Genomic DNA, 57,671 nt, shown 5'->3' on the forward strand with positions numbered 1-57,671 from the left:
GGGGCCGGGTTCTCCCGGCCCCGACCCCGGTGCCCCCGGACGGGGCTGGATCACACCTGCGCCCGAACGCCCCGCCCGACAACCGCAGACACCCTTCACCGTCGACCGCCCGCGCCAAGGGCGGCCGATCGATCAACGCTGTGCCGAGTCGTCAGTTGACCTCGTGTCGAGTAGAAGGAGCCGTCGTGCAGTCTTCCGCGTCCACCACCGTCATCGACAGTCGAAGTGTCGTCGCCCTGTTGTCCCGGCTGCGTTCCGTGGCCGGCCAGGCGGATCCCCTGCCGCTGTACGCCAGTCTACGGGAGATGGGCGACGTGGTGCCCGCGCCCTGGGGCGGCTTCCTGGTGGTCGGCCATCGTGCCTGCGACGAGGTTCTGCGCAGCCCCGATTGGCTCGCCCTGGACCGGGCCTGGCGGGCGCGACAGACCGACGGCTCGCGGTGGTCGACACCCTCGTCGCGCGAACTCGAACAGACGCTGGTGGCGCTCAACCCGCCGGAGCACACCCGGATCCGCAGATCCGTCAACAACATCTTCGACCGCGGCACCCTGGAGACACTGCGCCCGACCGTGCAACGCGTGGCGAACACCCTGCTGGACACCCTGATCGAGCAGGCCGGGGACGCGGACGCGGACTTCGCCGAACTCGTCGGCGAACAACTGCCGGTGGCCACCGTGGGGCATTGGCTCGGCCTGCCGCCCGAGGACTTCGACCTGCTCCGCGCGCTCACCCACGCGCAGGCGTACGCCCAGGAGTTGTTGCCCACCAAGCGCCAACTCCGGGCGGCGGACGAGGCGGTCGGGGGGCTGCGCGAGTACTTCACCGCGCTGGTCGCGCGCCGCCGCGCCGCCCCCGGCGACGATGTGATCTCCCAGTGGTTGCGCGCCTGGGACGCGTTGGAGCCCGATCGCGAACTCGCGGACGAGCACGTCTACTCGCTCGCCATGTTCGTGGTGATCGCGTCCCTGGAGACCACCTCCACCCTGCTGTCCACGATGGTCTGGACCTTCGACCGGCATCCGGCGCAGCGGGCCTGGCTGGGCGCCCACCCGGCGGCGCTGGCCGACGCCGTCGAGGAGGTCTTCCGATACGACCCGCCGATCCACGTGACCACGCGCTATGCGAGCAGGGACCTGGTCCTGGCGGGCATGCCGATCGGCCGCGGCGAGGTCGTGCACACGATGTTGGGTGCGGCCAATCACGACCCGGACCTGACGCCCGACGCGCACGCCTTCGACATCACCCGACGAGCCCGGCACATCTCCTTCGGCGGCGGCATCCACTACTGCATCGGGGCGGGCCTGGCCCGCCTGGAGGCCGGTGTGCTGCTGGAGGCGATCGTACGTCGCCTGCCCGCGCTGCGGGTGGTGGCGGAGCCGACGTGGGAACCGCGGCTGGCGTTTCGCCGGATCACCCGGATGCCGGTGAGCGTGCGCTGAGCGAATCGCCGGCGGGGTGGACGCGGCGGTGTGCCGCGACCACCCCGCGGCGTCGACGTGCGACCGGCGGGCGTGGGTGTGCGCTCAGCGCGCGGTCGCCGCGCCCAGGAACGCGGACAACATGTGGCCGTCGAGCATCGAGAGATCGCCGAAGCGGTCGCTGCGGCTGTAGGCGTTCATCAACGTCTTCGACGCGTGCAGGGCCGCGACCGGCCTGCGGACGACCGGCTTGACCCAGCGGCTCACCGCCGCGTCCAGTTCGGAGGCCGGCACCACCTGATGCAGGATCGACAACCGGTGTGCGGTGTGCGCGTCGAACGCGTCGGCGGTCAGTACGAGTTCGCGGATCCGGGCGGCGCCGACCTCGCCGATGAGTCGAGCCATCGCACCGCCCCACGCGGTGGGCAGTCCCAGGGCCAACTCGGGCATCCGGAACCGTGTCTCGATGTCGCCCACCCGCAGGTCGCAGAAGATCGCCAGGGCCAGCCCCGCCCCGACCACCTGGCCGTGCACCCGCGCGATGGTGACCGGATCGGCCGCGGCGAGCCCCTCGCACACCGCTCGCGCCTTCTCGCCGATCCGGCGCACGGCCGGCCCGCCGGGATCCTCGGCCGCCAGCCGTAGCAACTCGCCGCGATCACCGCCCAGGCAGAACGAATCACCCTCCCCGGACAGGACGAGCACTCGCACGTCGGTACGCTCCCGCAGGTCGGCGAGCACCGCCAGGAGGTCGTCCAACATCTGCTCGTCGAGCGCGTTGCCCCCCTCCGGCCGGGCCAACCGCACCTGCAATACCGCCCCTTCGAGGCTGGTGCGCACCGTCTTCAGATCCAGCGAGTCCACGAGGGTGATCCCTTCCGGTCGCGAGGGGAAACGCCGCCGCACCACGCGGAAGCCCCCGTCGATCACCAGATCGTCGCATCGATGATCACGCCTTGAGGAGCCGAATCCACGCCATTCGAGGGCGCGCCACCGGAGCATCCAGGCCACCCCGTCGCCGACCGCGGCCCGCTCACCCCGCCGTTCCCGGCCCCGGCTCGCGGGTGGCGGCGGCCGCGGCGGCGAGCAGTTCGGGGACCGTGCCGGTGAAGTCGCGGACCAGGCGGGCGGTCACCGCCCAGGCGTCGCCGCCGGGGCCCAGATGTTGCTCGACCAGGGCGGACAGCCGCTCGGCCACCTCCGCGAGGGCCACCGGGTGGGTGTACAGCGCGGCCAGGATCATCGCGGCGCCGCGCCCCTCGTACAGGAACTCTTCGGGGGTGACCAGGCGTTCGGTGACGCAGCGGGCCCAGTGCGCGTTGTCCTCGCGGGCGATGCTCGCGCGCATGTCGCCGCGGCGCAGTGCGGCCAGGGCGAGTATGCGTGATCGGGGCGCGAGTTGGGCGACGCACGCGTTCGGGGCGGTTTCGATCAGCGCGAGGGCGACCGGTTCGGGGACGGCCGGGTGGGCGGCGAGCGCGCCGACGGCGTGCCGCGTCACGGTGCCGCGGGCGAGCGCCTTGTGCACGTCGTCCCACGGTATCCGGCCGCCGATCCGGGACTGTTGGGCGATGAACCGAGGGAGGTGGTCGCCCAGATCGCCGGTGGTCTCGCGTCGGGTGACGCGCTCGATGTGGTCCAGGACGTCCTGCGCGGTACGGGCGGAGCCGAGCACCTCGCCCAGGCGCAGCCGCGACTCGAAGGCGTGGCCAAACGCCGCGGCCGAGTGCGCCGCCGCGCGCAGCAGGTCGAGTCGACCCGCCTCGGCCAGCCGTCGGTAGGCGACCAGGGTCGGACCGGTACCGAGGTGGTCGACGCGGGCGAGGGCGGCCAGGACGGTCTCGGGGTCGCGCGCGAACACCGCGAGTTTCGCGTCCTCCACGCGTGGGTCGGTGTATCCGTGCGAGGGGTCGTGCCGCGGCAGCGCGTCCAACGTGTCGAGCGACGCCGCCGCCAGGGGCACCGGTTCGGTGCGGCCGGGGGCGTGTGGGGTGCCGGACCAGATCGCGGCGCGCACGTGCGCGGGGATGTCGGGTCGGGCCAGGATCGCCGCGTTGACGCGTGGGTCGTCCAGTCCCAGCAGTGCCGCGCGCAGGCCGGCGTGCTGGGCGTGGTTCGCGGCCAGCAGCGGCAGTCGTTCGGGGGAGGTCGCGGCGAGCGTGTCCACCAGGGCCGCGGCGAGCCGGCCTGCGAACGGCGTGGTGAGCGTCCGGCCGCACAGGGCGGTCGACACGTCGTCGTCCAGTGCGGCGACGATCGCCGCCGCCGCGCGCGGATCGGCCTGGCGCAGCAGCACCGTCACCGGGGAGCGCACGCTCGCCGCCTCGTGCCCGGGGGTCGTCGGGCAGTCCCGGGGCGGCCCGATGCCGGCGGCCTCGTCGAGGAGGTCGGCGATGCTGCCGTGGTACGGCGAATCCGCGTGCAGCAGGGAGGTCGCGGTGCGCCAGCGCTCCGGGTCGGTGCCCAGCGCCGCGCGGACGGTTCCTCGGAACAGGCGGACCAACTCGGCGAGTTGCCCGGACCGCACGGCGGGCAGGCGGTTGCCGGTCCGGGTCGCCAGGTCCTCGACCAGTTCGATGGCCTTGGCCGCGTGCGGAGCGCGGAAGATCAGGTCGTGGGCGGTGAATCTGCCGGTGGCCAGGCCGATCCGGGCGGCTCGGGTGTGCGGCGGGCCGGGTGTCTCGTGGGCGAGCACGGCCAGGGCGGTGTGCCGCGGGCAGGTCGGCACGGCGACGATCTCGGCGCTCACCGCGGGGCCCCAGGAGGCGACACAGGCGAGGTCGGCGGCCCGCGCCCACTGCGCGGCGGTCCACGACTCGGGGCGACAGGCGTGCAGTTGCCGCCACTTGCCGAACGTCGGCCGCAGGGCGGCCCGGGCCATCGTGTGCATGGCATCGGGAGCGTTGCCGGCCGGTGGCTTGGTCCGGCTCTCGGCCCCGGCGCGGCGCAGGTGTTGCGGGGTGTCGAAGCGTCCGTACACCTGGGCGCGCACCTCGTCGGCCGGGTCCTCGGCCAGCAGCGCGAGGGTGCCCGCGTCCAGGGGTGCGTTGCGCACCAATCGCGCGCGATCGGCCGCCGGTGCGTGACGGGCGATCCACGCGGCGACGGGCGGGGGCAGCGACAGATCGGTGTTGGCGAGGAGCTGCGGGCCGATCTCCGGGAACAGTCGGCGCATCGCGGCGTCGAGCCGGTGTCCCCGGGAGTCGTCTGTGGCATCGAGTAGAACCAGCAGCGATTCGATCACGGCCCCACCCTGCCGGCCCGACCGCGACGCCGGCTGCGGTACCGCTCAGGAACTTCGGCTCGGTCCTGTCCGAGGACTCGACTCGGTGTCGCCCGCAACCTCGGCTCGGTCCGTCCTGGGCAGGACGTCGCGCAACGCGGCCACCCAGGCGGCTGCCCCCTCGGTGCCGCCGTCGACCACGACCCGCCGGGTCAGTCCCGCGAGCAGTGCGCCCAGCGCCCTGGGGCGCAGGTCCTGGTCGGGGTCGACGCCCAGTCGGGCGGCGGCGATGCCGACCGCGTCCTGGGCCAGCGCGTCGATCCGCAGGATGGCGAATTCGTGCACGGAGCGGATGTCGGCGAAGCGGCGGCGGAGTTCGCGTCGGCGGGCCATGGTGCCGGCCGGCTCGTTCGCGGTTCCGTTGGTATAGCCGTCGAAGGCGTGCGCCAGGGCCGCCCACAGGTCGAGGTCGGCCGGCGCCGCGGCGAACCGGTCGACGATGTGCCGGCCGAAACCCCAGCCGAAGAGCAGTGCTTCCTTGCTCTCGTAGTAGCGGAAGAAGGTGCGGTGCGCGACGTCGGCCCGGGCGCAGATCTGGTCGACGGTGGTGCCCTCGAAGCCGCGCTCCTCGAAGAGATCCAGGGCCGCGGTCCGAATGGCGTCCCGGGTCTGCGCCTTCTTGCGTTCGCGCAGTCCCGGTCCGGTCGTCGCGGCGTGCGTCTGCTCGCGCATGGTCCTCCCAGTCGATGCCGTCCGAAGGCCGGGGCGGGCTTCGTGACGGTGTGTGGCGGCTTCGTGGTCGCGGGGGTTCGGGGCCCGGGGTTCGGGCTCCCGGATTGCAATCTTCCCCGCCACAGAAGTTTGCACTACTGTCATCTGGCAGTTGTGCCACTTATCGGGGTCGGTGCAGGTCCACCCCCGTGGACCCGTGTTCCCCCGGACGGAGCGAGGGCGGGTCGGCCCGGACCGCCCGTTCGGCAAGCGCCGGCCGCGGTCCGAAGCACCCCACACCCGCCCCCGATCACCACCACGAGGACTGATCCACCATGCTCCGCACGCTGCGCCACCACGACGGCACCCGCTTTCGCGACCTCAACCACAACGGGACCATGGAGCCCTACGAGGACCCCCGGCTCCCGATCGACGAACGCGTCGCCGACCTGCTGGGCCGGATGACCCTGGCCGAGAAGGCCGGCCTGATGTGCTGCGGCCGGATGGTCCCCGGCGACGGCTCGCGCATCCCCACCGGGGCCGAGTCGATCGGCGAACGCGGCGTCAACACCTTCGGCCTCACCGCGATGCCCGCGCCGGTCGAGATGGCCCGGTGGAACAACCACGTGCAGGAACTGGCCGCCGCCACCCGGCTGGGCATCCCCGTCACCCTGGCCTCCGACCCCCGGCACGGCTTCACCGAGAACCCCGCCACCGCGTTCACCGGTGGCGCCTTCAGCCGCGGCCCCGAACCGATCGGCCTCGCGGCCACCGACGACCCCGAGCTGGTCCGGGAGTACGCCGCCGCGATGGCCGCCGAACTGCGCGCCGTCGGCGTGCGCGTCGCGATCCACCCGATGGCCGACCTGGCCACCGAGCCGCGCAAGCCGCGCACCAGCGGCACCTTCGGCGAGGACGCCGACCGCGTCGCCCGCATCCTGGCCGCCTACATCCGCGGCATGCAGGGCGAGCGTTTGGGCCCGGACAGCGTCGCGTGCATGACGAAGCACTTCCCCGGCGGCGGCCCCCAGGAGCGCGGCGAGGACCCGCACTTCGCCTACGGCACCCGCACCGTCTACCCGGGTGGCAACCTCGACTACCACCTGCGGCCGTTCGAGGCCGCGTTCGCGGTCGGCACCGCCCAGGTCATGACGTGCTACTCGATTCCGGTCGGCACCGCGCTCGCCGAGGTCGGCTCCTCGTTCAACCGCGACGTCCTCACCGGCCTGCTGCGCGACCGGTACGGCTTCGACGGCGTGGTGTGCAGCGACTTCAACGTGCTCACCGGCATGGAGATCCCCGGCATCGTCGCACTGCCGCCCCGCAACTGGGGCGTCGAACACCTCACCATCGCCGAACAGGCGGCGATGATGTTGCACGCCGGCGTCGACCAGTTCGGCGGCGAGACCCGCACCGACCTGATCATCGACGCGGTGCACTCGGGCGCCGTCGAGGAGAGCCGCATCGACGCGTCGGCCCGGCGCATCCTGCGCGACAAGTTCCGGCTCGGCCTCTTCGACGACCCGTACGTCGACCCCGAGGCCGCCGAACGGGTGGTGGGACACCCCACCCACGTCGAGCTCGGCCGCCGCGTGCAACAGCGCTCCCTGGTCCGCCTGACGGGGGAAGTGTTCGTGGCGGAGCCGCGGCGCCGGCTGTACGTGGAGAACATCGACCCCGAAGTCGCCGCCCGTTACGGCACGGTGGTCCAGCGACCCGAGGACGCGGACCTGGCCGTCATCCGGATCGACGCCCCCTACGAGCCCCGCGAGGGACTGCTGGAACGCCACTTCCACGCCGGCTCCCTCGACTTCCCCGCCGGCGAGGTCGAGCGGCTGGGCAAGCTGTGTGCGACCGTACCCACGGCGATCGACGTCTTCCTCGACCGCGCCGCGATCCTCACCGAACTCGCCGGTTGTGCCGCCGCCCTCCTCGCCGACTTCGGCGCCGACGACGACCTGGTCCTGGACGCGGTCTTCGGCCACGCCCCCACCCCCGGCACGCTGCCCTTCGACCTGCCCTCGTCGATGCGCGCGGTCGAGGACTCCCGCGAGGACATGCCATTCGACACCGGCGAACCGCTGTTCCGCTGCGGACACCCGCACTCGACCCGGTGACGACACCCGGCGAACGTCCCGACCTCCGGTGGGTCGAACCGCCGCCGTGCCGGCGCACACCCGCGCGCCGGCACGGCCCGCCCGGGTCGGGGATCAGGAGGGCGTTCGGGACGGCCGACGGAGGGGGCCGCGCGTCTCGACACCGGCCGGGTGGGTCGCGGTGCGCGGGATCGCCGCCGCGGTGAGCGCCGCGACCACGGACGCGGCGGCGGCGAGCGCGAAGACGATCCGGTAGGCGTCGAGCGAGGCGTACGTGGCACCGCCCGCGCCCGCCGGCAGCGTCACCGTCGTCAACACGACGGTGACCACCGTGCTGCACAGGGCCTGGCCGATCGTGCGCATCAGCACGTTCAGGCCCGTCGCCGCCGCCGTCTGCTCCGCCGGCACCGCCTGGATCACCAGGGTCGGCAACGCCGAATACACGAGCCCGGTCCCCACCGAACACAACGTCGCCCCGGCCGCGATCGTCCACATCTGCTCGCTGGTGAACACCCGCACCACATACGCCACCGCGATCACCAGCGCCCCGGCCACCAGCGTCGACCTGGCCCCACGCGCGGCGGACAACCGGGCCGACACCGGCGACATCAGCACCATCGTCAACCCGCCGGGCAACAGGCACAGGCTCGCCACCAACGCGGACGCCCCCAGGCCGTAACCGGTCTCCTCGGGCGCCTGCACCAACTGCACGGTGGCCAACCAGTTCGCGTAGAAGGCGAATCCGGTCACCAGGGCCGCCAGGTGCGGGAGCAGGACCGTCCGGCGGGCCGCCAGTCGCAGATCCACGAGCGGCTCGCGCACCCGCAACTGATGCCGACCCCAGACCGGCAGCACGAGCAGGCCGGCCGCGCCGATCCCCAGCACCGCCGGGCTGCTCCACCCCCAGTCCTCCCCCTTGGACACCGCGAGCAGCACGCCCACCAGGCCGGTGGTGAGCAACAAGGCCCCCACGATGTCGAAGCGACCGGGGGTACGCGCCGACGACGACCGCGGCAACACCCACCACGAGAGCACCGCGCCGAACACCCCCAGGCCGGTCGTCACCCAGAACAACACGTGCCAATCGGCGTGCTGCACCACCACCGACGCCAACGGCAGCCCGGCCGCCGCCCCGATGCCCACCGTCGAACTCATCAGCGCGACCGCCGAGCCGACCCGGTGCGGCGGCAGTTCGTCGCGCAGGATGCCGGTCGCCAGCGGCACGACCGCGGCCGCCGTGCCCTGTAGCGCCCGCGCGGTGATCAGCACACCGATGTCGGAGGTCAGCGCGCACAGCGCCGAGCCGAGCGTCATCACCACGAGCGCGCCGACCAGGATGCGCCGCCTGCCGTACATGTCGCCGGCCCGCCCCAGCACCGGATTGAGCACCGCACCGGAGAGCAGCGTCGCGGTCAACATCCAACTCACCGTGCCCGGTGACGACCCGGTATCGCCGGGAAGCGCGGGCAGCAGCGGCACGATCACCGTCTGCATGAGGGCCATGAGGGTGCCGCCGAAGGCCAGGGTCGGCACGATCAGACGGGAGCGAAGACCTGACGAAGGTACGGCGGTTGCCACGAAACGGCTCCCGAATCCAGGGGCCGCCAACCTAACTGACGGCCCGTCAGATCAGTTGTGTCACGATCTCCCGCCGAACGCCGGCACACGTGACGGACATCGCACCTTCGAGCCGCCCCACCGACCCCGCCCCCACCGTCGTCGGCGGCGCGCAGCCGCCGATCACACCCCGATGGCCCCGTCGATACGTTCGCGCAGCAGGTCGGCGTGGCCGTTGTGCCGGGCGTACTCCTCGACCAGGTGGATCAGCACCCAGCGCAGCGAGACCGTGCCGCGCCACGCGTCCTCGCCCGCGACGTCGAGGTCGGGCGCCTCGATCGTGAAACGCTCGGCGAAGGCGACCTCCGCACGCCAGACCGCCCAGGCCCGCTCGACGACCGCGTCGTCGGGCACCGCGCCCTCGAAGTCCCCGTCGGGGTCGGTGCGCGAGGAGAAGTGGGCCGGCGCGTCCTGCCCGGCCAGGACCTCCCGGAACCAGCGGCGCTCCACGTCGGCCAGGTGTCGCACGATCCCGAGCAGCGAGAGCGTGGACGGCGGCACCGATCGCCGGGCCAGGTCCGCGCCCAGGCCCGAGCACTTCAGTTCCAGCGTCGAGCGCTGGGCGGCCAGGACGTCGGTCAGGATGGCCCGCTCGTCACCCGTGGTGGGGCCCTCGAATCGACGGTTCGTGGCAACGCCGACGAACAGGTCGCCTCGTCGGGTCGGCTCGGTCGTCTCCGTCATGGTCGACCCACACAATCCGCCCAAACGGGCCTCGGGACTCGGTGTTCTCGGGGTTCGGCCCGCGCGGGGCTCGGGGGTCGCGGGGCTCCGGCTTGCCGGGGCTCGGCCTGCTCGGCCCGCTCGGCCGCGAACCCGGGCGGCCGGGGCGCTGCTCAACCGCCGGAATCCCGATCCGCATCCATCCGGTCGCGCCTGCCGAACCGCCGGTCGTCCGCGTCGGCCGCGTCCGGGTCCGTACCGCCGGCGGACTCCGGTACGGGCAGGTCCAGCGCATCGGCGACGGCCCGGCCCCGATCGGCCGGATGCCGCACCTCGGTCCCGGGCACGACCCGGTAGACGTTGCGCCGGCCGCTGCGCTGCCGGGTCAGATATCCGCCGTGCTCCAGGTCCGCCAGGATCGCCTGCACGGCGCGCTCGGTCAGCAGACACACGGCTGCGATGTCACGCACCCGCGCCCCGGGATCACGGGCGATCGCCGAGAGCACCCGAGCGTGATTGGTGAAGAACGTCCACGAGGGCCGGGACTGCTCCGCATCGCTCATGCGCACCATCATAGGCTCGACCATTCCGGCAACTCGACACACGAATTGCAGTTCATGAATTCCTTGACGTACGTTCGGTGGCCATCGATCCTGGAGACGACGCAACCGCCGGCCACTCGCCCCGGCCGAATCCACCCACCGCCCCGAACGACCATCCAGGCCCGACCCGCCGTGTGATGGAGGGAAGCCCGCCATGACCCCACGACGCCCCGGTTCCCGCCACTCGCCGCACCCACCGGGCCGCCCCGGGACTCACCGAAGCCGCCGTCGGGAGAGCACGCAGAAGCACCTGCGCATACGGGTGATCGTCGCCGACGACCGGGTGCTGCTGCGGATCGGCGGCGAAGTCGACATCGACACCGAAGCGGATCTTCGCCGCGCCCTGGACCGGGCATTGGCGGCGGGGGTGCGGCGGGTGGACGTGGACATGCGCAACCTCACGTTCTGCGACAGCACCGGCCTGCACGCCCTGCTCCGAGCGCGGTCCAGGGCCCTGGAAACCGGGACCCGACTCGGTCTCGCACCCGGCGACAGGCTGCGCCGTCTGCTCGAAGTCACCGACACCGCACACCTGTTCACCCCACTCGCCTTCCCATGACCGGCCGTGGACGGGCAATTCACTCCGCCGCTCCACCGCGCCGGAGCACCAACGGCAACACGAGCCACCAGCCGAGGAACCAGACCGCGGCCGCCGCGGTGAGCAACGCCGCCGTCACGTCGTCGGTGGCCACCCGCAACAGCAACAACAACGAGCAGCCGATCGTGCAGGCCAACAGGCCCACCCCTGCCGGAACAAGGTGGTTCGCCACCCGCACGAGTCGGGGCTTGCGGTGTTGTCCCGTGACGGCGCGATGCAGCGAGACGACGGACACCAGGACACCCATCGAGGCCGCTCCCAGGACCACGGCGGCCACGTAGAGGCCGTTGTCGAAGTCGCCCAGGGTGTCGAACTTCGGGGTGAACACGACGCTCAACAGGAAGCCGAACAACACCTGCGCACCGGTCTGTACAACGCGCACCTCCTGGAGAAGTTCGATCCAGCGCCGATCCGCGCGCTCGTCCGCGCTCTCCCCCCGACCGTCCCGCTCGCTCATGGCGTCCCTTCGTCGGCACCTCCGCGTGTGCGAGACGACTTCCCCGACCATCGCCAGGGCACACCGGGCGATTCCTCGGATCGGCCGCCGACCGGGCAGGCTCGCGAGGCCGAGGCCGTCGAGCCGGCCGACGGCCCGCGACGGCACCTCCCTCCGACAGGGGGTTTCTCCCCGTCATGAGGGGCAACCCCCCTGCCCCGTAGGGGAGTCCCCGTACCCGCGTACCGTTCTGCGCCGGACCGGACCGGTTTTTCCTCCTCCTGTGGTAGCCCGGCTAGGCCGACGGGCTGATGCTTCCGTCAACCCGCAGGGCGACGCGGGCCGCGGCGTCTTCCTGTGACCATGGAGTCGACCCGAGATTTGTGCCGCCCGGATGCCCGGTGGGCCACTCGATCCACGTCCGGTTGCCACCGGACGTGTCCCGCTCGTCGCGGACGCGCCGGCTCTCCCGGCCCGCGACGACGGGCCCGCGCCGGATCGGCCGGCCCTCCCCCCGTGGGGCCGGCCGACCGGCGCGGCGGTACACCCCGAGACGCCGTCCCCCTCCGGGTGAGCTACGCCCCACCGCCGAGTCGGTCGAGTGTCGCCGCCAGGAGGGCCGTTCGGGCGGGCATGGTGGCGATCTGCACGAACTCGTCGCGGGCATGCGGGTGGCCGCCGACGGCGCCCATGCCGTCGAGGGTGGGGATGCCGATCGCGGCGGTGAGGTTGCCGTCCGAGCCGCCGCCGGAGCGCACGCCTTCCGGTTCGGGGAGGCCGAGTTCGCGGGCGGCGGCCCGTGCGTGGGCGACCAGGTCCGCGGACATGGCTTCCTCGAGCGGGTACCGATTGACGCCGCCGGTCACGGACAGCTCGGCGTCCGGCAGTACCGCCCGCAGGGTCTGCATGTGCCGTGTGACGCGGTCGAGTTCGGCACGGGTCCAGCCGCGCACGTCGATGTCGAACGCGGCCGTCTCGGGCACGGTGTTGACGGTGGATCCGGACGTGGCGACGGTGGGGGTGACCGTGGTGCCCAGGTCGGCGCGCTGCGCGGACGACATCGCGAGTACCTGGTGGGCGAGTTCCACGGTCGCGTTCACGCCCAGTTCCGGCTCCAGGCCCGCGTGCGCGGCGCGGCCCCGAACCGCCACCCGGAATCGGGCCACGCCCTTGCGCGCGATCTTGACCGCGCCGCCGGGCGCGCTGGGTTCGCCCACCAGTACCGCGCCGGCCTTGCCTGCGAGTTCCTCGACCAGGGCACGTGAGGTCAGCGATCCGGTCTCCTCGTCGCCGGTCAGCAACAGCCCGACCCGATCGTGCGCGCCGGAGATCCGGGCCGCGTACAACATCTGCACGATGCCGGCCTTCATGTCGAACACGCCCGGGCCGCGGGCAATACCCTCGTGCGTCGAGAAGGGCAGCTCCGTGAGGGTCCCCATCGGCCACACCGTGTCGTAGTGCCCGAGCAACAACGGCCCGTTCGGCCGCGGTCGCCAGACCAGGTTCGTGATGCCGGCCAGGACGACCCGCTCGGGCTCGCGGCCGAGAAACCCCGCCCCGACCGCGGCCAGCAACTCCGCGCACCGGTCCAGGGCCGAGAGATCCTCGGACGGGGATTCGCAGTTCACCAGTTGGCCCAACAGGGCCACCATGGCATCGAGTTCGGCCGACAGGTCCGCGAGATAGCGCTGGGTGGAAGCCATATCCGGATACCTGTCCAGCCGACCGGCCGCAGCCACCTCGAACTCGGTTCGCCCGGCCGCCCACCCCGGCCCGGCGTCGGCGACGCGTACGGAATCGGTGGCCGTTCTTCGTTGCCGACGACGATTCGACGGCCGTCCGGCCCTGCCTCCGTGATCATTCTCCGCGGCACGCGCCGCCTTCCAAGGAGGTATCCCGTGCTGGGACGATCCGATCCCGCCTGCCCGTCACCCGACCACCGCCGACGGGTGGTGGCCATCGAGTCGGGTGCCGCACTCGGCACCGGGCCCGTCGGTACCGACCGTCGCCCGGGAGGCGTGCGATGACACGCGTCTCCCGAGGGGCCGTGACGGCCGTCGCGCTGGGACTGCCGGCCGCCGGGTGCGGGGGACCGACGGCGGGGCCGGTGCCGGCGGCAACACGGTCACCATCGGGGTCGCCGGCGACCCCGGCGCGATGAACCCGCTGACCGCGCCGGCCTCCAGCGCGGTGATGATGAATCGCTTCGCCTACGACTCGCTGGTCGACATCCGACCCGACGGGCAGATCGCCTCCGGCGTGGCCCGGACCTGGACCGCCGACGCGACCACGGCGAGCTTCACCCTCAGGCGCGACGTGTTGTGCGACCACGGCACCACGTTGACCCCGTCCGCGATCGCCGCGCAGTACAACTACATCGGCGACCCGGCCAACAAGTCGCCGATGGCCGGCCCGATGGTGCCGGTCGGCGCCACCGCCGTCGCGGACGACGCCGCGGGCACCCTGACGCTGAAGGCCCCGGAGGCCACCCCGTTCCTGCCGCGCGGCGCCGGGACCGTGCAACTGGTGTGCCCCTCGGGCATGCGCTCGCAGGAGAAGTTGGACCAGGGGTCCGACGGCACCGGTCCGTACCGGCTGAGCGAGGTGGTGCCGGGCGACCACTTCGCCTTCACCAGGCGCCCCGGATACGTCTGGGGCCCGGACGGGGCCGACAACGCCGCCTCGCCGGATCGGGTGGTCTTCGAGTTCGTCGGCGACGAGTCCACCCGGACCAACCTGCTGCTGGGTGGACAGCTCGACGTCGCGCGGGTCATCGGCGCGGATCGTACCCGGCTGACCGCGGCCGGCGTCGGGTTCGAGCTCCAGCGGGACCCGTTCGGCATGTTGCTGTTCAACGAGGCCCCCGGTCGGGTCACCGCCGACGCCGAGGTGCGCTGGGCCCTGGTCGCCGCGCTCGACCTCAAGCAGATCGGTGCGGTGGCCACCGGCGGCAAGGGCGTGCCCGCGACCCGGTTCGGCACCACGATGGCACCGCCCTGCCCCACCGACTCGGTCACCGCCAACCTCCCGCCGCACGATCCGGCCCGCGCCGCCGAGGCGCTGCGAGCCGCCGGGTGGGAGAAGTCCGGTGGGCGCTGGAGCAAGAACGGCCGACAACTGTCCATCTCGATGCCCTACCCCGGCTATCAGGGCAATCAGGTGATCGCCGCCGTCGAGTTGGCCGTCCGGCAGTGGAACTCCTTCGGCGTGAAGGTCACCACCAGCCGGACCGCCCAGACGACCAACGTCTCCATCCTGATGGCCGGTCAGTGGGACATCGCCTGGGCGCCGGTCTCGGTGCCCGCCCCCGACCGGAACCTCGTGTTCTTCTCCGGGCCCAAGCCGCCCGAGGGCCTCAACCTCGGTGCCACCGACAACCCCGAGCACCGGCGCCTCGCCGCCCAGGCGATGGGTAAATCCGACATCGCCGGTTGCCCGGAATGGACGGCGGCCGAGGCGGAGTTGATCAAGCGGGTCGACGTGGTGACCTTCATCGACTCCAACTCCCCTTGGTTCGGCCGGGGTTACGCCTTCGAGATCGACGGTGGCGGCATCCTGCCGACCACGCCGCGTCGGGCCGACGGGCGCTGACCTCGCCCCGACCGCCCCGGGCGAGACTCGGGCGGGTCGACGCGATTGCGTGGCCGTTCGTTCGTGACCAAGTGAACACCGAGTCGTTGGCATGTCGTGCGCCACGTCTTTCTCGGGGACACCTCGCGCGTCCCGTCGCCGCACCCGCCGCACCCGCCGCAACCCGGCGGTGCGCGGCCGGTGCGGCCGGCGCGCGAGGAGACGCGGCCGTCGTACCCGGCACGGAACACGAAGGACGAACACGACCATGACCACCGCGGCAACGCACTCGCCGACCCGGGCCACCCGCCCGGTACCGGTGCCCGAGTTTCGCAGCCAACGGCACACCCGGGTCTCGGATCTCGACCGCTTCGGACGCGTCCACAACCTCTCGCTGATCCGCTACATCGAGGACGCGCAGGTGGAACTCACCGCCGCGGGACGGCCCGGCGAGGCGGTGATGCACGTCGGCTGGACGGCCGTGCAGCGCAACACCGCGTTCCCGGTCCCGCTGCCGATGCTCGCCGAGCCGGTGGGCATCGGCACCACGGTCGTGCAACTGGGCCGGTCCACGATGACGCTGTCCACCCGGATCGAGCACCGGGGCGTCGTGCACGTCCGCTCGCTGGACCGCTTCCTGGCCTGCGATCACAACGGCATGCGCCGCTGCCCGGACGACGGCGAACTGCGTTGGCTGCGTCGCTGGCTGGTCGGGGCACGCGAAGGCGCGCTCGGCGTACCGCGGATGGAGGGCCGGTCCACGTGAGCGACCTCACCGCCACCCCGCGCCCGAGCGACCCGGGAACCGGGGGCCCACGCGCGATCAGCGGGCCGGACCGGCCTGCGCGGCGTGTGGCGTCGACCTGCGCTGCTCCCAGGACGCCGTCGTCACGGGCGGCACCCCGATCGCCCAACTCCTGGCCTGCCCCGGCGAATGCGCCCACAGCCTGACCGGGAACCCGCACGGACTCGACCAGGTGCCCATGCCGCCGGCCATCCGCATCGGCCGGCACGAAGGCTGGGCCTGGTGATCCCGACCCTCGAACCGCCGGTGTCGGCAACCGGATTCGGCCCGTGCGGCGAACCGGGTGGCGGCGCGGCCCGGGGGTAGTGTCGTCGGTGCGGTCCGGTGCGGCGAACCCGCCGAGACACCGCGGCCGGACACCGACCAGGAGGACACATGTCGAAGCCGCCGCTGCCCGAAGAGGCGATCGCGATGTTGCGGAAACCCAATCCCGCGGTCGTGACGACGCTCCGGGCCGACGGGCAGCCCGTCTCCACGGCCACCTGGTACCTGTGGGAGGAGGACGGTCGCGTGTTGCTCAACCTCGACGAGGGACGGCGGCGACTCGCCCACATCCGCAACGATCCCCGGGTGTCCCTCACCGTGCTCGACGAGGGGAACTGGTACACGCATCTGAGCCTGGTCGGCCACGTCGACGAGATCCGCGACGACAAGGACCTAGCCGACATCGACCGGCTGGCCCGCCACTACGGGGGCGGCGACTACCCGCAGCGGGACCGGGGCCGCGTCAGCGCCTGGGTCCGGATCGACCGCTGGCACGGTTGGGGCGCGCTCAAGGACAACGACCAGGCGGGCGGCGGGCGAAAGACGACGAGCACCGAATAGCGCACGCCCTGGACCTAACGGACCGCCCGGAGCCGGACGGCCGCCCGATCGCCTTCGGCGTTCCGGCGGCCGCGGCTCGGGCGGTCCGTTCGGTCCAGGGTAGGCGTCCGGCCTCGATGTGGTGATTCAAGTTAGGTAAGGCTAACCTACTTGTTCACCACTCAAATCGAGGACGGTGCCACCCGTGCCCATCGACTCCCCCACCACCACGCCCACCCGTCGCTATCTGCGCGCCCGCCGCGAAGGAACCTACGATCCGGCCGGCGTCGCGGTCGCCCTGGCCGAATCCGGGCTCTTCGACGAATCGCTCGTCTACGAACGCGACGCCCGCTGGTGGTTCGCCGGCGGCGCCGTCCTGGTGCTCGCCATCCACCACGACACCGTGACCGCCACCCACGCGGACGAACACACGAGCATGCCGTGGACCCGATCCCCCGCCCGGGCGATCGACGCCGCGCTGCGCCGCGCGCCGGTCCGGGACTGGCGCCTGTACGGCCACTGGGACTTCGAACTCGGCGCCGCCATCGCCGGGTTGCCCTCCCCCGACGGGGAACGGGCCCTGGGCCGACTGACCGTCCCGCGCGTCGAGGTCGAAATCGACGCGCACACCCTCACCGTGCGCGCCCTGGACCCCGACGACCTCGAACGGGTGCTGCGCACCGCCCTCGCCGCCGCACCGCGGCCGATCGCCCCGACCCGGCCCGTGGACGTCGAGGCCGGGGAACCGGCCCGGTTCACCACCGCCGCGGCCGCCGCCGTCGAGCACATCCGCGCCGGCGAACTCGACAAGCTGGTCCTGTCCCGATCCGTGCCGGTCCCCTACCCCGTGGACTTCCCGGCGACCTACCTCCGGGGACGGCGCGCGAACACCCCGGCCCGGTCGTTCCTGCTCGACCTGCCCGGACTGCGCGCCGCCGGATTCAGCCCCACGACCCTCGTCGAGATCGACGCCGACGCGCGCATCACCACCCGACCGCTCGCGGGCACCTGTCCCCGCGACGGAGACCCCGCCTTCGACGCCCGACGCCGCACCGCCCTGCTCCGGGACGCCAAGGAGGTCTACGAACACGCCGTCTCGGTGCACCAGGCCGACACCGAACTGCGCGCCCTGTGCGAGCCGGACAGCGTCACCGTCGACGCGTTCACGACCGTCGAGGAACACGGCAGCGTGCACCACCTCGGGTCCCGCGTGCACGGCCGACTCGACCCCCGGCACGGGCCGTGGGACGCGCTCGTCGCGCTGTTCCCGGCCGGAACCGCCTCCGGCATCCCCAAGACCACCGCGTGCTCGATGATCGCCGGCTACGAGGACACGCCACGCGGCCTGTACGCGGGCGTGGTCGTGCGCGCCACCCACGCCGGGGAGTTGGACGCCGCACTCGCCCTGCGCATGGTCTACACGCGCGACGGCGGCACCTGGCTGCGCGCGGGCGCGGGCATCGTGGCCGATTCCCGGCCGGTGCGGGAATATCGCGATACGTGCCACACCCTCGCCGCCGTCGCCCCGCACGTCGTGCCGCAGGTCGTGCCGCACCCGAGGAACCCGCCGGCACCGCCGGACACCCCCGCGTGAGGCCCGGGCGGGACCGGCGTGCACCCGCCACCTGGGCTACTCGTACGACTTATCGATTTCGTTCCTAAATATCCCGCTCATACGCTTCGACCCGTCGGTGACGGCTTCGGGCCGCCATCTCCCGATGGTTCGGAGATCCATGACTGTGCAAGAGTCGTCGTCCGCGCCCTGGTCGCGCGCACCGTCCCTGTACTGCCCCGCAGTGCCCGCGGCGGACTTCCCCGAGCGGTACGCGCCACCGGCGCGGCCCGGCGTGCGGGCGGTGCGGCTGGCCGGCGGGTTGCCCGCGTGGGCGGTGACCGGGCACGCCGCCGCGCAGGCCATGCTCACCGATCCACGGCTGGTCAACGACATGACCACGGTGGGCGCGCTCGGCTCGGCCACACCGCACGGGCTGCCGCACGCCCGCTACCCCGAGAGCTTCCTGTCCACCCAACCCCAACTCCTGGCCCGCGACGGCGCCGAGCACCGCCGGATGCGCCGGATCGTCGGTCCGTACTTCCAGGCCACGACGGCCGGGCTGGACGAGGCGGAACTCGAAGCCCACACCGACGAATTGGTCCAGGCCCTGGCCGGGCGGCAGCAGGGCGATCTGGTCGCCGATCTCGCGGTGCCGCTGGCCGCCTCGGGCGTCGCCGACATGCTGGGCCTGGCCCCCGACCGGGCGACGGCGGTCGTCCGCGCCACCATGGCCGGGGGCCTGGCCGGCCACCCCGACAGCGCGCAGGGCCGGGCCGCGCACCAGGCGTTCGTCCTGCGGATCGTGCAGACCATGGCCACCGCCCGCAGGACCCGTCGGGACAACGCCGCCCGGGCCCTGCTGACCGCCCACGACGAAGGGCGGCTGACCGGCGCGCAGACGGCCGCGATGGTGGGACTGCTGCTCGTCGGCATGGTGGAGTCGCTCACCACCATCGTCCCCACCGCCGCGCTGATCGCGATGCAGCGCCCCGAGGTGCGGGCCGCGCTACGGTCCGGCGACGCGCCGCGCACGGACGCGGTGGTGGAGGAACTGCTGCGCCTGTCCTCGCCGTTCCACCACAGCGCCTGGCGGGTGGCCCGTGAGCCGCTGGTCCTGGACGGGACGCCGATCGCGGCCGGCGACGTGGTGGTGGTGTCCTTCCTGGAGGCCAACCTCGATCCGCGACGCTGGCCGCACCCCACCGAGGTCCGCGTCGACCGGGCGACGCCCCGCGGTCACCTCTCGTTCGGGCACGGCGCGCACTACTGCCTCGGCGCCGCCCGGGGCCGGGCCCAGACCCGGATCGCGCTGACCCGACTGTTCACCCGGCTGCCCCTGCTCGCACCGGCCGTCGACCCGGCCGAGCTGACCTGGCACCGAGGCGGTCTGCGGCACCTGCACAGCCTGCCCGTGCACACCGCCGGCCCGGTCGAACCGGAGGTACCCGCGGCGCGGATCGAGGGGAGACCGGACGAGAGCGTCACCGTCGGGTGTCCGTTCCGGTGAGACCTCGGGCGCGGTCCGCCCGCCAGAGGAGCATCCCCCATCACGCCTGTCCGGGACGCCGGCAACCCCCGGCCAAGGAGATCAGCCCGTGTCCGACCAGCTCCTGCCCGCACGTCTTCCCGCGCTGACCGGGCTGCGGTTCCTCCTCGCCATGTGTGTCGTGCTGTGTCATCTGTCCCTCATCTCGGGCATCTTCGCCCTGGCGCCGGACAGCCCGCTGCGGGTGCTGCAGCCGCTCGCCACCGGTGCGGTCAGTGGCTTCTTCGTCCTGTCGGGATTCGTGCTGACCTGGGCCCACGACCCGGGCGGGACGGCCCGGGCGTTCTGGCGCCGGCGCTTTTGCCGGATCGTCCCCAACCACGTGCTGACCTGGGCCCTGGCCGTCGCCTTCTTCGCCGTCATCGTCGCCGAGCCGGCCACGGTGTTGCCCGACGGCGACAGCCCGGGCGCCGCGGTGGCGAGCCTGTTCCTGGTGCAGAGCTGGTTCCCGGACGCGGACTACTTCTTCAGCTTCAACGCCCCGGCCTGGTCGATCTCCTGCGAGGCGTTCTTCTACGCGCTCTTCCCCGCGCTCCTGGCCGCCGTGTCCCGGATCCCGGTGCCACGCCTGCGCGGGTGCTGGGCGGCGCTCGCCGCGACCACCCTGCTGCTGCCGCTGGTCGCCACCGCGGTGCCGGGGCCGCCGCTGTACGACTGGATGCCCACCAACGCGACCAGCATCTGGTTCGTCTACCTCTGCCCGCTCGTGCGGCTGCCGGAATTCGCCCTCGGGATCGTCACCGCCCGGCTGGTCCGGACCGGCCGTTGGCCGCACCTGAACCGGGCACGGCTCGCCGCCCCCGCGGTGGTCGTGTTCGGGGCACTGCCGTTCCTGCCCACCCAGTACGCCTTCGGCATGGTCATGGCCGCCCCGTTCGCCCTGGTCATCGCCGCCCTCGCCCGGGCCGACGTGCAGGGGCGCACCCGACTGATGCGCCACCCGCGCCTGATCACGCTCGGCGAGGCGTCCTTCGCCCTCTACCTGACCCACTACCCGCTCATACTGACGGCCCGTCACATGCTGGGCGCGGAACGGACCTTCGGGCTGCTGCCCGGCACCCTGATCATCGCGACCCTGGCCGCGGCCTCGGTCGCGCTGTCCCTGGCCGTCCACCGGTACTACGAACTGCCGATCACCCGTCGATGGGCCCACCCACGCGCCGGTACCGACGCGGGGCGGCGCGTGCCCGACGGGGCGCGATCGCCCGGTGCCGCCGCGCCGACTCCCCTCCCGGCTCCGGCTCGGGCCCCGTCCCGGGCCCCAGGGTCGCAAGGCTCGCGGCCATCCGGGTGAAGGCTTGGGCCACGCGGCACCGTTCCCCCGCCGGCCTTCGCCCGACCACCCGCCCCGTTCCCGACTCCCACGCCGGAACCGCGGTCAGGACGGCGGCTCGGCCTTCGGGTGGTCCTGGCGGTACTGGTCGGCCTGGATCCGGTACATCCCGGCGTACCGGCCCTCGGCGGCCATCAGCTCCTCGTGCGTGCCCGACTCCGCGACGCGGCCGCGGTCGAGCACGTGGATGTGGTCGGCGCGGCGCACCGAGGCCAGCCGGTGGGTGATCAGGACGACGGTGACCCCGTCGCGCACGAGTTCGCGCATCCGGGTGAACGCCTCGTGTTCGGCGTGCGCGTCCAGCGCGGCGGTGGGTTCGTCGAAGACGACCACGTGGGCGTTGCGGAATCGGGCCCGGGCCAGGGCCAGGCGTTGCCATTGGCCGCCGGACAGTTCGACACCGCCGTCGTAGGTCTGGTCCAGGAGCGTGTCCCATCCCCGGGGCAGCTCGTCGGTCACCTTGTGCGCCTGGGCGTAGTCGGACGCCTGTTGGAACAGCACCGGGTCCGGGCCCGCCGCGATGTCGGGGCGGCCCATCACGACGTTGGCTCGGGCGGTGAGGTCCCAGCGGGCGAAGTCCTGTTGCACGAGGCCGATGTGCTCGAACCACGCGGTGCGGTCGGCCTCGCGGATGTCCACGCCGTCCCACAACACGTGCCCGGCACAGGGCAGGTACAGGCCGGCCAGGATCTTGGCGAGCGTGGACTTGCCCGAACCGTTCTCGCCGGCCAGGGCGATCACCTTGCCCCGGGGCAGGGTCAGCGTCACGTCCTCCAGGGCGGGCCGGTCGCGGCCCGGATAGGTGAAGGACACGTTGCGCACCTCGATCGTCGTCGGCGGACCGAGCGCGGCACCGGTGTCGGGGATGGCGTGGGCGTCGGCGATGGCGCAGACCTGTTCGAGGTCGTTGAGCCACAGGGCCTGGGCGTAGAGGTTGTTGATCGCCCGGACCAGCGCGGCGAGGTTGGTGGTGCCGGTCCGGATGGCCAGCACCGCCGTACCCGAGGTCGCCAGGCCGGCGTGGCCGTTGAGCACGAGCCACGCGAGCGTCGCGTAGGTGATGGCCGACGCGACCCCGGAGAGTCCCGAGGTGAGCAGGTCGGTCGTGGCGTCCGCGCGGGCCAGTCGGGTCTGCTCCGCCTCGGAACAGCGCGCCATGACGCGGTAGTGGTGCAGCAGGTAGGCCCCGGCGCCGTGGACCCGGATCTCCTGGCCGGTGCCGTGGTGCGACAACGAATAGGCGATCTCGGTCTGCTGGCGACTGTGGTTCGTCCAGGCCAGCACGGAGCGATACCGGCGGCGCGCCGAGTGCACCGTCCCCCACCCCTGCGGCACGATGATCAGTACCAGGAGCGGCAACAACAGCGGGTGCAGGACGGCCAGCACCGCACCGACGGCGACCAGCGACACCAGGGCGTTCACGACCTGCACGCCGTAGGTGATCATCTGGCGGCTCGCGTTGGTCCCGTAGCGGGCCGTGCTCAGCAGTTTCTTGAACTCGGGATCCTCGATCCTGGTCATCTCCACCCGGATGACCCGCTCCAGGAGTTCGACCTCCGCGGCGCGTTCGACCTTGGGTTCCAGTCGGCCGGTGGCGGCCGTGGAGCCGGCCCGCAACAGCGCCCCGACACAGCCGAGAATCGCCACGGTCAACAGGGCCGGCGCGGCGGAGCGAACCCGATCCGGTGTCGGCCCGGCGGCGAACAACTCCAGCAGGATGCGATTGGTCGCCAACAAACCGAACGCGGCCGTCAGCCCCTGGCCGATCTCGGCGACCACCACCACGATCAGCGCCGCGCGGTCGGCCTGCCACCCCAGCCGAAAGGATCGGCCGACCAGTCGCGGCAGCCGCCGCAGCGTCCCCAGGAAGGACAACTCCGAGGCCCGGCGCCATCGTTGCGCTCCGGACCAGGCGGGGGTGAGGCTGCCCCCGAACAGGGTGGCCGCGGTGTCCTCTCCCGCCGCCCGCGCGGCGTCGTCCGCGGCCCGGCGTCGCTCGCCGCGCACCCGCCGGCGCAACGGGCGGGCCGAATACGGCTGTCGGGTCTCCTCGGCCATCTGCGTCCCTCGATCGTCTCGTCGCCGGGTCCGCCCCGGCGAGGGTACGGACTGAACATGCTGTGCCGTGTTCGGTGCACACCGGGAGAGCGCGCGAGGGGCGTATTTGTGAGCGTTCGACGCGATCCATGCCGGCCGGCCGGTCGGCGACGGACGGGAGAGCATGACACTGTGCACTCGAATGCCCGCACACCGTGATATTCGGGGTTCGTTTCCCTGCCCGAATACGCCCCGCACCCGCTCTCGACGTGCCGACCCCGAAGGCAGGTGCTAATCCTGGAATTGGTGCTGCGCGTCGCGGCACCGCGTGGCGGCCCGGCCGTCCGGCGAATCGGGGTCCGGATGTCGACGGTGCCGGTCACGGCTTCGGTGCCGGTCACGGCTTCGCGAAGACTGGAGTTCCCGTGGACGACTATCCGCTGTTGAACCTGTTCTGGACGATGATGTGGCTCTTCCTCTGGGTGTTGTGGTTCTTCCTGTTGTTCAAGGTGATCACCGACATCTTCCGGAGCCACGACCTGAGCGGTTGGGCGAAGGCGGGCTGGCTCATCCTCGCGATGGTGCTGCCCTACGTCGGTGTCCTGATCTATCTCGTCGTTCGGGGCCGTTCGATGAGCAGTCGCGACGTCGCACAGGCCCAAGAGAACGAGGCCGCCTTCAAGGCGTACGTCCGCGACGCCGCCGGCACGCCGAGCGCGGCGAACATGGCCAACGCACCGGCGAGTCCCGTCGACCAACTCGCCAAGCTCGCCGACCTCAAGAACAACGGCGCCATCTCCGACGCCGAGTTCCAACAGGCGAAGCAGAAACTGTTGACCTGAGCCGGCGGCACCCCGACCACCCGACCCGCGCCGAACCCCCACCGGGCGCGGGCCGGGTGGTCGGGCACCGGCCCCCGGTGCGCTGCGGCCCGGTCCGCAGGCCGGTGCGCAACTCCCGGACTTTGCCCGGAGCGACAACCATCCCGCCCGGCGCCGCGTCCTCCGCAACACGCGGTATCCGGCCGCATCGGCACGTGTCGTGGCATCCAGGGGGAGATCTCATGTCACCGATCGCAGATCCACCGAGCACGGACCACAGCCGCTGGTTGCGCGACTTCCGGGCGGCGGCCCGAGCACGCGCCGCCGCCGGGGATCCCCGGTGGACGAACGGCGCCCGCCTGCTCCCGGCCCTGGTCCGCAGCATCCAACGCTTCCAGGTCGGCGAGGGCAGCGACGGCCGGGTCCTGATCGCGAAGGCCGCCGCGGACGGCGACGACGTCTACACCGCGACGATCCGGCTGTTCGTGGCCGAGGAACAAGACCACGCCCGGTTGCTGGCACACCTGCTCGCCGCGGCCGGCGAAGACACCATCCCCGGCCACTGGTCCGACGCGGTCTTTCGCCGGCTGCGCCGCTCGCTCGGCCTGCGCCTGGAGTTGATGGTGCTGATGGTCGCCGAGGTGATCGCGCTGCCCTACTACGGCGCGCTCCGCGACGGCGTCGACGATCCGCTCGCCGCCGAGGTCGCCGCCCGCATCCTCGCCGACGAGGAACGCCACGTCCCGTTCCATTGCGACTTCCTGCGCGCCTCGTTGGCCGACCTGGCGCGCCCGACCCGAGCGGTCGCCGTCGCCGGCTGGTGGGTGATCGCCGCGGGCGCGACCGCGGTGGTCGTGCACGACCACGGCCCGGCGCTCACGGTGCTCGGTACGACCCGCCGCGGATTCGCCGGGCAGGTGGCCGGGCACTTCCGCGCCGTCGTCCGGGAGACCCGGGTCGACACGCGGATCCGCCCGCGGCCCGGCGCGGATCTACCGGGGCCGACGGCTACCGAAGGCCCGGCGCCCGCTTCCCCGATCCCCGGTCGGCCGATGGCGGCGCGGGGACGCGTCGGCCGGTGATCCGGACGCCGCCGACACCGCCGCCGGCCAGCAGGTCGACCATGAGGTCGTAGAAGGCCAGCAGCCCGTGGGCGAGTTCGGCTCCGTGCCGGCGGGTCTGCTCCGACAGATCGGCGCGGAAGCGGTCGGCACGGTCGCGGACCCAGTCGGTCCACGGCTCGGTGGCATCGCGCCACGTGGTCACCTGCAGGCCGGCTGCGGCCAGGTCCGCTCGATAGCGCGCCGCTTCGGGGAGGTCGGGACAACTGACGCCGTCGCGCAGCAGGCGACGCTCGGCGTCGGTGAGCGGGCGTCGGGCGTAGAAGTCCTCGATGTAGAACGTCGCGCCGTCGGCGAGGGCGTCGGCGCAGACCCGCAGGAGCCGCTCGCGTTCGGGGATGTGCAGGAACGCCAACAGGGACAGCAGGTGGTCGTAGCCGGGGGTGAGCGAGGCGGTGAGGATGTCGGCGTGCACCAGGTCGACGCGCTCGTGCAGCCCGGTGCGTTCGGTGAGTCGGGTGCTCAACCGGTGCAGCGGCTCGCGCAGTTCCACGCCGGTGACCCGGCACCGGTGCTGCTCGGCCAGGTAGCGGGCGGGGCCGCCGAGGCCGGAGCCGACGTCCAGCACCCGGGCGCCCGGGCGCAGCGCCAGTTCGGCCGCCGCGTGGTCCAACGCCTGCGTGCCGAGGTAGTGAAGTTGGTCGTACGCGCTCAGGTCCGCCACCCGCAGTGGGCCGGGCCGGTCGAGCAGGACGGCGAGTTCGTTGTGCGGGCGGTCCGGGGCGTAGAGCGTGGCGTCCATCGGCGGGGGCGGCGAGCCGGAGCCTCGCGCACCGTCCGGGGCGTCCGAGCCGTCCGAGCCGGACGCGAAGGTGATGTCCATCGAGCTCTCACTCTCGTGGTACGGCACCGATCATGCGGGGCCTCGGAGCTTCCGGGCTTGGTAACGCTGCGCAATTGTATGCACATGAAGAGTTATATATAGGGCATTTCGCCGCTGCGACGACACCAGCCCGCTTCCGCGCGGTCCCGTACCGATCCCGCGCCGATCCCGCGTGCTCACCGCAACAGGCCGATCTTGCAAGGGGTTTCCCACCCCGATGCCCGGGCAGCCGCGAGAACGACATGATCGGAGGACGCCCACGATGCCCACCAAGACGACGCCCGCCGGCAACACACCGGCCGAACCGACGACCTTCGCCACCGATGTCCCGGCCCGCCTGGACCGATTGCCGTGGTCGTTCTGGCACTGGCGCATCCTGATCGGTCTCGGCACCGTGTGGATCCTCGACGGTCTGGAAGTCACCGTGGTCGGCAACGTCGCCGGCCGGTTGTCCGAACCGGACAGCGGGCTCGACATCACCGCGGCTCAGGTCACCGGTCCCGGCGCCGCGATGTACGTCGCGGGAGCGTGTGTGGGTGCGTTGTTCTTCGCCTGGCTGACCGATCGATTCGGCCGCAAGAAGTTGTTCATGGTCACGCTCGCCGTCTACCTCGTCGGCACCGCGCTGACCGCGCTGTCCGTCCAGGCGTGGATGTTCTTCCTCTTCCGGTTCGTCACCGGACTGGGCATCGGCGGCGAGTACGCGGCGATCAACTCCGCCATCGACGAGTTGATGCCGGCCCGCTACCGAGGGCGGGTCGACCTGGCCGTCAACGGCACCTACTGGGCCGGAGCCGCCGGCGGCGCACTGCTGTCCGTGCTGATGCTCGACACCGCGCTCTTCCCGGCCGACCTCGGTTGGCGGCTGACCTTCGCGCTCGGCGTCGTGCTCGGCCTGGTCATCCTGTTGGTGCGTCGACACGTCCCCGAGTCGCCGCGCTGGCTCTACCTGCACGGCCGAGGCGAGCAGGCCGAGGAGTTGGTCGCCGACGTCGAGCGGAAGGTGGAGGCCGAAACCTCCAAGGACACCGGCGAGCGTCGCACGTTGCCCGAAGCGCACGGCGAACTGACCATCGACCCGAGCAAGGCCACCGGTCTGGGCGCCATCGCCCGCAGTGTGGTCCGCGACCATCCGCGCCGTTCGACACTGAGTCTGTCGCTGTTCATCGGGCAGGCGTTCCTCTACAACGCCATCACCTTCGGCTTCGCGTCGATCCTGGAGACCTTCTACGACGTGCCCGGCAACCGCACCGGCTACTACTTCGCCGTCATCGCGGTCGGCAACCTGCTCGGCCCACTGCTGCTCGGCCCGCTGTTCGACTCGCTCGGACGACGCGTAATGATCACCTCGACCTACGTCGGCAGTGCCCTCGCACTCTTCGCCACCGCCTGGCTGTTCGGGGCCGGCCACCTGAACGCGACCACGCTGACCGCGTGTTGGTGTGTCGTGCTCTTCCTCGCCTCGACCGGCGCGAGCAGTGCCTATCTGACCGTTTCCGAGATCTTCCCGATGGAGGCGCGCGCCTCGGCCATCGCACTGTTCTACGCGGTCGGCACCGCGGCGGGCGGCATCTCCGGCCCGCTGGTCTTCTCCGACCTGACCGAGTCCGGCGACGTCGGCGACACCGTCCTCGCCTTCTGCATCGGCGCCGGCCTGATGCTCGCCGCGGGCATCGTCGCCGGATTCCTCGCCGTCGACGCCGAACGCCGCTCGCTGGAGGACATCGCCCCACCGCTCTCCTCCGTCGACCGCAACTCGACAAGCGGCTGAACCGACCACGCGCCGGCGGGATCGGGCACGGCGACGCAGACTCGAATGATGGAAATCCACCAGGCCCACGGGCACCTCACGATCCCCGGTCACGGCGACTTCGAGGTCGGGCTCGACCTGTTCGACTGGCCGGTCGACGGTGACGTGCTGCCGCGCCCGTGGAGTGCCATCATCGACAACGGCCCGGTCCTGGCCGCCGGCACCGAAGGTCTCCTGCGCCTGAGCACCGAGCCCGACACCGTCGGTCACCCGTTCGTGGTCATCGCGAGCGGAGAGCACGTCGCCCGGATCGGGGCGCGCGAAGGACATGCGAGCGGCACGGGGTGGTTCGGTCCCCCGTGACCCGCCACGCATCACCCGTTCGGCCCTGGTGACGTCACCCCTGCGAGGCATCTTCGACCCATCCGCGTGACACGGTGCGCGGCCGGCCGGTTGTCTCTTCCCGTGTTCGGGCGACGTATCAACGCCGCGTCGTAGCAGGGGTATTGCCCGGATCGGGGAGGATCCGGGTCGAACCCGGGCGGGGTCCGCGTGGTCTCCGCTCCGCCGTGCGGGGAGTGCCCGTCCCACACCGACGTGCCCGCCGCACGGCGGATACCATCCCGTCCGGCCGAGGAGTCCCATGACCCGACCCCGCTCCGTCCACCGCGCGGCCGGGATCGACGACCCGCGTCTCGTCGAAGCCTACGAAGCGTGCCGCACGGCGATCCGCAAGGCGGGCGGGACCGAGTACCGGACCTCCCATCTGATGCCGCCGGCGTTACGACCGGCGCTGTGGGCGATCTACGCGGCCGGCCGGGTGATGGACGACCTCGCCGACACCGGCGATCCCACCGGCCGCAAGGCACGGTTCGACGCCTGGACCGCCGCGTTCCACGACGACCTGCGGCGCGGCGACAGCGCGGATCCGGTACGCCGGGCCCTGGTGCACACGATGCGGACGTGGGACCTGCCGACCGACGGCCTGACGGCGGCCCTCGCCGCGACCCGCGCGGACATCGACGGGCGCACCCATCCCACCTGGGCCGCGTGGAGCGCCTACTCCCAGGCCGTCAACACCTCCTTCTTCGCCCAGGGCGCGGCGTTGTTGGCCGCCGCGGGCCTGTATCTGCCGCTGCGGTTGCGCTATCTGGAGGCCGCGCGGCAGTGGGTGGACGCACTGAGCATCGTCGACAACCTGGAGGACCTCGCCGAGGACCTCGCCCAGGGTCGGATCACCATGCCGATGGAGGTGCTCACCGAACACGCCCTCACGGCGGCGGACCTCACCGGCGCGGCCGAGCGCGCGGCACGAAAACGCGGGCCGGGCAAGGCTCCGGACGGTGGGCCGGACGCGTCCGTCGAAGCCCTGATCGGCCGGCTGGTCGCCCGGGCCCGACAGTGGCTCGCCCAGCCCGAGTTGTTCCACGAACTGCCCCCCGCGCTCGCGGTGGTGGCACGCGCGGTGACCGACCTGGCCCGGCTGCGCCTGGACCGGGTCGAACACACCGGGATCGGGCTGCTGCGCCACCGGCCCCGGCTGCCCCGAATCGCCACCGAGCGCATCCTCCTGCCCGCCCGGCTGAAGGCCCACATCGCCTGGCGGTTCCTCACGCCGATCGCCCCGGCGCGTGCTCGACCCGACGGCGCGACTCGGCGCCCGCCGACCCCGGCCGGGTTGCTCCCGGCGCCGCGCTCCGACGCTCCGGTGCCTGCGCGGCCGCACTCCTCCGGGGTACACCCGCCGATCTGGCCCGCGGAGCGGCTCCCCCGGCATGTGGCCGTCGTGATGGACGGCAACGGCCGCTGGGCCACCGACCGGGGCCTGCCGCGTACCGAAGGCCACCGCGCGGGCGGCAGGTCGATGCAGGACGTGGTCCACGGCGCCCTGGAAGTCGGCCTGCGGCACCTGACCCTCTACGCCTTCTCCACCGAGAACTGGCGCCGCCGTCCCGAGGAGATCGACGGCCTGCTCGCGCTGGTACGCGACGACATGATCGAGGAGACCGTGCTCGACCACGACATCCGGGTGCGCTGGGCCGGTTCCGCCGAAGGCTTGCCCCAGGACGTGCTGGAAAAGCTGGTCCGCCTGGAACACGGCACCGGCAAGCGCACCGGGCTGACCCTGACCCTGTGCGTCAACTACGGCGGCCGGATCGAACTCGCCCAAGCCGCCGCTTCGTTGGCCCGTGCCGCCGTCGCGGGCCGGCTCGACCCGGCGCACATCTCCGAGCGCGTGTTCGCCGCCCACCTGGCCCTGCCCGACCTGCCGGACGTCGACCTGCTGTGGCGCACCGGAGGCGAACAACGCACCTCGAACCTGCTGCCCTGGCACGCCGCCTACGCCGAACTCGCCTTCACCGACACCCGCTGGCCGGACATCGACCGCCGCGACCTGTGGCAAGCCCTCACGACCTACACCACCCGCACCCGCAACTTCGGCACGATCCCCGGCCGATCCCCCCACGGCCCCGACCCGACCCGCCCCGCACCACCCGGCGGCCCCGGCACCGGCGGGCCTCAGCCGCCCCGCCGGTAGCGGGGTCGACCAAGGCACGCCCCCGGGGTCACCTCGGAGCGGCGCTCAGGGTCGGTGACGGCGGTGGAGTTCGACGGCGACGGCCAGATCCTCCCAAGACATGCCCACGCTCTTGAACAGGCGGGGTCGGTCGTCGGGGACGGTCGCCCGGCCGTGCACCAACTCCGCGAGGTTGGTCGGGCCGGGCCCCCCGTGGAAGAGGTCGTCCCAGCCGGCGGCCAGCAGGTCCCCGGCTTCCCGGATCGCGGCGGCTCGGGCCTCGACGTAGACGGCGGAACGACGCACCAGCGTACCGTCCACCTCGCGCGCGGCCGGTTCGTGCGAGCCCACCGCCGCCACCGCCGCGTGCGCCGGCACCAGGGCACCGTCGAACAGCGGATCACGGGCCGTCGTGGCGCACACCACGATGTCGGCGTCGGCCACGGCGTCCGGCTTGCCGACCGTCGCCGTGAGACCCAGGGTGCGGGCGTGGTCGGCCAGTGCCCGGGCCGGGCCGGCGCTGCGGGCGACCACGGTGAGCCGGGTCAGCGGACGGATGGCGAGCATCGCGTCCAGGTGGCCGTACGCCTGCGGGCCGGTACCGAACAGCACCAGGTGCGCGGCGTCCGGGACCGCGAGGCGGCGCAGGGCGACGGCGGTGACGGCGGGGGTGCGCACGGCGGTGAGCGCGGCGCCGTCGAACAGGGCCAGCGGCCGGAGGGTGGGTCCGTCCAGCAACAGATAGCTGCCGGTGATGCGCGGCAGGCCCCTGGCCGGGTTGCCGGCGGCCACTCCGGCGATCTTGACGCCCACGTGCGACGGTCCGGCCGCGGGCATCAGCAGCAGTTCGCCGGCCGGTACGGCGACGCTCGATCGCGGCGGGACACCTTCGGGGTCCAGCCCCGCCAGGAGTGCGCGCTCGATCGCCTCCATCGCCTCGGTCGGCGTCGAGGTGACCGCGATCGTGGGGAGTTCGTCCGCCGTCACAGGAGGAATCCCGTTCCGAGGGTGTCGTCGGCATCGAGGATGAAGCGATGTTCGCCGGTGCGCCGGGCCGTGCCGGTGACCTCGGTGATCACGCCGGTGGGCTGCGTCCCGACGACCTTGCCGGTGAAGACCGTGCCGATGACGGATTCGTGGCGCAGTTCGTCGTCCGGTCCGATCAGACCGCTGTCGGCGAGCAGGGCCAGCCGGGCGGAGGTCCCCGAGCCGCAGGGGGATCGGTCGATCTGTCCGTCCGCGAACACGGTGACGTTGCGCTGATTGGGGCCCGCCGGGGTGGCCGGGAGGTCCTCGTACAGGATGACGCCGTAGACGCCGGAGAGTCGAGGATCGGCCGGGTGCCGGGTGGCGGGTTCGTCCGCGAGGGCGGCGCGGATCTCCCGGCCGATCGCGGTGATTTCGGGGAGCCGGTCCGGGGTGACGGTGAGGCCGAGCGAGGCCGCGGAGACCGACGCGTAGCACGCCCCGGAGTGGGCGAGGTCGACACGCACGAGACCGCGGGAGGTGGCCACCGGGATCTGCCGGGCGCCGATGGCGGTGGGCACGTTGCGAAAGGTCACCGAGGTGGTACGGCCGGCCCGGCGGTGGACGATGGCGGTGACCCGGCCGGAGGGCACGTCGATGTACACCCGCGCCGAACCGTCCGCAGGAGCCGCGACCAGCCCCGACTCGACGGCCCAGGCCCCGAGCGCGATGGTGCCGTGGCCACAGGCGGTGGAGTAACCGTCCTTGTGCCAGAACAACACCCCCAGATGCGCCTCGTTGTCGTCCGGCGGCACCACGAACCCGCCGTACATCCCGCCGTGGCCGCGCGGTTCATGGGTGAGCAGCCGCCGCACGTCGTCCAACGGCCCCGGCCGCGGCGCGGTGGCACTGCCCCCCACCCCGATCGCGATCGCACGACGCTCCGCGACGGTGTCCCCGGCGATGGCCGGCAACCCCCGCGACACGATCCGAAACGGTTCCCCCGCCGTGTGGTAGTCGACGGTCTCGACGACCGTCCCCTCCCCGGCGCTCAACGCCCGGCCCCCATACGGCCCACAACCGTCAGGTCAACAGTGCTCATACAAACGCCTTCCATGGCAGCGAGTGCCCATTCGACGAACGAACCCCCGCCGACAGCGAGACAACGTCAGATCCAATAAGGTGTGACATTGTACTGACTGTCACAGACCCCCCGCAAGCCCCCTCTCTCCCGAGGCGCTCGGAGCCCCGGCGTCCTGCGTCTCGGGACCGGACGAGGGCGGTCCGGCGATGCCCGCTACCCGGTGGCGGGCAGGCGGTCGACCACCGTCGACCAGTCGAGGGCGCCGTGGCCACTCGGTGATGCGCCGTGCTCGTCGAGGACCAGGTCGACGCCGGATGTCCTGAGCGTCTCCAGACTTCGAGCGGACGCCGGATGCGCCGCGAGAGCGCCCTTGAACCAGGGCACGGCGACGATCGGGATCCCCACGCCCAGCGCCTCGTTCAGCGTGCCGAGAGCCACGTTGTCCGAGATCCCCAGGGCCCACTTGTTCAAGGTGTTGAACGTCAGGGGATACGCGAGCAACGCGTCCGGATCGGGGAACGGCCGCGGATCGTCGGGGCCGCGCTCGCGCGTGCGCACCGGTCGGCCTGCGGCGTCGGCCAGTTCGTCGAGGCTTGCGTCGAGCCACGTGGCGGCAATGGGCGTGAGCGTGAGGCACACGTCCCAGCCCAGCCCACGAACGACCCGTACCGAATTCACGAGTTCGCGCACGGGAGGGGCGGCGCAGCCCACGATCTGCAACACACGATCGGTCATACGGCGAGCCTACGAGCACGCATCCGCCCTGCCCGCCGTTCGTGCCGTCGGCACGACCGAGTGTCGCCGTCGACGTCGGCGAAACCCGCACCGACGACGCCCGGTTCCGGGGACACCGACCCTGCCGGACGCCTCGTCGTCGTCCTCTTGCGTCTTCGGGGGAAGGGCCCGTCGGCCCGATGGCGACGTCCGTGGAGTCGAATGGGTTTGCGGGTGGGCGGATCGGCGTATGGATGGTTGGGTTGCATGATCGGATGGGCTTCGGGCGAACAGAGGGGAACGGGCATGGAGTTGCGGCCGAGTCGGCGTGGGGTGCTGGGCGGGGTTGTCGGGGCGGCGTTCGGGGTTGTGCTTGCCGGTGGCGGGAGGGCCGTCGCGGGCACGGGGGTTGCCGGGCGGCTGAGGGCTCTGGAGCGGGCGCATGCCGCGCGGTTGGGGGTCTTCGCGTGGGACACGGGGACGGGCGAGACCGTGGTGTACCGCGCGGACGAGTTGTTCCCGATGTGTTCGACGTTCAAGACGATCGCCGTGGCCGCGGTGCTCCGCGACCTCGATCGGGACGGGGAGTTCCTCGCCACGCGCATTCGCTACACCGATCGGGACGTCACCGAGTCGGGCTACGCGCCGATCACCGGCCTGCCCGAGAACCTCGCCCATGGCATGCTCGTCGCCGACCTGTGCGCCGCCGCCATCACCCACAGCGACAACACCGCGGCGAACCTCCTGCTGCGCGAACTCGGCGGCCCGAGCGCGGTCACCCGCTTCTGCCGCTCCGTCGGCGACGAGGTGACCCGCCTCGACCGCTGGGAGCCCAAGCTGAACTCGGCGGAGCCCGGTCGCGTGACCGACACCTCCAGCCCACGCGCGATCGGCCGCACCTACGCCCGGCTCGCCGTGGGGCACGCACTCGAAGCACGCGACCGCGAGCGGCTGACCGGTTGGCTGCTCGGCAACACCACCGGCGGCAACCGCCTGCGGGCGGGGCTGCCCGCGGACTGGACCGTCGCGGACAAGACCGGCACCGGCGGCTACGGCACCACCAACGACGTGGGCATCGTCCGGCCGCCCGGCCGGGACCCGATCGTGATCGCGGTCCTGGCCGGCAAGCACGACGCCGCCGCGCCCGCCGACGAGCCGTTGATCGCCGCCACCGCCGAGACGGTGGCAGCCGTACTCGGGTGACTCCGCCGGGCCGAACCGCACGGAACCGCGCCGCACCACGGCGTGCTCAGTCGACCTTCAGCCCCAGTGTGCGCAACTTCGGCTCGATTACCACCCGGCAGTACGGCTCGAAACGATGCTTGTTGTAGAAGTCCTGCTGGTCGGATTCCGCCTCGATGAACTGCCCGTACGACCGCAGGTCGGTCACGATATCCCGGCCCAGTTGTTGCCGTACCGAATCCATGACCTTCTCGGAACGCACACGCTGTTCCTCGTCGGCGTAGAAGATCGTCGAGTGGTAGATGGAGCCATGATCCGCGCCGCTCTGGTTGGGCGTGGTGGGGTCATGGCTCTGGAAGAAGAAGATCAATACTTCTTCGAACGAGATCTCGCCCGGCCGGAAGGTGAGTTGCACGGCCTCGACGAATTTCTGCGGGTTGAGCCCATGACGGATGTACGCCTCGTAGTCGGGCAGCGGACCGTTGTCCCCGGCGTAGCCCGCCACGCTCGACACGATCCCGGGGGTTCGGCGCGCCACCGCATCGAATGACCAGAAACAACCGGGCCCGAGCGTCAACGTCTCGATATCACCGTCATTGGCATCGTTGCCGTTATTGCCGTCTTCGGACATTGCCTCGACCATCGCCGTCCTCCCCCGAAACCATCTCCATATTCTGCGCTGCACAGTAGCAGGATCGAACCTTTCGGTTACAGACCGGAATCCAATTCCTCGCTTCGCCACACCGCGTTGCCGTGCCGAGCGCGGCACGACACCCAATCGTTGTTTGGCGTGGACACGATCATGAGACCCTGGACTTGGACCACCCGAGAACCCGGGAGTACGAGGTGACCACCACGGAGAAGGCCGTCATCGCGGCCGCGGCGAACCTGGCCTGGGTGAGCGTGCGCGACATCACCGGGGCGACGAACCTGGAAGCCGACCTCGGGTTCGACTCGATCCAGAAGGCGGAACTGCTCTTCAACCTGGAAGGGGAGCACGGCGTCGTTCTCACCACCAGGAACGACCTGGACACGATCGGGGACATCACGGCGGCCATCGACGCCGCTCACCCGATCCGGCTGCGCGACCTGGACTTCTACGCCGGCGTCGCCACCCGCCGCGCCGTCTTCGAAGGCGGTCCGGGAATCGACTCGGGGCCGACGGACTGGGAGGCGGCCCTGGGCGCGGACCATCTCGACGATGTTGCCGGCGAGGGCCTGCTGCGACGGGACTACGGACTGCTGGAGATCGACTTCTCGCGGGACTCCCGAGGCCGGATGGCGTGCTTCGGCTTCGGCGTCGAGATCCACCGCCTGGCCCACCGCCCGTCCGCCGAGGCCGTGCCGCCGTCGCTCTCCCGGCGGTACGGGACCTTCGCGCCGCGCATGGCTTTCGAGGAACTGCGCGTCGCCGTCCAGGACTTGGGATATCGGATCGAACTCGAAGACGAGGCACCGGACATGCACCGGTACCGCGTGCCGGGCTCCGGTACCCGCATCCACGTCATCGCGGACACCGACCCGTATGGATCGGGCCCCGACCCGGACGAACCGATCGACCCGGACGACCCACGCGTCGGCGACCTGTGGTCCCTGAGCGTCTCCCCGAGCCGGTGGGGACCGGAGTAGGCAACCCGAACGACCACGCGCCCGCGCCGGATTCCCCGACGGAGCTCGCGATCGGCGCCTCCCCCGTCGCGCTCCCCGATTGACGCGGCGGGCTCGGATGCGCCGTCGATGCGCCGCTACCGATCTCGGTGGAACCGGTGCCAGGCTCTCGCGCATGACCGTGCGCGAGTTCCGGCGCAGAAGAAGCGCCGCACGGGGCAACCGGGCGGATCCGGGATTCGTGTTCAGGTAGGGGCCACCGTGCCCGGCGCCCACGCACTCCCCGACCGCGGCCCGCCCCGGGCGGCGATCGCCGCTCTGCTCGGCAACGTGCCGTCGGGATCACACTCCTCGCCGGTATGGGTCTCGTCGTTCCCCGTGTTGTCCCGGATCGGGTACCGCCCGGCGGGCGATCCGCCGCCGGAGTCCGCACACCGCCTTCCGCGAAGGCCGTCCATTCAGGAGAGTTCCGTGAACCCCAACGACAGGCACATCGATCAGATCCTCGGTGCCCAGGCTGCCGGGGCCCTCGTCAACGCGTGGATCGACGCCTTCATGACCGACGATCTCCTCAGCCGCGATGCCGCCACGCGGGTGGCGTGCGAGCGACTCGCCGACGGTTCGCCCTGGTTGATCGCCGAACCCGGGCAAACCTGGTGCCTACGCGAGGACTTCACTCCCACGTCCGACTTCTCTCCGGGGCTGGTCCGGGTGCTGGACGTGCGCCGTGCCGTCGACCTCCGTCCGCACGAGGGCACCGCGGCCGTCCTGCTCGGCGACGTCGAACACGACCCCGGCCACCCCATCGGCTGGATGGACCTGTCCGACTTCGACATCCTCTACGCCCTCCACGGCTGGCCACAACCGCGCTCGACGACACCGGACGCCGGCCCCACCGACCCCACCGCAAAAGGCGGTTCGACGACCGAAGCACCGCACCGACGCCGTCGGGAATTCGACTGCGGCCTGCGCGATCAGGGCATCGAATGACGGCTCCACATCCGGCCACGGATGGCCGGATCCCCTGGTGAGCAGGGGACTTGGCGCAAAACCTACCTGCGGGGCATTCGCTGATAGTGATTGGCTGACTTCCGTCCGTCAGCGCGCTGAGGTGGGGAGTCACGCGTGATCATTCAGCTGTACGGCGAGTGGACCGGGCGTTCGGACACCGTCGCCGGATACGAGAAGGCGGTGGCCGGCTGTCCGAGCCTGGCCTACCGACACCGCGAGCATGTCGCCGCCGGTGGGCGCAAGTTCGAACATACGATGGTCGACAAGGGCCTCGCCCTCTACATCGACGTCCCGCACCACCTGCTCGGCTTCGACGATTCCGGCGCCCGTGGCATCGCCGAGATCAAGCCGAACAACTGGGACGGCGGCTTCCTGACCTTCGAGGTGGGCGGTGGCAGGCATTGGACCGACGGCCTCGTCACCGCGCCCGAATCGGTGTTGTGGCAGGCGATTCACGCCTACTGGAGCGTCAAGGTGCCCGAATACGAAGGCGCTTCCGCGCGGGAGCGGCAGGCGTATCGCCGGGGGCGGCTGCCCTCGGCGACGAAGGGAGTACCCACCATCGAGGACCTGTCCGGCCTGATCGACTACAACCGGTGTCGACAGTCCGGTCCGGTGCTGGTGGCCAAGGGCTGGAGCATGGAGTTCGAGGAACCCGACGGCCGCGGCGAAGAGTTGCCCTTCCTGGTCGCGTTGTCCGACCCGCTGCGCCATCCCGCCCCGCTCACCGGCCCGTACGGCTCCGGCGGCGACCGGGACGAGACGGCGCGCCTGGAGCGGATCAGGAATCAGGACTCACCGATGCGCATGGGCCGGCGCCGGTGGCCCCGCCCGGGCCGACGCGGTCGACCGCCGAGAGGACACGCGTTCGACCACGGACGCATCGACCCGGGCCGCTCGCTCGCACGGTGACCGCGCCGACCCGACCCGCCGCCACGGCTCTCGGCGCCGGGTCGGGTCGGCGTGCTTCGGATCGGCGCGGGTCGGGTTGACCCGAATGTAGTTAGGTGCCATATTAGTTTTATGGCAACGGACGATCTCGACAACGAGTCACCCACGCTGGAGCAGGCCAAGCGGCAGTTGGCGCACTACGACCTCGGGGTCGACCCGCAGGCGGTGCTCGTCGCGGTGCGGCTGATCTCGGCGGGGGCCCGACTGGGTCGGGCCACCGAGGTGCACTTCGCCAGGTACGGGTTGTCGACCGGGCGATACCGGCTGCTGGCGGACCTGGAGGACCACGACGGGGAGAAGTCCCCCTCGCGGCTGGCGGCGGACCTCGGCGTTTCGCGGGCCACGGTGACCGGACTGGTCGACGGGCTGGAGCGCGAGGGCCTGGTCGCCCGACGGGCGTCCGCGGAGGACGGCCGGGGTGCCGTGGTGGTGCTGACCGCTCGCGGTGCGCAGCGGTTGCGCGACATGGCGCCCGAGCATTTCGCCCGACTCCAGGAGATGGTCGGCGAACTCACCGTCGACGAGCGAGCGACGTTCCTGGATCTGCTCTCCCGGGTCGTCCGGGGCATCGGAGCCCTGACCGCGGAGTAGTCCGCACCGCCCCTGGGTGCGGACAGTTTTTATACCCCAATAGTTAGCCTCCTAAGTACAAACTCGAAAGTTGGTCATCTTCCCATGTCACGACTCACCCCGTCGATCCCGCGCGAAAACGGAACAGAGGTCACCGTGCCCCGAGGAAACGACACCGCCGCAGGTCGCCGCGCCGCTCGCCCGTTCGTCCTGTGGCGTGAGGTGCTGGTCGCCTATCTCGCCCCGGCGCTGATGGCCGGCGCCGGCGGAGTCATCGGCGGGCAGAGCGAGTTGACCGTGGCGGCCTGCACCTCCATCGCCGGGACCTCGGCCGTGGTGGCACTGCTGATCGGCGGTTGGCTGCAACGTCGCAGGGGTCCGCGCCCGTGGACCACGGCCCTGCCGCGCGTCGTCATGACCGTGCTGTTCGCCGTCGGCGCGGCTGCGATCGCCGGGCTCCTCGGGTGGTTCGCCTCGCAATGGCTGCCCGCGCACACCGCCGTGCCCGATACCCCGTGGATCACTCGCCTGCGGATCGATCTGCCGCTGTCGGCCGCCCTCGCCGCGAGCATCGTCACCTGGCGCTGGCGCGGGGCACAACGAGCCCACCCGTCGCAGCCGTGACCCGCCCGTCCACACCACCCGCGCCACATCCACCACGCGCGCCGGTGGCAGACCCGGCGCCCGGCACACCCACCGACCCAACGCACGCGACACCCAACGCCCAACACACATCACCAGTCACCACTCCCCGGGACCACCCCGGGGCAGGACCGAAAGGCACCCGATGATCGTCGTCATGGGAGCGTCCGGAACCACCGGCGGCGCACTGCTGCACAGCCTCGCCGCGCAGGGCGTGCCGAGCAGGGCGCTGACCCGCGACCCGGACCGGCTGCGGGCCCGGTTCGGCGACCCGGCCGGCCGAGTGGTCGAGGTCGTGTCCGCCGACGCCGCGCACGTCGACTCGTTGCGCGCCGCCTTCAAGGGCGCCCGGCAACTCTTCCTCGCCATGGCCAACGGCCCGACGCAGGTCGAGCTGGAAAAGCGGGTCGTCGACACGGCGGCCGACAGCGGCATCGAGCACATCGTCAAGATCTCCGCGCCGGCCGCCGAACCCGACTCCCCGGTGGCGGTCTCGCGCGGGCATCACGCCGTCGAGGAACACCTGCGCGCGTCCGGCCTCGCCCACACCGTGCTCCGCCCCTACGCGTTCATGCAGAACCTGCTGCTCCTGGCGCCGGCGGTGGCCGCGCAGGGAGTCGTCCTGGGCGCGATGCGGGACGCCCCGTGCAACTGGGTCGACTGCCGCGACATCGGCGACGTCGCCGCGGCGGCGCTGACCCGCCCCGAGATCGCCGGCGGCACCCATGTCCTCACCGGCAGCGAGGCGGCCGGCTACGGCGACCTCGCCGAAACCCTCACCCGCCTGCTCGGCCGCGACGTCCGCTACGTGGACCTGCCCCCGCACGAACTGCGGGAAAGCCTGATCCACCGCGGCCAGTTGCCCCCGTGGCTGGCCGAACACGTGGTGGAGATCCAGCAACTCGCCGTGTCCCGCCCGGAATCCCCCACCGACACGGTCGCCCGCATCCTGGGCCGCGCCCCGCGCACCCTGGACGCCTTCCTGGACGAAAACCTGGCCCGCTTCCGCTGACCCCCCGGTAGCGCGCCGAGCACCGCCCGCTAGGCGGACGGGCCGTCGCCCAGGCCGAGCAGGAGCTTGCGGAGCAGGGTGGCCAGTTGTTCCCGCTCGGTGGTGGTCAGCGGCGTCAGGAGTTCGTTTTCGAGGGCCACGTGACCGACCAGGATGTCGTCGACGAGTTCGCGACCCTGGTCGGTCAGGGTGACCAGGACGCAGCGCCGGTTGCCGGGATCGGTCTCCCGGGTCACCAGACCTCGGTCGACCAATCGGTCGATGCGATTGGTGATCGCGCCGGAGGTGACCATGGACGCTTCCACGATGGCCCCGGTGGTCAGCCGGAAGGGCGGCCCGGCCCGGCGCAGTGTGCCCAGCACGTCGAACTCCCACAGTTGCAGGCCATGGGTGCCGAAGTTGTGCCCGAGTTCGCGGTCCAGGAAGCGGGAGGCGCGCTGGATCCGGCCGACCACGCCCATCGGCGAGGGGTCGATGTCGGGCCGCTCGACTCTCCATTGGTCCAGCCGCCAGTCGACGTTGTCCCGCACGGCACTCCTCAACGTTGAACTGTTTGACCTGATGCTAACAGGAGTACTACCGTCCCCCAACGTTGAACAGTTCAATGTTGAAAGGACGGCGGATGACCCAGACCCGTGAGGTCGCCGGACCGGCTGCCGCCCGGACCTCCGCGCGCACCTGGGGGTTCACCGGCCTCGCGGCCCTGGCGCCGGCGACCTGGGGCACGACCTACCTGGTGACCACCGAATACCTGCCGCCGGGCGTACCGCTGGGAGCCGGCGTGATCCGCGCACTGCCGGCGGGCCTGCTCCTGCTCCTGATCTCCCGGACGTTGCCGCGCGGCGAGTGGTGGTGGCGCTCGGCCGTGTTGGGCGCGCTGAACATCGGGGCCCTGTTCGCCCTGTTGTTCGTCGCGGCCTACCGGCTGCCCAGTGGCGTCGCGGGCACGCTCAGCGCCGTACAACCGCTCCTGGTCGCGGGAATCGCCTTCGGGCTGCTCGGCGTTCGCCCCACGCGATGGCAACTCGGTTGGGGCGTGGCCGGCGTGCTCGGGGTCGGCCTGATCGTGCTTCGCGGGCAGATCTCCTTCGACGCGATCGGCATCCTGGCCGGCCTCGGCGGCGCCGCCTCGATGGCGGCCGGGTTGGTGCTGACCAAACGCTGGGGGCGTCCGCCGGACGCCGGCACCCTGGCCTTCACGAGCTGGCAACTCACCGCCGGCGGCCTGCTGCTCGCGCCCGTCGCGCTCGCCGTCGAGGGGCCGCCCCCGATACCGGACGCCGCGGCGCTGGGCGGATACGCCTGGCTGGCCCTGGTCGCCACGGCTCTCGCCCACTCGTTGTGGTTCCAGGGGCTGGGCCGACTCCCGGTGACGGCGGTCTCGTTCCTCACCCTGCTGTCCCCGGCGGTGGCCACCGCACTGGGTTGGCTGGTACTGGATCAGTCCCTGAGCCCGATCCAGAGCGTGGGTTTCGTGCTCGCCCTGACGTCGATCGTGGCCGCACAACTCACCCCCGACGCCGCCCGTTCCCTGATCCGCGGCGGATCCGACCGGCGGATCAGCGGTGGCGGGCGGCGCTGATGTGGTGGACGTGGACGAGGATGTCGTAGGTCGGGTGCAGGCGGGTGTTCTCGTACTCGTCGGCGGGCCAGGAGGCGCCGAGGTTGCGGGTGGGGTGGGCGGCGGCGAGCCAGGCGTGGGCGGGGCCGGCGGGCACGGCGCGGGTGTCGAGGTACCAGTCGCGTCGGGAGACCCGCGCCAGCACGTCCTCGCCGGCGTACGCGATCGCCGGCCCGATGTCGAAGCGACGCCAGGGCGTACCGGGGGCGTTCGCGTCCACGGCGTTGAACGACCCCTGGCCGAAGGTGAATCCGGCGTTGACGTAGCGGGCGCCGAGCTGCTCGCGCAGCAGTCGACCCTGGGTCTCGGGCCCACCGGCGGGCACCCGGGGCCGGGCGGCGACGTGGCCGTTGTGCGCGGACAGGAAGATCTTGGTGCCGGTGTGACGTTGCCACCACAGCGTGTTGTCGGCCATCACCCATTCGCGGTAGCGCGTCGCGGCCTCGACCTCGTCGGTGGTGTCGAACGCGAACAGCGTGGCGTTTCGGGCGATCACCGCGGCGTGCCGGAGCATCAGCTCGTGTTCGGCGGCGGCGGTGCCGGGCGGGCACGGTTCCAGGAGCGAGAGCACGCGGCGGGTGTCCGCACGCAGGCGGGCCCGATCGGCGAGGGGGCGGGCCAGTCGGGCGCGGATGGTCTCGTCCATGCGGGCCGCGGGCCGGGACTCGCGGTACAGCCGTTGCACCTCGGGCAGGAGATGCGGGCGGGTCCGGGCGACGTAGGCGGTCACGGTGTCGAACAGCGCGAGGTCGGCGTAGTCGGCGCCCGCCCCGGCCACCCGGACCGGGTCGTCGGGGTGGCGCACGTTCCAGGTGCGCATCCAGCGGAACAGATCACGCGTCTCGACGGTGTTCCACTGGCTGCTGCCGGCCTGGAACTCCTCGTCCATGATCGTCCTCAGGTGGCCGGTGCCGTGCCGCGCCCACGCGTCCAGGCGCACCCCGGCACCCCAGTGCACCGCGAACACGAAGCCGCGGAAGCCCCGGTGTTCGACCAGGTGGCGGAACAGCCGGTGCTTGATGGTGCAGAACTCGCTCGAACCGTGCGTGGCCTCGCCCACGCCGACCACGTCCGCGCCGCGGATCATCGTGTCGAACGGCTCCAGATCCGCCGTGGAACCGCCCGGGACGGTGCTGCCCAAGGGATACGCAAAGCGGGCCAGCGCACACGCCGGGTCACCGCGCGAGGCGGCGGTATCGGTGGGCGTCGCGGCCGAAGCGGCGCTGTGCGCGGGTCCGCCGGCGGCCGCGGCGGCCATGCACAACAACGGTCCGACCGGGCGCAGGCCCGGGATCGGGCGCGCTCGCGGCCCGTGCCGAGGTTCGACCGCCGGATCGTCGGCGTCATGAGGTGGGGGAAAATCATCCGATTTCATGACTCCGACGCTAGGTAATACACCCCACTCCGCGCCTCGTCCGAAAGACCCAGGACTCGCGTACCCCTTCGGTCGGATACGACAAGTCCCCGGAACGGACCCCGGGACCCGGCCCCGCCCGGACCGTCAACCGCCGGGGCCGGTTTCGGCGGTCTTCTCGGCCGGGCCGTAGTAGCCGTCGCCCTCGAACCGCACCCGCAGCGGCTTCCCGACCAGGTCGGGCGGTATCCGCAGGACGGCTTCGCCCTCCCGGGAGGTCCAGGTACGAACGATCGCCGTCGCACGCTCGTCCACGAGCGCCACCTCCACCTCGAACAGCGGCGCCGCGCAGGCGTCCCGCAGCAGGACCGCGATGGTCTCCCGGTCCGGCTTCGTGGCGGCCAGCCGGGGCTTCCGGTCGGCACACACGGTCGCGGTGAAGTCGCCGACCTCGAAGAGTTCCGCGCCGGCTCCGCCGCCGAACCAGCCGATCGCGCCGCTCCCACGCACCACCGGCCGATAGTGGGCCCGATCGCGCAGCACGGCGAGCAGCAGATCACGGTCCGGGCCGCCGGTCGTCAGCAGGAGGTACCCGGCGCCGGACGCCCGCAGCCGGCGGTCGAAATCGGCGGCGTCGCGCGGCTCGCCGAGGCTGGTGACGCGCCGTTGTCCGCGTTCGCCCATGATCAGGTTCACGAAGCGCTGGTGGGTGAACTCGGTGAAGGCCACGGTCCGGCCGTCGGGGACCCGGTTCATCGCGGCGTAGGCGGCCGTGGGCAGGATGCGTCGGTCCCGATCCGGGTCGCGCATCAGATCCACCGTCTCGCGGACGGTCGCCCGGTGCGCGGACGTCCGGTCGCCGATCCAGGTGTTGGTCGGCTGGGTCGCCCACCACATGGAGATCGCCGTGGTCGCGACGAACGCGCCCGCGACCAGGCCGGCCGTACCGCGGCGAAGTACCCGGGGCACCGACCCACGCGGCCCCCGGCCGCTCGGCCGTTGGGCTACGGCGGTCAGCACGGCCGCCAGACACACGCAGCCGAACGCCGGCAGGATCAACTGGTAGCGCGCCCACCACGGCGCCGGGGAGGCCGTCGCCGAGACGAGCACCGGCAGCAACAGCCCCCACAACAGATCGAAGCGGCGCCTGAGCAGGAACAGGGCGAGGGCGACGAGCACGATCGGGAGCAGTACGTAGATCCATTGCAGCCCGAAGCCGCCGGGTTGTTGGTCGTGCGTGTAGGCCACCCGTTCGCGGTCGTGGAGCCACGAGTGCCAGGTGGCGCGCAGTTTGCTCTCGCCGGCGACCTCCGGCGCGGTGTTGCGCACGATGATCAGTTCGTCGACGGATCCCTTGCCGTGGAAGCCGAGCATGGTGAAGGGATAAAACGGGTTGCCGTAGCTGATCCAGGTGCGGATGTACCAGTAGCCGCCCAACGCGAGGGCGGGCAGGCCCAGTACGGCCGCGTTCGGCAGGGCGAGCCGCGCGGTGGCGGCGCCGTGCTCGCGCAACCGCGCGAAGCGGGTGGCCGATTGCCGCCGCGTGCTCGGCGCGGCGCGGCGCAGGTCGCCGACCACGCGCCAGGTCTGCACCACGACCAGGGCCGCGACCATGCCGGCGGTCAGCAGGTTCGAGGACTTGACGCCGATGGCCAGTCCCAGTGCAATCCCGACGAACAGGACCCGGCCACGCAGCCGGCGGCGCGCGTCGAGGCCGCCGTGTTCGATGGCGTCCCGGACGGCGGGGTGGATGCCGAGGGTCAGCTGCAGCGCGGTCAGGCCGGTCGCGGCCGTGGCGAAGTCGACGTAGGTGGTGGAGGCTTCCAGGAATACCGCGGGGACGGCCAGGAGGCCGAGGCCGGCGAGGGTGGCGTGTGCGCGCCGGGCACCGGCGGTACGGGCGAGGCCGGCCGTGGCGACCGCGCCCAGGGCGAGGAAGGCGAGGCCGGAGGCCCAACCGAGTCGGGTGTCGCCGACGAAGGCGCCGCTGAAGCCGGTGAGCAGTTCCTGGCCCTGTGGGTAGACGTCGGCCCACAACACCTGCGGGGTGTGCCCGACATAGCCCTGTTGCAGCCAGATGGCGGGTCCGGGCAGGTGGTACCACAGTCCGTCGTAGTCCAGCGGGCCCAGGAACGCGGCCAGCGCGGCGCGCCAGCCGTACTGGGCGGCCACCAGCAGCGCCGACACGACGACCAGCGGGTGCCGGCCGCAACGCAGGACGCGGGGCCACAACCCGGCGGCGACGGCGACCCCGCGGCGGCGGGCCGGGTCGGCGCCCGGCCGTCGGGTGGCCACGATCTCCGCGGCGGCGAGCACCAGCGCGGCGCCGAACAGCGCGCCCGCCTCCAGGTGCCGCAGCAGGCCGCCGACCAGCAGGGTCAGGGCGGACAGTTGGGCGGTGCTCAGCAACAGCCAGACCAGCACCAGGTCCACCGCTCGGCGCATCCCGCTCGCGCAGGCGAGATGCCAGCATCCGGTCAGCGTGCACAGCAGCGCGACCACGAGTGCGGCGGCGTTCACCGCGCGGACCTGGACCCGTCGTGGGCGCCCACCGGCGAGGACGCCGCGTCGGGGACCGCGGGCTCGGCGCGGAAGACCCGGGTGCGGTAGCCCCAGAAGCGGAACGCCGTGGCCAGGGCCATGCCGATCAGGTTGCCGGCGATGTTGTCCGCGAGCAGGCCGTCGAAGCCCAACACGTCACGGGAGAAGGCGAGGCAGCCGAGTTGGATGGCCAGGCCGCCGCAACTCCAGGCGACGAACAGCAGGAAGCGCCGTCGGACATCGGCGACTTCGTCACCCATGACGCGGTCGCCATAGGTCCAGCGGCGGTTGCCCAGGTAGGCCACCACGGTGGCGGCGCCGAGCGAGACGAGCTTGGCGAGGAGGGAGGGGGTGTCCAGGAGGGTCCGGAGGATGTTGAACAGGACGACATCGGTGGTGTATCCGAGGCCGCCCACCAGGGCGAACCTCGACACCTCCGGTGCCGACCGGCGCAGGCGGGCGCGTGATGCAGGGAACATGGGCGCTTTCTCGTCGCTGGAGGGGAGTCGGGTCCGCCGGGCTCGGCCGGGCACTTTCGGGCAGCGCGAAGCACACCCCGGCGCGGTGTGTCCGCACCGGGGCGACGCGGTGGTTGCCTCGGGGAATCGGGTGCCCGACGAGGGGCGGGGGTTCGGGCGATCGCCGACGTGGATCAGCGGCCCGGGCCCGGGATCACCGGTGCCGGCCGGTCAGGGGGCGTCCCAGCGCGGGGAGACCGCGATCGTCTTCGCCTGCTCCTGGATCACGGGGAGTCCGGCCCAGTCGATCGAGCGCTTCTCGCCCCGCTCCTTCACGGGCGGCGTGTTCGCCTCGAAGCGGATCCTGAGTCCGTGGGCGCGGAACGCGGTCAGGGCCCAGGGCACGTACCGGCCGTCCTCGGTGCGCTCCGTGTCGATCCGTGCCGGGGTGCCGTCGGACAGCTTGACGATCTCGCAACCCCCCGCCGAGGTGCTGCCGTCGACGCCCGGCGGACAGACCGGGCGCTCGCCGACCGGGCCGGCCTCGGCGCTCACGTTCAGCCCGTTCGTCCTGCCCTGGGTGTCCACCACGAACTCGCCCGTGCCCGAGGAGCCGTCCGCGGACACCACGTGCGAGCCGGGCGACAACAGGGCCGGCACCAGCCCGGCGACCTGCTGGGCGGGGGTGGGTATGGCGGCGACCACCGGCTCCCAGCTCGCGCTGCGGGCGACGGCGGCGATCTGCTCCAGGCTCAGCACCGAAATGCCGGTGGTATCGCCCGGCAGCAGGTATCTGCCGCCGACGCGCACGTCGACGTGTGCGCCGTCCGGACGGATGTACACCGCACGCCACTCCTGCTCGACGCTTCCCGCCTGCTTCGAGGTCTTGCGGGCGATCAGCACGCCGTTGTCCGGGTCGGTCGAGCGGGTGCACTCGTCCTCCGGGCGGGTCCCGGCGCAGGTCGTGGCGGCGGGGTCCTGGTCGTCTCCGGGACCCGGGCGGTTGATCACCACGGTGAGCACCGAGGATCCGGACGGATTGCGGTACGTCGCCTGGACCCGCGCCTCGGTCCGGAGCACCCTCGGCAGGCCGGCCTCGAAGTGGGTCTCCCCGTCGGTCAGTCCACCGTCGGCGGGAACGGCCGCGGCCAGCAGGGGCATCAGGTCGCGCGGCGCCTTGGTCACCCAGGGCGTGTCGGGGCGGTCCCCGGGCCCGGCCGTCGACGCGTCGAACGTGCCCCGGACGGTGGCCCAGCCGGCGACGCTCGCCGTCACCAGGACGGCGGCGAGGGCGCTCCGCCGCAGGGTGCGGAACCGCCGGCGTTGCCGGCCGCGGGCGAGACCACGCGCTACCAGGTCGGAGCTGGGGCCGGGAAACGTGTCGCCGACCGCGCGCAGCGCACCGGGCAACTCCCGTTCGTACCGTTCGAAGTCCTCGTCGCTGAACGGGTCCGTATCGGTGAACACGGCCTGCACGTCCTTCCGGTCGCGATCACGGGGTCGGTGGTGGCCTTCGGGTCCGGTCAGCATGTCGGCGCCGGGATGCCCAGTTCGGTGCCCAGGAGGGTGCGCAGCCGGCCCAGGGCCCGCTTGGCGCGCACCGGTACGGTGCCGGGCGCGGTCCGCAGGATGTCCGCGGTCTCCTTGACCGAGTAGTCCTCCCAATAGCGCAGCACCAGCACCGCGCGATCGGCCGGGGACAGCCGGGCCAGCCCTTCCAGGAGCGTCAGCCGCAGCTCGATGTCGGCGGTGGCCGGCGCGTGCGGCTCCGGGAGTTCCTCGGCGGGATGCTCCGACCAGCGTTTGAGTCGGCGCGCGGACAGGAAGGTGCGGACCAGGGTGGTGTGCGCGTACGCCATCGGGGCGTCCATCGTGCTCACCCGGTTCCAGCGTGGGAACAACTTCCCGAAGGTCTCCTGCACCAGGTCTTCGGCCAGGTGCCAATCGCCGGTGAGCAGGCAGGCGGTACGCAACAGTTGGCTGCTGCGCGCATGCGCGAACTCCTCGAAGTCCGCGGCCTTGCTTCCCGACATGGGGCCTCCACACGTTGGCGTCACACGAGTAACGCCTCGACCGTGCGGTTTCATGACACCCCTGGCCGGAGTTGTTCTCGAACCCGTGCGTCGGCCGTGCGCCTTCGGCGCCCGGCGGCCGGGTCGAGTGTCAACTCTCGGTGTCCTCCGCTTCGTTCAGCCACTCCTCCACCGTCTTGCCGCGGCGCCAATAGCCGGCCGCGTGCAGGGTGTCCCGGTTCAGGCCGCGTTCGTTGCGCAGGTAGCGGCGGATGGTGCGGACGGTGAGTGCCTCACCGGCGACCCAGGCGTGCACGGTCCCGTCTGGCCAGGGGAATTCGCAGACCGCGTCGGCCAGTTGGTCCTCGTCCGCGTCGATCGCGGTATCGCGGTGCAGCCAACGGATCCGCACGTCGGTGTCCGGGGCGGCGACCAGGGGCTGTTCCTCGTGGCGGTCGGCGACCTCGACGAAGACGTGTGCGCGGGTGCCGGGGGCGAGGCGTTCGAGGATCGAGGCGACGGCCGGCAGTGCCGTCTCGTCGCCGGCGATCAGCAACTGGTCGGCGTCGGCGGGCGGGAGCGAGCCGGGCAGGGGGCCGGCTATGCCCAGAACGTCACCGGGTCGGGCGTCGCGCGCCCACTCGACCGCGCGGCCGCCGCCGTGGATCACGAAGTCGATGTCGAGTTCGGGTCCGGCCGGGTCGAAGCGTCGCACGGTGTAGTTGCGCGCGTGCGCCGGTGTGCAGCCGTCGGGATGGACCGGGCCGTCCGGGCCGAATTCGGGCATCACCGGGATCGACTCGCCCAGAGGCGGAAAGAACAGTTTGACCCGTTCATCCGCCTGCCTGCCACCGTCGAATCCGCGCAACCGCTCGCCGCCGAGCGTCAGTCGCAACATTCGCGGGGTCACCTCGACCGAGCGCACGACCGTGGCCAGACAGGTGCGGATCGGCGAACGCCCGGTACGGCCGCGGCCCTCGGTGACCGGGTTCGCCGTGTCGTCTCGCGCCATGGGACTCCTTCGTCGTTGCGGACTCGATGGTTCGGGGTCGTCGTGGCGCCGCGACGGGGCACACTGGGCAAGTCGTTCAGGTATGCCTTACCTTACTGGAGTGTCTCTCCGGGTCGATTCCCCCGACGCTTCGTCCGTCGTCGCCGTGCCCGACGCCCGTGCCGCGTCCGGCCGTTCGCGACGGCTGGGGCTGCTGGTGCTGCTGGCCGTGCTGTTGCTCGGCGCGGTGTTCGCGTCGCTGGCCATCGGCACCCGCACCGTCGCGCCGAGCGAGGTGTTCGCCATGCTCGGCGGCGAACGCACCGGTGACGCCGGGCTGATCCGCGATCTGCGGGTCCCGCGCACCCTGCTCGGGCTGCTGGTCGGCGTCGCGCTGGGTGTGGCCGGCGCGGTGGCCCAGGACGTGACCCGCAATCCGCTGGCCGATCCCGGGCTGATCGGGGTCAGCGCGGGCGCGGCCTTCGCGGTCGCGGCGAGCGTGGGGTTGCTCGGACTGACCGGATCGCACAGCTATCTGTGGTTCGCCTTCGTCGGCGCGGCGATCGCGGGCACGATCGCCTATCTCGTCGGCGGAGCCGGCGTCGGCGGCGCCACTCCCGCCAAACTCGCGCTCGCGGGGGCGGCGGTCAGCGCCCTGCTGGAGGCCGGCACCAGCGCCCTGGTGCTGACCGACCCCGACTCGCTCGGCCGGTACCGCTCCTGGGCGGTCGGTTCGCTCGCCGGTCGGGACGGCGAGACCACGCTGTTCCTGCTGCCGTTCGTACTGGTCGGCGTCTGCCTCGCGCTCGGCCTGACCGGCCGGCTCAACGCCTTGGCCCTGGGCGACGAACTCGCCACCACGCTCGGCACCCGAGCGGGCGCCACCCGCGCCCTGGGCGCACTCGCGGTGGTCCTGCTGACCGGTACGGCGGTCGCCGCCGCCGGGCCGATCGTGTTCGTCGGCCTGGTCGTCCCGCACGTGTTGCGGGCCTTCACCGGACCGGACGCCCGCTGGTTGGTGCCGTGTTCGGGGCTGGCGGGCGCGGTGTTGTTGTTGCTCGCCGACGTGGTCGGCCGGGTGATCGCGCGCCCGACGGAGGTGGAGGTCGGCGTGGTCACCGCGTTCCTGGGAGCGCCGTTCCTCATCTATCTGGTCAGGCGTGGAAGGATCGGGGAGCACTCCGGATGAAGACTGCCGATCACCTGCCGCGCGTGTTGCGGTGGGAACGCGGGCCGCTCGGGCTCGCCGTGCGCCCGCGCACCCTCGTCGCCGTCCTCGGCCTGGTCGCGGTGGTCTTCGGCGGGCTGATCGCGTCGCTGGCGCTGGGCGACTATCCGCTCGCCTGGCGCGACGTGGTCACCGGGCTGTTCGGGGCCGGGCCCGCCGACGCCGAGTTGGTCGTGCACGAACTCCGGCTCCCGCGCGCCCTGGTGGGCATGCTGGTCGGGCTCGCACTCGGCATGTCCGGGGCGGTCTTCCAGGCCGTCACGCGCAATCCGCTGGCCGGGCCGGACCTGATCGGGATCACCGCCGGGGCCGGCGCCGGCGCCGTCCTGGCGATCCTGCTGGGCGGCGTGAGCACCACGCGGTCCACGACCTACGGCGCGGTCCCGTTCGGCGCCCTGGTCGGCGCACTCGCCACGGCTGCGGCCATCTACCTGTTGGCGTTTCGCGGCGGCACCATCTCCGGGTACGGCTTCGTGCTCGTGGGCATCGCGGTCAACGGCATGCTGGCCGCGTCCACCCGCTGGATGCTCGCGCGCGTCGACATCGACGCCGCGACCCGGGCCACCTCGTGGCTGACCGGCAGCCTGGACGGACGCGAGTACACCCACGTGCGCTGGCTGGGCTACACGCTCGTCGTCCTGGTGCCCGCGACCATCGCACTCGCCCGGCCGTACCGCATGCTCCAGTTCGACGACGACACCGCCGCGAGCCTGGGCATGCCGGTCACCCGCTCGCGGATCGGGCTGCTCGTGCTGGCCACCGCGCTGACGGCGGTGGCGACCGCGTGCGCGGGGCCGGTGGTCTTCGTCGCGCTCGCCGCCCCGCAGATCGCCCGCAGGCTGGCCGGCACCCCCGGTCTGCCGCTGGTGCTCAGCGGCCTGGTCGGCGCGGCCCTGGTGGTCCTGGCGGACGTGGTCGCCCGGACCGCGTTCCCCACCGAACTCCCGGTCGGCATCGTCACCGGCGCCGTCGGGGCGCCGTACCTGCTGTGGTTGCTCGCCCGGAACAACCGGGCCGGAAAGGGAGGCTGACGTGGGTTCCGCGACAGAGCAGACGAAGCCGACGGGGCACCCGGACGGCACCGAAGCGAACGAGGCGAACGAAGCCGACGACTCGATCGCGTCCGTCGAACAGACGCCGCACACAAGGCAATCCACCGAGTCGGCAGCGGGAAAGGCAGCCCCGTCCCCGAGCGCCGTCGCAACCCTGCCGCATCCTCCCGCCACCGCCTCCCCGGCAACCGCCCCCGGGATGGCCGCCGAGGGACTCACCCTCGGCTACGGCGAACGCACCGTCGCCCGAGACCTGGACCTGGACATCCCCGCCGGCCGGGTGACCGCCCTGGTCGGCCCCAACGCGTGCGGCAAGTCGACCGCGCTGCGCGCTCTGGCCCGGTTGCTGAAACCGCGTCAGGGCACCGTCCTGCTCGACGGCGAGAGCGTGGCCCGCCATTCCGGGCGGGACTTCGCGCAACGGCTGGCGCTGCTCCCGCAGTCGCCGACCGCCCCCGAGGGAATCACCGTGCGCGATCTGGTCGCCCGCGGTCGCACGCCCTACCAGCGCTGGTGGCGACAGTGGTCGTCCGGCGACGATGCCGTGGTCGACGCCGCGCTGTCGGCCACCGGCGTGGACGCCCTCGCCGGACGCGCCATCGACGAACTCTCCGGCGGGCAGCGCCAACGCGTGTGGATCGCGATGGCACTGGCCCAGGACACCCCGGTATTGCTCCTGGACGAGCCCACCACCTACCTCGATCTGGCCTACCAGGTGGACGTATTGGAGTTGGTGGCCGAGTTGGGGCGGGCCGAGGGCCGCACCGTGGTGATGGTCATCCACGAGCTCAACCACGCGTGCCGGTACGCCGACCACCTGATCGCGATGCGCGACGGCCGAGTGCTCGCGGCCGGACCGCCCACCGAGATCGTCACCCCCGACCTGGTCCGGGAGGTGTTCGACCTGCGCGCCGCGGTGATCGAATGCCCCATCGCCGGCACCCCGTTGGTCATCCCGCTCGGCGGGCGTCGCTAGCCGGCGAACCGCGTCCGACCCTGGTCACAGCGATCGGAGTTAGGTTAGCCTCGCCTACGTACCGCCGTAAGTGCTCTGTGTGCCCTTCGAGGCCACCACCCAGAAGGGACGCGTGCGTTGACCTCAGCTCGGCACGACGGAAAGACCATTCACGACCTCGTCGGGGTCGGATTCGGGCCTTCGAACCTGGCGCTCGCCGTCGCGATCGAGGAACACAACACGCTCGCCGCACCGGAACACCGGGTCGACGCCCTGTTCCTGGAGAAACAGCAGACCTTCGGCTGGCACCGCGGCATGCTCGTCGACGGCGCGACCATGCAGGTCTCGTTCCTCAAGGACCTTGCCACGATGAGGAATCCGACCAGCGACTTCAGCTTCGTCGCCTACCTGCACTCGATCGGCCGCCTCGTCGACTTCGTCAACCACAAGGTGTTCTTCCCGCTCCGGGCCGAGTTCCACGGCTACCTCGAATGGGCCGCGGCCCGGGTGGCCCACCAGGTGCGCTACGCCGCCGAGGTCCTGGCGATCGAACCCGTGGTCACCGACGGCCGGATCACCGCCTTCGACGTCACCGTCGCGAACGACCCCGTCGTACACCGCGCCCGCAACGTGGTCCTCGCCCCGGGCCTGAGCCCGCATCTGCCGGACGGCGTCGGCATCACCACGCGGGTGTGGCACAACTCCCGGCTGGTGCCCAACGTCGCCGACCTCGATCCGGCCGACGTGCGCACTGCGGTGGTGGTCGGCGCCGGGCAAAGCGCCGCCGAGAGCGCGGACTACCTGCATCGCCGCTTCCCGGACGCACAGATACACGCGGTCTTCAGCCGCTACGGCTACTCCCCCGCGGACGACAGCCCGTTCGCCAACCGCATCTTCGACCCGGCCGCCGTCGACCACTACTTCGAGGCGCCCGAGCAGGTCAAACGGCAACTGACGGACTATCACCGCAACACGAACTACTCGGTCGTGGACGGGGATCTGATCGAGGAGCTGTACCGACGCGTGTACGAGGAGCGCGTCCGGGGCCGGCAGCGCCTGTACATCCGGCACGCCACCCGGGTCGTGGAGGTGCGCGAGGATCCCGAAGCCGCCCATGTGGACGTCGAGTTCCTGCCCACCGGCAAAACCGAGACGCTGCGCGCCGACGTGGTCGTCTACGCGACGGGCTACCGACCCGGCGACGGTCTCGCGCTCCTCGGCGACACCGCCCGGGCGTGCGCCCGCGACGAATACGGACGCCCGCGGCTGGGCCGCGACTACCGCGTGGTCACCGAACCCCCGCTCGACGCCGGGATCTACCTCCAGGGCGGAACCGAGCACACCCACGGCCTCGGCTCCACCCTCCTGTCCAACATCGCGGTCCGCGCCGGCGAGATCCTCGCCTCGATCAACGAACACACCGCCTCGGACCCCGCCCCCGAGGCCGAAACCGACGCCACGTCCCGGGCCGGGACCGGGGCCGACCTCGCGTCCGGCCCGGTGACCTCCTCCCGACAGGGCTGATCCGTGCGTCTGGGCGATATCGCGGTGGACATCACGCCGCTGCGCGCCAACCGCGACTTCCGGCTGTTGTTCACCGCGACCGCGCTGTCCATGCTCGGCACCGCCTTGACCTCGGTCGGCGCGAGCATCCAGGTGTACGACCTCGGCAACTCCTCGCTGCACGTGGGGCTGGTCAACCTGGTGATCGGCGTCAGCCTGTGCGTCGGCCTGCTCGCCGGCGGCGTGCTGGCCGACCGGGCCGACCGACGCCGGCTGATCCTGGCCACCCGGGCCGGCTCCGCCGTCGTGGTCCTGGCCCTGGCCGGCAACGCCCTCGCCCCCGAGCCGCAACTGTGGTTCGTCTACCTCGCCGCCATCGCCGCAGGCGTCGCCGGCGGCCTGGGCGCACCCGCGCTGATGGCCGTCACCCCCGCCCTGGCCGGACGCGAACACCTGGCCGCCGCCGGGGCGTTGCTCACCCTGACCACCCAGTTCGGCGCCATGGTCGGCCCCAGCCTGGCGGGCCTGATCGCCGCCGGTCCGGGGGTCGCGGTGTGCTACCTGATCGACGCGGCCGGATTCGTGGTGGGCGCGGCCCTGTTGTGGCGGCTGCCGGATCTGCGCCCCGAACCCGACGCGGACGCCGACCCCGATCACGACGCCACGCAACACCCGGTACAGGCCATCCTGGACGGCCTGCGGCACGTGCGGGCGAACCGGATCATTCGCGGGCTGATGCTCGTCGACCTGGCCGCCGTCGTCCTGGCGATGCCGTACGCGCTGTTCCCGGAGATGGGCAACGAGGTGTTCGACGGCGGCCCCACCGCCGTCGGCCTGCTCTACACCGCACCCGCCGTGGGCGCCTTCCTGGGCGCCCTGGCCAGCGGCTGGATCGGCCGGGCCCGACGCCCCGGGACGACGCTGATCATGGTGGCCGCGCTGTGGGGCGCGGCGATCGCCGCGTTCGGTCTGAGCCGGCACCTGTGGTTGGGACTGCTCCTGCTGGCCCTCGCGGGCGGCGCCGACACGATCTCCGAGATCCTGCGCCGCGCGCTCCTCCAGCAGTACACGCCCGACCGGCTCCAGGGCCGGGTGGGCAGCCTGTGGCTGGCCCAGGCCACCGCGGGCCCGGCAACCGGCAACGCGCTCTCCGGCGGCGTCGCCCGGCTGCTCGGCCCCGGCGCCACCCTGGTCGCGGGCGGCGTGGCGTGTGTCGCCGCGGTGCTCGCGGTCGCCGGCGCCCTGCCCGCGCTGCGCGCCGCCGGACCGACCTCGGCGCCGATCGCGGACCCGGCACCGGAACCCGGCGAGACGGCGACACTCCCGGCCGACGACCCCGGCCCCGCCGACCACGCACCCACCGCCGACTCCCCCGGCGGCACATCGACGACCAACACGCCGACCACGAAAGGCCGACGGCTGTGACGAACCCGTTCGACGACGATTCCGGCACGTTCCTGGCCCTGGTCAACGACGAGGGCCAGTACTCGCTGTGGCCCGAGTTCCTGACCCCGCCCGACGGCTGGCACACCGAGCACGGACCCGCCTCCCGAGCGCACTGCCTGGAACACATCGAGAGCCACTGGACCGACATGCGACCGCGCTCCCTCGTGGCCGCCACCGAGAACTGAGCGGAGAACACCGGTGTTGCGCACGTTGCTGAGCGGCAAGATCCATCGGGCCCGGGTGACCCAGGCCGACCTGCACTACGTCGGTTCGCTGACGGTCGACGAGGACCTGCTGGACGCGGCGGGCATCGCCGAGGGCGAGGTGGTCCAGGTGGTCGACATCGACACCGGAGCCCGCCTGACCACCTACGCGATCCCCGGCCCGCGTGGCAGCGGGGTGATCGGCGCCAACGGGGCCGCCGCACGGCTGATCCACCCCGGCGACCTGGTGATCGTGATGGCCTTCGTGCTCCTGGACGAGACCGAGATCGCCGGGCATCGACCCCGCGTGGTGCACGTCGACACGGACAACCGGATCGTGGCGCTCGGCGCCGACCCGGCCGAACCGGTACCCGGCATGCCGGGCCAGATCGCCGGCACCACGGTCGCCGTACTCTGACACCGACCGCACACCGGCCCACCGTGCCCGGAGCGCCGTCGCGATACGGCAAATGACCTCAACTCCCGGAGACGGAACGGGAGTTGAGGTCATTTCACGAAGGCAACCGGCAACCTGTGGTCAGCTCTTCGCGGCCTGTGCCGCGGCGTCCACGCGGGGCATGATCTTGTCGACCACGTACTCCACCGCCAGCGGGGTGGGCGCGCGCAGCGCCCAGAAGTCGTTGGAGTCCAGCGGCACGTACGAGCCCCGCTTGACCACGTTCAGCTTCGCGAACTGCGGATTGCCCTCGATCGCCTTGCGCAGCACGTCGTCGCCGTTGTAGTTGCTCAGCAACACGCCCACTTCGAGCACGTCCAGCCGTTCCATGCTCAACTCGGCCGCGAATCCGGCCCCCGGCAGCCCGGCGAGGCTGTCCGGGAAGGTCATCCCGAACCCGGCGAGCAGCTTCACGGACGTGTCGGACCGGTCCTTGAGCACCGCGACCGTGCCCGCGTTCTGCGCGTTGGTCAGCGCGAACGACTTGCCCGTGATCGCCGGATGGCGCTTGGCGACGCCGGCGACCTTGGCCTCCAGATCGGTCACCAGCTTCTCGGCCTCGGTGGACTTGCCCAGCGCCTTGCCCACCTGCCGGGTCACCTGCTGCCAACTGTCCTGCGAGGGGCCGGTTTCGAACGCCGTGGTCGGCGCGATCTTGCTGAGCTTCTCGTACTCCTGCTCGACCCAGTAGTCGGTGTTCGCCAGGATCAGATCGGGCTGGAGCGCGAGCACCTTCTCCAGCGGAGCGCCGTTCTCGCCCATCGTGATGATCTGCGGCTTGTCCCCGCCCAGCTTGGGCTTGGCCCACGGAGCCACCCCGTCCGGCGGGGTCGTCTCGACCATGCCGGCCAGCTTGGTCGCGAGCGCGAGCGCGGCGTCCTGATCGCCCTCGCCCAGCGCGACGATGCGCTTGGGCGCCTTCTTGATCGTGGTCGTGCCCAGCTTGTGCGTGATCGTGATCGGGTACGCCGGCGCCGCCGCCCCGCCCGTACCGGGAGAGGCCGGCGCCGAGGCGGGCCCGGTGCCGGTCGAGTCCTTCTTGTCGTCGCCGTCGCCGCAGGCCGCCAGGCCCGACACGAGGGCCGCGACTATCGCGACCGCGGCGATCCGGGAGGGGCCGGAACGGCGGGCGGTGTGCCGGCGGACGAAGGCCGGCGCTGCGAATGTTCGCATGATGGGTCAGTGCCTCTCTCGGTGTGGTGCAGGCAACCTTCGGCGTACGTGCGGGCCCCATTGGGCCACCGCGGCCGAGGTCAGCAGATCGTCGTGCGCGTGGTCGAGGACGTGCTCCTCGACCACGCCGCGCACATGGGCCGCCCAGGCCCGACGGCCGGTGCGCTCGGTGTTCTCCCGCGCGGCGACACACAACACGTCGCCGCGGAACGCCGGGTAGGGGTCGGCGGGTGCGAGGGGTTCGTACGCGATGCGGGTGCGCAGCAGCGCCGCCACCAACTCCTCGCCCAGCGCGCCGACCAGGTCCGTCCCGGCCGCCGTCGACCGCAACAACTGTGCCCGCGCGGCCTCTTCGCCGAACCCGTCGTCCTGGGCCGGGTCGCCGTCCGCTCGTGGCACCGGCGGCTGAGCGTCGACGAGCACCAGCAGGTCCACCCGCTCGCCCGCACGCTGCAACTCGGTGGCCAGCGCGTACGCGAGTTCGCCGCCGAAGGACCAGCCCAGGAGCCGATAGGGGCCGTGCGGCCGGATCGTGCGGATGCTGCGCAGGTGCTCCGCGACCAGGTCCTCGAACCGGTCCGGCGCGGCGGCGCCGGACAACATCGCGGACTGGAGCCCGTACACCGGGTGATCGGCCGGCACCTGCGCGAGCAGGCTCGTGTAGGTCCAGGCGAAGCCGAAGCCGGCATGCACACAGAACAGCGGCGGGAGTTCGCCGCCGGCCCGCAGCACCGCTACCGGCGCCGTCGGGTCGTGCGCGGCACGGCCGGCGCGCAACCGCTCCGCGAGGTCGGCGACCGTCGGTGCGGTCAACACCATCGCGACCGTGACCGCATCGGGGTCGCGCCCCGGATCGGCGGCCCGGATCGCGCCGACCAGACGCACCGCGA

General features: G+C 72.2%; 52 protein-coding genes (1 of these 52 running past the window's edge). 29 read left to right on the forward strand and 23 right to left on the reverse strand.

All coding sequences use genetic code 11. The features are described 5' to 3' along the window. The first annotated feature begins 185 nt into the window (after window positions 1-185). Window positions 186-1,439, forward strand: coding sequence for a cytochrome P450 (locus ABZ374_RS37585; protein ID WP_360320179.1), 1,254 nt, complete (start codon window positions 186-188; stop codon window positions 1,437-1,439). A gap of 84 nt (window positions 1,440-1,523) precedes the next feature. Here ABZ374_RS37585 and ABZ374_RS37590 read toward each other — a convergent pair whose 3' ends face one another. The 3 genes from ABZ374_RS37590 to ABZ374_RS37600 form a co-directional block, all read right to left on the reverse strand. Continuing rightward, complete coding sequence (locus ABZ374_RS37590; RefSeq protein ID WP_360320331.1) at window positions 1,524-2,291, reverse strand: enoyl-CoA hydratase/isomerase family protein; 768 nt, start codon at window positions 2,289-2,291, stop codon at window positions 1,524-1,526. A 160-nt stretch (window positions 2,292-2,451) separates the two neighbouring features. After that, window positions 2,452-4,662: a hypothetical protein gene (locus ABZ374_RS37595; RefSeq protein ID WP_360320182.1), complete on the reverse strand. Its 2,211-nt coding sequence runs from the start codon at window positions 4,660-4,662 to the stop codon at window positions 2,452-2,454. 45 nt (window positions 4,663-4,707) lie between these two features. Further along, complete coding sequence (locus ABZ374_RS37600; protein WP_360320185.1) at window positions 4,708-5,373, reverse strand: TetR family transcriptional regulator; 666 nt, start codon at window positions 5,371-5,373, stop codon at window positions 4,708-4,710. A 314-nt stretch (window positions 5,374-5,687) separates the two neighbouring features. On the opposite strand from ABZ374_RS37600, the gene ABZ374_RS37605 reads away from it, so the two are divergent. Beyond that, entirely contained in the window at window positions 5,688-7,469 is a 1,782-nt protein-coding gene (locus tag ABZ374_RS37605; protein ID WP_360320188.1) for a glycoside hydrolase family 3 N-terminal domain-containing protein, read from the forward strand. A gap of 93 nt (window positions 7,470-7,562) precedes the next feature. Here the strand turns inward: ABZ374_RS37605 and ABZ374_RS37610 are convergent, their stop codons facing one another. From ABZ374_RS37610 to ABZ374_RS37620, 3 genes are all read right to left on the reverse strand, one after another. Beyond that, the gene (locus ABZ374_RS37610) at window positions 7,563-8,981 is read right to left on the reverse strand and encodes an MFS transporter (RefSeq protein WP_360320191.1); all 1,419 of its coding nucleotides are present in this window, start codon (window positions 8,979-8,981) and stop codon (window positions 7,563-7,565) included. A 207-nt stretch (window positions 8,982-9,188) separates the two neighbouring features. Continuing rightward, complete coding sequence (locus tag ABZ374_RS37615; RefSeq protein WP_360320194.1) at window positions 9,189-9,749, reverse strand: DinB family protein; 561 nt, start codon at window positions 9,747-9,749, stop codon at window positions 9,189-9,191. Window positions 9,750-9,901: 152 nt separating this feature from the next. Beyond that, the gene (locus ABZ374_RS37620; protein ID WP_360320197.1) at window positions 9,902-10,291 is read right to left on the reverse strand and encodes a helix-turn-helix domain-containing protein; all 390 of its coding nucleotides are present in this window, start codon (window positions 10,289-10,291) and stop codon (window positions 9,902-9,904) included. Between the two features lie 193 nt (window positions 10,292-10,484). Between ABZ374_RS37620 and ABZ374_RS37625 the strand changes: the two genes are divergently transcribed. Then, on the forward strand, window positions 10,485-10,889 hold the full coding sequence (locus ABZ374_RS37625; RefSeq protein WP_360320200.1) for an STAS domain-containing protein: 405 nt from the start codon (window positions 10,485-10,487) through the stop codon (window positions 10,887-10,889). Window positions 10,890-10,908: 19 nt separating this feature from the next. On the opposite strand, the gene ABZ374_RS37630 is transcribed toward ABZ374_RS37625, so the two are convergent. Together ABZ374_RS37630 and ABZ374_RS37635 are read right to left on the reverse strand one after the other, a co-directional pair. Next, the gene (locus ABZ374_RS37630) at window positions 10,909-11,385 is read right to left on the reverse strand and encodes a DUF6328 family protein (protein WP_360320203.1); all 477 of its coding nucleotides are present in this window, start codon (window positions 11,383-11,385) and stop codon (window positions 10,909-10,911) included. A 554-nt stretch (window positions 11,386-11,939) separates the two neighbouring features. Next, a complete protein-coding gene (locus ABZ374_RS37635) occupies window positions 11,940-13,067 on the reverse strand; it encodes a M20 family metallopeptidase (protein ID WP_360320206.1) in 1,128 nt (375 codons plus the stop codon). Between the two features lie 379 nt (window positions 13,068-13,446). Between ABZ374_RS37635 and ABZ374_RS37640 the strand changes: the two genes are divergently transcribed. The 6 genes from ABZ374_RS37640 (at window position 13,447) to ABZ374_RS37665 (ending at window position 20,938) form a co-directional block, all read left to right on the forward strand. Continuing rightward, a complete protein-coding gene (locus ABZ374_RS37640; protein ID WP_360320209.1) occupies window positions 13,447-14,955 on the forward strand; it encodes an ABC transporter substrate-binding protein in 1,509 nt (502 codons plus the stop codon). Window positions 14,956-15,202: 247 nt separating this feature from the next. Continuing rightward, window positions 15,203-15,700, forward strand: a complete 498-nt coding sequence (locus ABZ374_RS37645) for a hypothetical protein (RefSeq protein ID WP_360320212.1) — start codon at window positions 15,203-15,205, stop codon at window positions 15,698-15,700. Between the two features lie 414 nt (window positions 15,701-16,114). Next, window positions 16,115-16,564 (forward strand): PPOX class F420-dependent oxidoreductase, encoded by a 450-nt coding sequence (locus tag ABZ374_RS37650; protein ID WP_360320215.1) that lies wholly within the window; start codon window positions 16,115-16,117, stop codon window positions 16,562-16,564. A gap of 184 nt (window positions 16,565-16,748) precedes the next feature. Next, complete coding sequence (locus tag ABZ374_RS37655; RefSeq protein WP_360320218.1) at window positions 16,749-18,137, forward strand: salicylate synthase; 1,389 nt, start codon at window positions 16,749-16,751, stop codon at window positions 18,135-18,137. Window positions 18,138-18,276: 139 nt separating this feature from the next. Next, window positions 18,277-19,605, forward strand: a complete 1,329-nt coding sequence (locus ABZ374_RS37660; protein WP_360320221.1) for a cytochrome P450 — start codon at window positions 18,277-18,279, stop codon at window positions 19,603-19,605. 88 nt (window positions 19,606-19,693) lie between these two features. Beyond that, a complete protein-coding gene (locus tag ABZ374_RS37665) occupies window positions 19,694-20,938 on the forward strand; it encodes an acyltransferase (RefSeq protein ID WP_360320224.1) in 1,245 nt (414 codons plus the stop codon). Window positions 20,939-21,022: 84 nt separating this feature from the next. Here ABZ374_RS37665 and ABZ374_RS37670 read toward each other — a convergent pair whose 3' ends face one another. Then, window positions 21,023-23,035 carry an ABC transporter ATP-binding protein gene (locus ABZ374_RS37670; RefSeq protein WP_360320227.1) on the reverse strand — a complete coding sequence of 671 codons (2,013 nt, stop codon included), beginning with the start codon at window positions 23,033-23,035 and terminating at the stop codon, window positions 21,023-21,025. Between the two features lie 404 nt (window positions 23,036-23,439). On the opposite strand from ABZ374_RS37670, the gene ABZ374_RS37675 reads away from it, so the two are divergent. Beyond that, a complete protein-coding gene (locus ABZ374_RS37675) occupies window positions 23,440-23,856 on the forward strand; it encodes an SHOCT domain-containing protein (RefSeq protein ID WP_360320230.1) in 417 nt (138 codons plus the stop codon). A 221-nt stretch (window positions 23,857-24,077) separates the two neighbouring features. Continuing rightward, complete coding sequence (locus tag ABZ374_RS37680; RefSeq protein WP_360320233.1) at window positions 24,078-24,917, forward strand: ferritin-like domain-containing protein; 840 nt, start codon at window positions 24,078-24,080, stop codon at window positions 24,915-24,917. On the opposite strand, the gene ABZ374_RS37685 is transcribed toward ABZ374_RS37680, so the two are convergent. After that, window positions 24,844-25,779: a methyltransferase domain-containing protein gene (locus ABZ374_RS37685; protein ID WP_360320236.1), complete on the reverse strand. Its 936-nt coding sequence runs from the start codon at window positions 25,777-25,779 to the stop codon at window positions 24,844-24,846. The two genes, ABZ374_RS37680 and ABZ374_RS37685, sit on opposite strands and share 74 nt — an antisense overlap. A 262-nt stretch (window positions 25,780-26,041) precedes the next feature. Between ABZ374_RS37685 and ABZ374_RS37690 the strand changes: the two genes are divergently transcribed. The 3 genes from ABZ374_RS37690 (at window position 26,042) to uppS (ending at window position 30,068) form a co-directional block, all read left to right on the forward strand. Next, window positions 26,042-27,550 (forward strand): MFS transporter, encoded by a 1,509-nt coding sequence (locus ABZ374_RS37690; RefSeq protein WP_360320239.1) that lies wholly within the window; start codon window positions 26,042-26,044, stop codon window positions 27,548-27,550. A gap of 45 nt (window positions 27,551-27,595) precedes the next feature. Then, on the forward strand, window positions 27,596-27,892 hold the full coding sequence (locus ABZ374_RS37695; protein WP_360320242.1) for a hypothetical protein: 297 nt from the start codon (window positions 27,596-27,598) through the stop codon (window positions 27,890-27,892). Between the two features lie 280 nt (window positions 27,893-28,172). After that, complete coding sequence (uppS, locus tag ABZ374_RS37700; RefSeq protein ID WP_360320245.1) at window positions 28,173-30,068, forward strand: polyprenyl diphosphate synthase; 1,896 nt, start codon at window positions 28,173-28,175, stop codon at window positions 30,066-30,068. Between the two features lie 45 nt (window positions 30,069-30,113). Here the strand turns inward: uppS and ABZ374_RS37705 are convergent, their stop codons facing one another. The 3 genes from ABZ374_RS37705 to ABZ374_RS37715 form a co-directional block, all read right to left on the reverse strand. After that, window positions 30,114-31,034, reverse strand: coding sequence for an ornithine cyclodeaminase family protein (locus ABZ374_RS37705; protein WP_360320248.1), 921 nt, complete (start codon window positions 31,032-31,034; stop codon window positions 30,114-30,116). Then, window positions 31,031-32,068, reverse strand: a complete 1,038-nt coding sequence (locus ABZ374_RS37710; RefSeq protein ID WP_360320251.1) for a proline racemase family protein — start codon at window positions 32,066-32,068, stop codon at window positions 31,031-31,033. The genes ABZ374_RS37705 and ABZ374_RS37710 overlap by 4 nt, the downstream gene beginning before the upstream one ends. Before the next feature lie 242 nt (window positions 32,069-32,310). Beyond that, window positions 32,311-32,832, reverse strand: coding sequence for a flavoprotein (locus ABZ374_RS37715; RefSeq protein ID WP_360320254.1), 522 nt, complete (start codon window positions 32,830-32,832; stop codon window positions 32,311-32,313). A 285-nt stretch (window positions 32,833-33,117) separates the two neighbouring features. Here ABZ374_RS37715 and bla point away from each other — a divergent pair, with 285 nt between their 5' ends. After that, on the forward strand, window positions 33,118-34,014 hold the full coding sequence (gene bla, locus ABZ374_RS37720; protein WP_360320257.1) for a class A beta-lactamase: 897 nt from the start codon (window positions 33,118-33,120) through the stop codon (window positions 34,012-34,014). Between the two features lie 46 nt (window positions 34,015-34,060). Here the strand turns inward: bla and msrA are convergent, their stop codons facing one another. Then, window positions 34,061-34,636, reverse strand: coding sequence for a peptide-methionine (S)-S-oxide reductase MsrA (gene msrA, locus ABZ374_RS37725; protein WP_360320260.1), 576 nt, complete (start codon window positions 34,634-34,636; stop codon window positions 34,061-34,063). Between the two features lie 203 nt (window positions 34,637-34,839). Here msrA and ABZ374_RS37730 point away from each other — a divergent pair, with 203 nt between their 5' ends. From ABZ374_RS37730 to ABZ374_RS37755, 6 genes are all read left to right on the forward strand, one after another. After that, window positions 34,840-35,622, forward strand: coding sequence for an acyl carrier protein (locus ABZ374_RS37730; RefSeq protein WP_360320263.1), 783 nt, complete (start codon window positions 34,840-34,842; stop codon window positions 35,620-35,622). Window positions 35,623-36,072: 450 nt separating this feature from the next. Further along, entirely contained in the window at window positions 36,073-36,591 is a 519-nt protein-coding gene (locus ABZ374_RS37735; protein ID WP_360320266.1) for a hypothetical protein, read from the forward strand. A 135-nt stretch (window positions 36,592-36,726) separates the two neighbouring features. Next, entirely contained in the window at window positions 36,727-37,524 is a 798-nt protein-coding gene (locus ABZ374_RS37740) for a hypothetical protein (RefSeq protein ID WP_360320269.1), read from the forward strand. 111 nt (window positions 37,525-37,635) lie between these two features. After that, entirely contained in the window at window positions 37,636-38,154 is a 519-nt protein-coding gene (locus tag ABZ374_RS37745; protein ID WP_360320272.1) for a MarR family transcriptional regulator, read from the forward strand. Between the two features lie 84 nt (window positions 38,155-38,238). After that, entirely contained in the window at window positions 38,239-38,757 is a 519-nt protein-coding gene (locus tag ABZ374_RS37750; protein WP_360320275.1) for a hypothetical protein, read from the forward strand. A 175-nt stretch (window positions 38,758-38,932) separates the two neighbouring features. Continuing rightward, window positions 38,933-39,787: an NmrA family NAD(P)-binding protein gene (locus ABZ374_RS37755; RefSeq protein WP_360320278.1), complete on the forward strand. Its 855-nt coding sequence runs from the start codon at window positions 38,933-38,935 to the stop codon at window positions 39,785-39,787. A gap of 29 nt (window positions 39,788-39,816) precedes the next feature. Here ABZ374_RS37755 and ABZ374_RS37760 read toward each other — a convergent pair whose 3' ends face one another. Beyond that, window positions 39,817-40,317: a MarR family transcriptional regulator gene (locus ABZ374_RS37760; RefSeq protein ID WP_360320281.1), complete on the reverse strand. Its 501-nt coding sequence runs from the start codon at window positions 40,315-40,317 to the stop codon at window positions 39,817-39,819. A gap of 92 nt (window positions 40,318-40,409) precedes the next feature. Between ABZ374_RS37760 and ABZ374_RS37765 the strand changes: the two genes are divergently transcribed. Next, window positions 40,410-41,369: an EamA family transporter gene (locus ABZ374_RS37765; protein WP_360320284.1), complete on the forward strand. Its 960-nt coding sequence runs from the start codon at window positions 40,410-40,412 to the stop codon at window positions 41,367-41,369. Here the strand turns inward: ABZ374_RS37765 and ABZ374_RS37770 are convergent. The 6 genes from ABZ374_RS37770 to ABZ374_RS37795 form a co-directional block, all read right to left on the reverse strand. After that, the gene (locus tag ABZ374_RS37770; RefSeq protein ID WP_360320287.1) at window positions 41,347-42,783 is read right to left on the reverse strand and encodes an erythromycin esterase family protein; all 1,437 of its coding nucleotides are present in this window, start codon (window positions 42,781-42,783) and stop codon (window positions 41,347-41,349) included. The genes ABZ374_RS37765 and ABZ374_RS37770 overlap by 23 nt on opposite strands. Window positions 42,784-42,909: 126 nt before the next feature. Beyond that, window positions 42,910-45,282, reverse strand: coding sequence for a hypothetical protein (locus ABZ374_RS37775; protein WP_360320290.1), 2,373 nt, complete (start codon window positions 45,280-45,282; stop codon window positions 42,910-42,912). Next, window positions 45,279-45,782: a GtrA family protein gene (locus ABZ374_RS37780; RefSeq protein WP_360320293.1), complete on the reverse strand. Its 504-nt coding sequence runs from the start codon at window positions 45,780-45,782 to the stop codon at window positions 45,279-45,281. The genes ABZ374_RS37775 and ABZ374_RS37780 overlap by 4 nt, the downstream gene beginning before the upstream one ends. Window positions 45,783-45,992: 210 nt before the next feature. Beyond that, on the reverse strand, window positions 45,993-47,228 hold the full coding sequence (locus tag ABZ374_RS37785) for a hypothetical protein (RefSeq protein ID WP_360320296.1): 1,236 nt from the start codon (window positions 47,226-47,228) through the stop codon (window positions 45,993-45,995). A gap of 56 nt (window positions 47,229-47,284) precedes the next feature. Next, entirely contained in the window at window positions 47,285-47,794 is a 510-nt protein-coding gene (locus ABZ374_RS37790) for a SigE family RNA polymerase sigma factor (protein ID WP_360320299.1), read from the reverse strand. A 130-nt stretch (window positions 47,795-47,924) separates the two neighbouring features. After that, on the reverse strand, window positions 47,925-48,785 hold the full coding sequence (locus ABZ374_RS37795; protein ID WP_360320302.1) for a siderophore-interacting protein: 861 nt from the start codon (window positions 48,783-48,785) through the stop codon (window positions 47,925-47,927). A 100-nt stretch (window positions 48,786-48,885) separates the two neighbouring features. Here ABZ374_RS37795 and ABZ374_RS37800 point away from each other — a divergent pair, with 100 nt between their 5' ends. The 7 genes from ABZ374_RS37800 to panD all read left to right on the forward strand — a co-directional run bounded on the left by ABZ374_RS37800 (window position 48,886) and on the right by panD (window position 55,569). Then, entirely contained in the window at window positions 48,886-49,953 is a 1,068-nt protein-coding gene (locus ABZ374_RS37800) for an iron ABC transporter permease (protein WP_360320305.1), read from the forward strand. Continuing rightward, on the forward strand, window positions 49,950-51,023 hold the full coding sequence (locus ABZ374_RS37805; RefSeq protein ID WP_360320308.1) for an iron chelate uptake ABC transporter family permease subunit: 1,074 nt from the start codon (window positions 49,950-49,952) through the stop codon (window positions 51,021-51,023). Before ABZ374_RS37800 ends, ABZ374_RS37805 begins: the two co-directional genes overlap by 4 nt. Before the next feature lie 220 nt (window positions 51,024-51,243). Further along, the gene (locus tag ABZ374_RS37810) at window positions 51,244-52,020 is read left to right on the forward strand and encodes an ABC transporter ATP-binding protein (protein WP_360320311.1); all 777 of its coding nucleotides are present in this window, start codon (window positions 51,244-51,246) and stop codon (window positions 52,018-52,020) included. A 117-nt stretch (window positions 52,021-52,137) separates the two neighbouring features. Continuing rightward, a complete protein-coding gene (locus ABZ374_RS37815) occupies window positions 52,138-53,523 on the forward strand; it encodes a SidA/IucD/PvdA family monooxygenase (RefSeq protein WP_360320314.1) in 1,386 nt (461 codons plus the stop codon). Between the two features lie 3 nt (window positions 53,524-53,526). Continuing rightward, window positions 53,527-54,927, forward strand: a complete 1,401-nt coding sequence (gene entS / locus ABZ374_RS37820) for an enterobactin transporter EntS (RefSeq protein ID WP_360320317.1) — start codon at window positions 53,527-53,529, stop codon at window positions 54,925-54,927. Then, window positions 54,924-55,133, forward strand: coding sequence for an MbtH family protein (locus ABZ374_RS37825; RefSeq protein WP_360320319.1), 210 nt, complete (start codon window positions 54,924-54,926; stop codon window positions 55,131-55,133). Before entS ends, ABZ374_RS37825 begins: the two co-directional genes overlap by 4 nt. 13 nt (window positions 55,134-55,146) lie before the next feature. Continuing rightward, window positions 55,147-55,569, forward strand: coding sequence for an aspartate 1-decarboxylase (gene panD, locus ABZ374_RS37830; RefSeq protein WP_360320322.1), 423 nt, complete (start codon window positions 55,147-55,149; stop codon window positions 55,567-55,569). A gap of 120 nt (window positions 55,570-55,689) precedes the next feature. On the opposite strand, the gene ABZ374_RS37835 is transcribed toward panD, so the two are convergent. Further along, the gene (locus tag ABZ374_RS37835) at window positions 55,690-56,781 is read right to left on the reverse strand and encodes an ABC transporter substrate-binding protein (RefSeq protein WP_360320325.1); all 1,092 of its coding nucleotides are present in this window, start codon (window positions 56,779-56,781) and stop codon (window positions 55,690-55,692) included. A gap of 6 nt (window positions 56,782-56,787) precedes the next feature. Further along, window positions 56,788-57,671, reverse strand: part of the annotated coding region (locus ABZ374_RS37840) for a thioesterase domain-containing protein (protein WP_360320328.1) (this coding region is incomplete at its 5' end). 673 nt of the annotated region lie beyond the right edge of the window; 884 of its 1,557 annotated nt are in view.

It is taken from the genome of Embleya sp. NPDC005971, assembly GCF_040629175.1.
Classification (GTDB): Bacteria; Actinomycetota; Actinomycetes; order Streptomycetales; family Streptomycetaceae; genus Embleya.

Bases quoted from the DNA above. Each gene is read 5' to 3' on its own strand.
- ABZ374_RS37600 (WP_360320185.1), bottom strand. From the start codon at position 5,373: ATGCGCGAGCAGACGCACGCCGCGACGACCGGACCGGGACTGCGCGAA.
- ABZ374_RS37605 (WP_360320188.1), top strand. From the start codon at position 5,688: ATGCTCCGCACGCTGCGCCACCACGACGGCACCCGCTTTCGCGACCTC.
- ABZ374_RS37615 (WP_360320194.1), bottom strand. From the start codon at position 9,749: ATGACGGAGACGACCGAGCCGACCCGACGAGGCGACCTGTTCGTCGGC.
- ABZ374_RS37620 (WP_360320197.1), bottom strand. From the start codon at position 10,291: ATGAGCGATGCGGAGCAGTCCCGGCCCTCGTGGACGTTCTTCACCAAT.
- ABZ374_RS37625 (WP_360320200.1), top strand. From the start codon at position 10,485: ATGACCCCACGACGCCCCGGTTCCCGCCACTCGCCGCACCCACCGGGC.
- ABZ374_RS37630 (WP_360320203.1), bottom strand. From the start codon at position 11,385: ATGAGCGAGCGGGACGGTCGGGGGGAGAGCGCGGACGAGCGCGCGGAT.
- ABZ374_RS37635 (WP_360320206.1), bottom strand. From the start codon at position 13,067: ATGGCTTCCACCCAGCGCTATCTCGCGGACCTGTCGGCCGAACTCGAT.
- ABZ374_RS37645 (WP_360320212.1), top strand. From the start codon at position 15,203: ATGACCACCGCGGCAACGCACTCGCCGACCCGGGCCACCCGCCCGGTA.
- ABZ374_RS37650 (WP_360320215.1), top strand. From the start codon at position 16,115: ATGTCGAAGCCGCCGCTGCCCGAAGAGGCGATCGCGATGTTGCGGAAA.
- ABZ374_RS37660 (WP_360320221.1), top strand. From the start codon at position 18,277: ATGACTGTGCAAGAGTCGTCGTCCGCGCCCTGGTCGCGCGCACCGTCC.
- ABZ374_RS37670 (WP_360320227.1), bottom strand. From the start codon at position 23,035: ATGGCCGAGGAGACCCGACAGCCGTATTCGGCCCGCCCGTTGCGCCGG.
- ABZ374_RS37680 (WP_360320233.1), top strand. From the start codon at position 24,078: ATGTCACCGATCGCAGATCCACCGAGCACGGACCACAGCCGCTGGTTG.
- ABZ374_RS37685 (WP_360320236.1), bottom strand. From the start codon at position 25,779: ATGGACATCACCTTCGCGTCCGGCTCGGACGGCTCGGACGCCCCGGAC.
- ABZ374_RS37690 (WP_360320239.1), top strand. From the start codon at position 26,042: ATGCCCACCAAGACGACGCCCGCCGGCAACACACCGGCCGAACCGACG.
- ABZ374_RS37695 (WP_360320242.1), top strand. From the start codon at position 27,596: ATGATGGAAATCCACCAGGCCCACGGGCACCTCACGATCCCCGGTCAC.
- uppS (WP_360320245.1), top strand. From the start codon at position 28,173: ATGACCCGACCCCGCTCCGTCCACCGCGCGGCCGGGATCGACGACCCG.
- ABZ374_RS37715 (WP_360320254.1), bottom strand. From the start codon at position 32,832: ATGACCGATCGTGTGTTGCAGATCGTGGGCTGCGCCGCCCCTCCCGTG.
- bla (WP_360320257.1), top strand. From the start codon at position 33,118: ATGGAGTTGCGGCCGAGTCGGCGTGGGGTGCTGGGCGGGGTTGTCGGG.
- msrA (WP_360320260.1), bottom strand. From the start codon at position 34,636: ATGGTCGAGGCAATGTCCGAAGACGGCAATAACGGCAACGATGCCAAT.
- ABZ374_RS37745 (WP_360320272.1), top strand. From the start codon at position 37,636: ATGGCAACGGACGATCTCGACAACGAGTCACCCACGCTGGAGCAGGCC.
- ABZ374_RS37750 (WP_360320275.1), top strand. From the start codon at position 38,239: ATGTCACGACTCACCCCGTCGATCCCGCGCGAAAACGGAACAGAGGTC.
- ABZ374_RS37755 (WP_360320278.1), top strand. From the start codon at position 38,933: ATGGGAGCGTCCGGAACCACCGGCGGCGCACTGCTGCACAGCCTCGCC.
- ABZ374_RS37765 (WP_360320284.1), top strand. From the start codon at position 40,410: ATGACCCAGACCCGTGAGGTCGCCGGACCGGCTGCCGCCCGGACCTCC.
- ABZ374_RS37770 (WP_360320287.1), bottom strand. From the start codon at position 42,783: ATGAAATCGGATGATTTTCCCCCACCTCATGACGCCGACGATCCGGCG.
- ABZ374_RS37780 (WP_360320293.1), bottom strand. From the start codon at position 45,782: ATGTTCCCTGCATCACGCGCCCGCCTGCGCCGGTCGGCACCGGAGGTG.
- ABZ374_RS37790 (WP_360320299.1), bottom strand. From the start codon at position 47,794: ATGTCGGGAAGCAAGGCCGCGGACTTCGAGGAGTTCGCGCATGCGCGC.
- ABZ374_RS37795 (WP_360320302.1), bottom strand. From the start codon at position 48,785: ATGGCGCGAGACGACACGGCGAACCCGGTCACCGAGGGCCGCGGCCGT.
- ABZ374_RS37805 (WP_360320308.1), top strand. From the start codon at position 49,950: ATGAAGACTGCCGATCACCTGCCGCGCGTGTTGCGGTGGGAACGCGGG.
- ABZ374_RS37810 (WP_360320311.1), top strand. From the start codon at position 51,244: ATGGCCGCCGAGGGACTCACCCTCGGCTACGGCGAACGCACCGTCGCC.
- ABZ374_RS37835 (WP_360320325.1), bottom strand. From the start codon at position 56,781: ATGCGAACATTCGCAGCGCCGGCCTTCGTCCGCCGGCACACCGCCCGC.